Raw genomic sequence first — 57671 nt, forward strand, 5'->3', positions numbered from 1 at the left:
CAGGGTCAACAGTTCCCCCCACACTAGACCATGCTGTCCACTACTGCCAGACGCCTTAGAGCAACAGGTGCGCGATGGGGGTAGCAATCACGATGGTCAACACCACGCGCTCAAACCAGATGACCACCAGCTGCCAGATCTTCAGCGGAATCTCCGTGGCCAAGATGCACGGCACCAGCGCGGAGAAGAAGATGATCGCGCTGACCGCCACCACGGCGATGACAAAGCGCAGCACCACGGAATCAGCGTCAGCCACCACCGTGGCCGGCAACAGCATCTCCGCGATGCCCATCGCCGCGGCCTTGCCCGCCAGCAGAGGTTCCGGCAGCCGCACCAGCCAGGCGAACGGATAAAACAGGTAGCCCACCCACTCAAAAACCGGGGTGAAGGTGGCAAGCAGCAGCCCGCCCAGCCCAATGGCCATGATCGACGGCGTGATCGCCGCGGACATGCGCACGCCATCGATGAAGTTCTCCTTGACCGCATGTACCAGGCCCGGCGACTGCGCCAGCGTGCGCTTGGCCTCCGCCCATGCGGCAGCCCAGCGGTTGCCGGTGACCTTCTCTTCCGGATCCGGGGTGGACCCCGGGTAGTGGTCATCAGGAAACAGGCTCAGCGGCGGGATCCACACCGTAATTGCCGTAACCGCAAAGGTCACCACCAGGGACACCACAAAGTACAGCCCCCAGACGTGCATGATGCCCGCCGTCTTGGCCACGATGACCATGAATGCCGCGGAGACGGTAGAAAACCCGGTAGCAATGATCGCCGCCTCCCGGGTGGTGTAGCGCCCCTGCTTGTACACGCGATCCGTGATGAGCAGGCCGAGCGAGTAGCTGCCCACGAAGGAGGCGACGGCGTCGATAGCCGAACGCCCCGGGGTGCGCCACACCGGGCGCATGACCGGCTGCATGAGCACACCCACAAACTCCAGCAGGCCGTAGGAGACGATCAGCGCCAAGAACGCCGAGCCCACCGGCACGATCAGGCCCACCGGGATGGCGATCTTGTTCCACAGGAAAGGCACCAGGTCCTCCCTGCCCAACACCCCGGGCAGCACCCCGGTGACCTGGGCGAGGGCCACCAGCAAACCGATGGAGTTGACCAGCACAAAGGAGGCTGACAGCAGGCTGTTGCGCCAGCGTGCGCCCATGATAGAGCGGTAGGTTCCGTAGGCAACGAGCGCCAGGATTAGCCACCCGCACGCCGGGCCCAGCAGCTGCCTGATGATGGTGACCATGTGGTCGAGGGGGATGGAGGATTTGCCCTGGTAGGTCACGGGCAGGAAGAACACGGCCGCGCCGATGGCGCTGTAGACAAAGAACTCCCATAGGCGGGGTTTTCTGGTTCGACTCATGGGTCTGCGCACCTCGTTGTTGGGGGTGTGGTGGATTCCGGGCCCGCACCGCCAGCCCGGTTAGCACCACAGCTTAGGACGCTTTGGCGTCACACGTCGGCCACGCCGGTGCCTCCGCGGCCGGGCGCCACCCCGCGACAGCACCCCTACCAGCCACTAGACCTTTAGACAGCACTATTACGGTATTTACCCGTGGAGATGCAGCACACGGCCTGGTAACACAATTCATAGTTTGAGCACAAAACTATGGTCCTTTTCGCCTTCCATCACGCCATCATGGAACGCTAGAGTGAGTCATGTGATTTCAGAAATGTTCACAGCGATTCCACATACGCTGCCCATACTGTCCCATCACCTCGCTACTCCTACCCTGCTCGCCGAGGACGCCCTCGACACGGTAGGGAAAACCAGCTCCAAGTGGACGCACGGAATTACCGATTGGTTCCAAAGCGACGCCGCCAAAACATGGCTGATCTTCAAACCCCTCCAGATCATTGCCATCATCATCGCCGTCCTCATCGTCAGAGGCGTGCTCAATAGGCTCATCGATAAAGGCGTGGACAAACACGCCCAAAGCTCCAACGCCAAGGCCGAGGCCCTCGCCCGAGCCAACCTCAAGGAGGGCGAGTCCCTGCCCGCCCGCGTCATCGCCGCCACCAAGGCCCAGCAGCAGCGCCGCCAGGCGCGCATGAAGACCCTCGCCGGCGTGGCCAAGTCCGCCGTCGCCGTCGTCGTCTGGGCCTTCGGCATCCTCAACATCCTCAAGGCCATCGGCATGGATGTTGGACCCCTGGTCGCCTCCGCAGGCGTCATCGGCGTCGCCCTCGGTTTTGGCGCCCAATCCCTGGTCAAGGACTTCCTGGCCGGCATCTGCATGCTCCTGGAAGACCAGTTTGGCGTCGGCGATGAGGTCAACCTGGCCACCGGCATCACCGGCACCGTCGAAGAACTCTCCCTGCGGCTGACCACCGTGCGCGACGTCGACGGCGTCCTGTGGTACGTCCGCAACGGCGAGATCCTGCGCGTGGGCAACTCCACCGACCAGTTCTCCGTGGCCCGCCTGGAGATCCCCGTGGCGCACTCCGCCGACTACGACGAAGCCGCCACCGTCATCCGGGAGGCCGCCGCCGCAGCCTGCCACGACGAGGCCATCGCCTCCTACGTCATCAACGAGCCCATCTTCAAGGGCATCTCCGACTTTGGCATTGACCACATCGTCTACCGGGTAGTCATCAACACCATCCCCGGCAAGCACTGGGACGTCAACCGCTACGTCAAGGCCCGCATCATCGCCGCCATGCGCACCAACGGCATCCCCGTGCCCTACCCCTACGGCATCGGCGGCTCCGCCCCGACCTCCACCACGGCGCTGGCCTCCGAGGAAGCCGGCGAAGGGCTAAGCTAGCCGCTTCACACCACCCCCCTACGCCCCGCCCCCAGCCCGCCGCGTCGCCGGCGCCCTGGGGCGGGGCATCTGCTTTAGCCCACCAGCAAAGAGAACCGCTCGGAGTGGTAGACGGTGCCAAAGGGGGCGTCGATACGCACCCACCGTCCAGTTGTAGAAACCCGCAGGTGACGGGGGATGTCCAACGGCGCCGCAAAACTGGGAATCAGCCCCAGGGACACGCAGGTAAAGATCATGCGCATGGGGATCGCCGCATGCACATGCCCGTCGGCGGAATCCACCTCCACCACCGTCTGGTTAAGCAAACTGGCCGGCGGGCCCAGCGGTCCGGAAAACTGGCGCGCCAACGCCTGGCCCTTATCCGCCAACTCCCGCGCGACACTCACCGGCACCTCATCGACCAGCTGAAAGCCGCCAACCGGCGGCAGCGCCCCCGGCCAGCTCGGATCCCGCGGGGCGCCCAACTGGAGGGTCATCGGCGACGGCGTCGCACTATTGAGCAAAGACAGCTGGGAATACAGCACCTGGGCGCTCACCACCGCGCCATCGCGGCCCGCACGCCCCTCCACGCGCCGCGACGCCACCACCCCAAACGGCGTGGTCACGTACACCTCCACCGAGTCCCCACGCTGGCGCAGGCGCGCCATCGCGGAAGCATCCAGCCCGCAGGCCCGGGCAACCAAGGCCTCCAAACCCGAGCCGCCACCCGTGACCCGCAGGGTCTCCTGCTCACTCATCGAGCTGCGCCGGGGCCGGGCCTGCGGTGAGCACCTTGAGCTCCTGCTGGGTAATCGCCCGCGGCGTCGACGTCTCTACATCCACCGCCACCTGCACACACCGCACCACACACGCGATGCGCCCCTGGGCATCCTTAATCTCTTGCACCGTGGTCAGCGAGGACCGCCCAATATCATCCACCCGCGTTTCCACCAGAACCTTATTCGTGGCATCCGGGATGACCGGCTTGAGATAATCCACGTCCAAATGGCGCACAAAAAAGGCGGGAACCTCCTGGCCAAATCGCCCAAACTCATCGAGCGCAAAACGCAGCCGCGCCTCCTGGGCAACCTCCACATATTGGGCATTGTTCATATGCCCAAACCGGTCAAAATCAGACCACCGCAGCGGCACCAACATGCGGTGCACCGCCGCCGAAGCGGGAATATCCACGATACGTCACTCGCCTTTCATCTTCTGGACCACCCACCAACCGCCGATAGGCGTCCCGATACTCGCCACCATAGTGACCCCTGCCACGCTAGCCGCGGACGGGCCGCTTGTCGACGCCGCGGGTGTCCTACACCCCACCAAACACCGCAACCCCGACCACAACCGCACTACACACCGCCACCACCGCGGTCACCGGAACAAACACCCGCACAAAGCGCCCGCCCCACGCCCCATACTGCATCGCCGCCAACTTCACATCAACCATCGGGCCGACCACCATAAACACCAACTGCGCCGTCGGAGAAACCAGGGTAAAAGACGCCGCAATAAACGCGTCCGCCTCAGAACACAACGCCAATACCACCGCTAACACCGCCATGAGTACACACCCACCCCACGGGGAGTCCCCCACCGCACTCAACCAGGACCCCGGAACCGCCACCTTAATAAGTGCCACGCACAATGCCCCCATGCACAAATAGCCACCGGCATTCATCAGATCATGCACTGCCACGGCGCGAAATGCTTCCCAGCGCTGCGCCACCGATAGTCGCGGCGCTGCGCTGTGATCGACTCCCGGCGCAGCACAGCACCCCGAAGCACCCGCGTCTTCCTCCCCCGGAAAGGGATTGCCGATGATCACCCACAGCCACCCCACCGCCACGGCAGCGCCCACCGAGGCCGCCAGACGCGCCCACACCATCGCCGGCTGGCCGGAAAAAGCCACCGCCGTAGAGACCAACACCACCGGATTAATCGCCGGGCTGGCCAGCATGAACGCCACCACCCCGGCAGCGGGGACTCCCCGGCGCGCCAACGTCTGCGCCACCGGAACCGCACCGCACTCACACCCCGGCAAGAAAAACCCGCCCCCCACAAACACCGGCACCGCCACAAACGGCGAGCGCGGCGTCACCCGACGAATAGCGGCCTCCGGGGCGAAGGCGCTAATCGCCCCGGACACGCAGACCCCCAACACCAAAAAGGGCAACGCCTGGAACACCACCGCGATTGCGATGGCCGCCCACGACTGGGCTAGCCCATGGAGCGGCACCACAGGACCGTGTGCCACGCCCAGCGCCACCGCCGCGACAGCCACCCCCAACCCCACGCTGGGGGCCAGCCACCACGGCGCCGCCGCGCGCCGGACTGCTGGCATACTCGGCGCGCTCATAGGTACGGCCTTTCCGGCCGCGGCACCGCCACCGCCTGCTCGACGACCACCGCGGGCACACCGCTTATCGACGCCCCCACGTCCACCGTCCCCGTAACCTCCCACCACTGATCCTCCCGGGCCTCCACCGGGGCGCCAACCAGGCGCGCACTATAGGCCAGGGCATCCGCCGCGCAGCAATAGATCTTGTACCGGTACAGCTGATCAAGCCGCCCCTCCCCAGCGGCGCTAAAACCCACCAGCCGCACCCGAACTCCATCCAATTCCTGGGCATCGCCAAAGTTGAGCCGATCCGCCAGCTCCTCCAGGCTGATCTCCACACCGGTGCCAGCAGCCTCCTCGGCGGGCAGCGGCGGGAACGCGGCCCGCGCGGAAGGATCGCCGCCGGCCCGATGCAGCCGCGCTGCCTGCCCGGCACCCTGGTGCGCCAGCGTTCCCCCGACCGACTGCGCACCCAGCATGGCCGATCCCAACGGCTCCGGCAGGCTCAGCAGCACCAACGCCACCGGCACCAGCAACAACCAGGAGGTCGCCCGCATGGGGCTCGCAGCATCGAGCACTCCCGATCCACCCCGACGCGCCGCACGCTGCGCCGCGCGCTGTTGCCGAGCCACCACGGTCAAGGACCAACCGCCCAAGCCCACCAGGAACGCCCCGGCAACACACACCCACGGGCTAAACGCCGGCTGCACATAGCGCTGCACTCGCCCAGTGACCGCAAGGGTGATCAGAATGGCGCCCAAGACCGTCAGAATGCTCGCCGCGGTGGCGTTGCCCGCACCTGTGGGATCAAGGCGATGCTGGTGGCCCGTGTGGCCTGTCGCGTGCCCGCTCACGGCTCTTCAGGTTACCGCTACGCACCTTCTGCACGCGTGATCCCTCCGGGGGGTGGCCGGCCCCAGGCCAGGATCACGCGGCGCGCCACGAACGGCCGAAGCCCCCGCCCTCAAGGTTCGGGGCGGGGGCTGGACGTTATGAGCTAGCGGGAGAGCTTTCGGTGCGTCACACGCGAGGGCTTGGCGGCCTCTGCGCCCAGGCGCTCGACCTTGTTCTTCTCATAGTCTTCGAAGTTGCCCTCGAACCAGAACCACTGGCCTTCGGCCACATTGCCTTCCCAGGCCAGGATGTGGGTACAGGTGCGGTCCAGGAACCAGCGGTCGTGGGAGATGACCACGGCACAGCCGGGGAACTTGGTCAGGGCGTTTTCCAGGGAGCCCAGGGTTTCCACGTCCAGGTCGTTGGTGGGCTCGTCAAGCAGGATCAGGTTGCCGCCCTGCTTAAGTGTCAGCGCCAGGTTGAGGCGGTTGCGCTCGCCGCCGGAGAGCACCTTGGAGGGCTTTTGCTGATCCGGCCCCTTGAACCCGAAGGCGGACAGGTAGGCGCGGGAGGGCATCTCATTTTGGCCGACCTTGATAAAGTCCAGCCCGTCCGAGACAACCTGCCAGACGGTCTGCTCCGGGTCGATGTTTTCCCGGTTCTGGTCCACGTAGGACAGCTTGACGGTCTCGCCGACCTCGACGGTGCCGGAGTCCGGCTGCTCCAGGCCCACGATGGTCTTAAACAGCGTGGTCTTACCCACGCCGTTGGGGCCGATCACGCCCACGATGCCGTTGCGCGGCAGCGTGAAGGTGAGGTCCTTGATGAGCACGCGGCCGTCAAAGCCCTTTTCAAGGTCCTTGACCTCAACGACCTTGTTGCCCAGGCGCGGCGGGGTGGGGATCTGGATTTCTTCGAAGTCGAGCTTCTGGTACTTCTCCGCCTCCGCGGCCATCTCCTCATAGCGCTCCAGGCGGGCCTTGTTCTTGGCCTGCCGGGCCTTGGCCCCGGAGCGCACCCAGGCGAGCTCGTCCTTGAGTCGCTTGCGCAGCTTGGCGTCCTTCTTGCCGGCAACCTCCAGGCGCTTGGCCTTGGTCTCCAGGTAGGTGGAGTAGTTGCCCTCGTAGGGGTAGAGCTGACCGCGGTCGACCTCACAGATCCAGCCGGCGACGTGGTCCAGGAAGTAGCGGTCGTGGGTCACGGCCAGCACGGCGCCCTTGTAGTTTTGCAGGTGGCGTTCCAGCCACTGCACGGACTCGGCGTCGAGGTGGTTGGTGGGCTCGTCAAGCAGCAGCAAGTCGGGCTCAGAAAGCAGGAGCTTGGCCAGCGCTACGCGGCGGCGCTCACCACCGGAAAGATGCGTGACGGGCTCGTCTCCGGGCGGGCAGCGCAGCGCCTCCATGGCCTGCTCGATCTTGGAGTCCACCTCCCAGGCGTCCGCGTGATCCAGCTCCTCTTGGAGCTTGCCCATTTCTTCCATGAGCTCATCGGTGTAGTTGGTGGCCATCTCCTCTGCGATGGCCTCGAAGCGCTGCTTCTTTTCAAAGATGTCGCCCAGGCCTTCTTCGACGTTCTGGCGCACCGTCTTGTCCTCATTGAGCGGCGGCTCCTGGAGCAGGATGCCCACGGTGGCGCCCGGGTCAAGGAAGGCCTCGCCGTTGGAGGGCTGGTCCAGTCCGGCCATGATCTTGAGGATCGAAGATTTTCCGGCGCCGTTAGGGCCCACCACGCCGATCTTGGCGCCCGGATAAAAGGCCATGGTGACGTTGTCCAAAATGACCTTGTCACCAACGGCCTTGCGTACGTTTTTCATCGTGTAGATGAACTCGCCCATGGTTCCCCTTGTGTCGTCGAGCTAGCAATCAATCACTACGAGGGTACCCCACGGGCCCAATACTCACGCCGCGACCGGGTCCGGCTCCGGATGAGGCTCCGGGGAGCGCGGCACCTGGGGCAGTTTATCGGCGGGTCCACCGTCAGATTCTGCCGGTGCGGGCTGGTCTTCCTCGCGCGGCGGGACCACGAATTCGTCCTTAGGGCGCGTCCACAGGTCCTTGTCTATGAACTGCTCGTCCGGCTCCAGGGCGGCATAGGCCTGGCCGGTGTCGGTGACCCAGGGGGTCACCCGGCAGCGCCGGGTGGACACGTGAACCCGGTTCATATCCACCCCCACCACGCGGGCGCGCAGCATGATCTTGGAGCGATTATCCCCCGTCTCGCGGTCCTGCCACGTGCTGGTGACCAGGTGCCCGGAGACGATGACGGGCATGCCCTTGAGCAGCGACGTCCGGCAGTTGTAGGCCAAATCCCCCCAGGCTTCCACATCGATGAACAGTTCGTCGGTCTTCTCCCATACATCGTTGGTCCCGGCACCGCGGGTGCGCCGATCCGCGGCCATGCGCAGGCGGCAGACCAGCGCCCCGGATGGGGTGCGCGTGAGCTGCGGCATGTGGGTGAGGTTGCCGGACAGACAAATTGGTGAGTTGGCCATGGTGGTTGTCCCCCTTGTGGTAGTTGGTGGCCAGGATGCGGAAGCGCGACGCGTGTAGCGCAACCACCTGCCACCTTGCCGCGGTGTGCTGCCGCGGGGCCGGGGGCGTCGATAAGCAATAGCAACCCCTGTGGACAACCCCTATTTGTCCACAGAACCGTCCTCGCCGAACTCGCGGGTGTAGTAGTCCGCGGAGTAATACGGTGCGGCGGACTCCTGCCCCGAACTCATGCGGGCGAGCATCTGGTTGTAGGCCTCCATTTCGGCATCGCCATCGTCTTCAGCCTGCTTGTCATAGGCACGCTCAGTGCGCTGATCATCCTGGCGCCACTGATAAAACAGCACGCCAAAGACCACCAGCAGCGGAAAGCCACCGGACGCCCAGGCGATGCCGCCGCCCACGCGCTGATCCGCCAGCAGGTCCGGATCCCACGGCAGCAACAAGGACTGGTAGAAGTCCTGGGCGATCACCGTGGTCAGCTGCATGAGGTACACGCCAAAGTAGAGGTGGAAAGGCATGGACAGCAACAGCCACCACAGCCGCACCGTGGGCTTGCGACGGTTGGGTACCGGGTCAGAGCCAATCATGTCCCAAAAATAGATGTAGCCGGACAGCAAGAACAGCACATTCATGCCCACATGCCCGCCGTGCTCAGAGACGAGCATCGGATAAAACGGCGTGAGATACAGCAGGTAGAAGATGGTGACAAACTGCACCGTGTTGACCCCCGGGTGGGTGAGCACCCCGATGATGCGGGACTGGCACAGCGCCTGCGTCCACTCGCGCAGGCCGGGTTGGCCGGGCGGACCAGGCTCGGTGGCCTCCATGATCAGGGTCAGCGGGTTGCCCAGCACCAGAAACACCGGGATGACCATGGTCAGGCCCATGTGCACCACCATGTGCATGGAAAACAGGGCCATCATGTTCATGCCCATGCCGGAGCTCATCATGAGCCCCAGGCTGATGCAGCCGGCCATGAACCACGCCGTACGCACCCACGGCCAGCGCTGCCCACGAGCGCGCAAGCGCAGCACCCCACGCAGGTAGCACGCCGCCATGATCACAGCCAGCGAACTAAACAGGATGTCAAAGCGCCACATCGTCCACACGTTCCAGAACGTGGGCGGCTGGTGCAGATCAAAGCCGATCTTGATAGCCATGGCAGACAGGTTCGGGTCCCGCGGCGGAGGCGGAGGCGTGCGCCCCATGGTGATGGCAACGCCCGTCACCGCCGCCATGACCAGCACCTCGACCACCGCAACCCGGTAGAACGGGCGCGGATTTCCCGGCTCTCGCTCCAGCTGTGGGATGGTCCACTGCCGGTGCACAAAACCCAGCAGCGCCAACACCACCACGCCCACCGTCTTGGCCACGATGATGCGCCCATAGGTGGTGGTCAGCCAGTCCTGCCACTCGATCCTGATCACCGCATTAATTAGGCCACTAGCCGCCATGACCACCACGCACACCAGCGCCAACGCCGAGTAGCGCCGCACCGCCACCGCCATGCCCGGGCCCAGCCGCCGGCAATGCGCGATCAAGGCGATCAGCCCACCGATCCACAACACCAGGAAGATGACATGCCACAGGTACGAGTTGGTGCCGTAATCATGGTCGCCACCCGCCGCCGAGTGGCCCTGCATCCCCAGCGGCACCACCGCAAGAAGCGAACCCAACAGCAACACCGGCTGGCCCGCCCACCGCCGCGAGACCAAACCCCCCACGCCCGTCACCGCCGCGATCATGGCCACCCACATCCACGCCAGCGCCGCCGGCACCTGATCCAGCGCCAGCGCCCACGCGCTCGGCTGGAGAGTACCGGACAACGGGGTGCCGGAGACGTCGGAAAGCGTCAGCGGGATAAGCACCGTGGCACAGCCCGCCAACACTAACGACGCCCACGCGCCCGTCCGCCCCGCCACGTGCCCATCCACCGTCAGCGGCGCATCACGCAACGACACCTCGCTACCGTCGCCCACCCGCGGAGAGATGAGGAACCCCGCCGCCAGGAAAGACCCAGCCGCCACCGAAGCAGCAATCCACGCCGCCGCGCGCACAAACGGCAAGCCCGCCGTAGTCAACGGACCCGGATCCGGGATACCCAACGCCGCCAGGGACGCCGACAAAAACCCCCACGAAATGCTCGCCGCGACCACCCCGGCAACCACACCGAACACCGCATACAGCCACCAGCTGCCGTGCGCCCTGCGGGTGGTAGTGCTCGTCTTGGTGCCTGCACCGACGCTTATCGACGCCCCCCGCTCACCCCGCGCACGCTCCTCACCGCCGGAACGCCCTGCGGACACAGCCTCACCCACTTCACCCGGAGTTTTCATGACCACAACCCTACTGCTGACGCCCCCGCTCACCCATACGGGTAGGCACGACAACGGTCATGCGGGCCCACCCTATGGGCCCCACCCCATACACCGGGTACCGCGCTTAGGGCACGTTATAGGCAAACGCCGTCAATGCGCTAAAGTTCTTCCCTGGCAGGTGGTTACACGCCAGGCAACCGTGGTTGACTGGCTGCGCGCCTCGGGCATCACCCGCGGGCGTGCTCCTTGTGACCGCTGCCAAGCCCCCATAGCTCAGTGGATTAGAGCATCCGGTTTCTACCCGGCTGGTCGCGGGTTCGAGTCCTGCTGGGGGCGCTTTTTCTTGCGGTGGGTGAGGTGTGGGTTGGGATGACCCCCGATTGATTCTGAACTGCTCCCCCTTAGTTGGACTGCGAAAACAGACATCCACTATAGGGAGCAGTTCATGAGAGCACGAAGCACACTTACCGAGCATCAACAAGCGCACTTAGTCAAGCTGTTCGAACAAGGAGTTGGGCATTCGGCAGCAACTACCAGGCTGGGTGTTGGAAGATCCGCTGTCAAAACGCTTCATCATCGATGGCTGCTCCATGGCTAGCTATCCCTCGTGGATAAGCCAACCAAGCCGCCCAATGCCTTCGAGTGCCTCGCCCCCGGAGCGACCCGGCGGTTGGGTCCACCGACGCACGGCACGGTCTCCGGTTTTCTTCACCCGAACTCCCCGCACCCGCCGGTAGTCGACACCGGGGCGACCCCCGATCCGTGGTGGGAGCGCGGCGACATTGAGGGGGATCACCCCTCGAGTCGCCCGGCGTGCAAACTGGGACGCTTTCCCTTCAGCGGACCGGGACGCAGCGCGCCTTGCTCTACCAGCCGCCAATTCACAGCGGCTCGCCGCACGGGGTGATCATGCTTTTCGACGATCACACGTGGTTGCACCGGCTCCGCCTGGCCGAGGTGCTCAACAAGGCGATCGCCACAGGCGAGCTTCCACCGGTAGCGGTGGGGCTTGCCACCAAATCAGTAGCCAACAGGAAGTACCCCCTCAGCGCCAACGCTGTTTTCTTACGCGATATTGCCGGTAGCGTGCTGCCCTGGTCGCGGCGGGAATTCGGGGCGGAGCGCGGCACAGGGCGGGTATGGGTTAGGCCACCTCGATCATAGCGGACCAATCCCCTGGGAGGGCTGGCAGCGGCCTACGCGGCGGCGGTGACCCCCGGGGTATTCGACCACATCATCGCGCAATCGCCTGCCACCTGGTTCCAACCCGGAAGTAGCGGCGTGCACGTCGGCGTCGACGGGCAGCTCATCGCCCACGCCCGGGCTTTCATCTCGAGATCGACATACAGGAGCGGCTCTCGGCCGCGCGGGTGCACATGCTCGACGGGGCCCTCGGCTGGCCGCGGGAGAGCAGCGGCCTGCGGCTCACCATTCCCGGCGGCGGGCACGACTGGGCGAGCTGGCGGGTGAGGCCCACCGAGCATCTACACCGTTGCCTGCTGCCAGGTGGCGCGTCCGAGTCGTGCACCGACGGCGACGCCCGCGAGGATGAGCGCGCTAATCGTCACAGCCGCGGCCGCCGGACTGATCGCTAATGCCGCAGCCACCACGGCCACGCCCCAGGCGGAGGCCAGGCCGCGGTGGATCATGAGCATCGAGGTGGCCTCGTCAGTGTCGTCCTCGCCCATCCCGTAGAACGCGGCCGTTTGGGCGAGCAGCACCCCCTGTGAGAGGCACATCGAAAACGCTGCCATGGCCAGCATGGAAACCCACAACGGCCCACCGATCGAGAGAGTCAGCACGGCGACCACCACCGCGCACGCCGCCACCGCTCCGGCGGCCGCGACGTTCCACGCCCCCAGGCGGGAGGCCAGGGCGGCAACGCATTGGCCGCCAACGAGCAGCCCCACGGTCTCCGGGAACATGAGCAGGCCGATCTGCTGCGGAGTGGAACCGTATGCGGCCGCGTTGAGCGGCACCACGAAGAGGAACCCGGCCAGTCCGGCCGAGGCCAGCGCGATGAACCAGCTCGCCGGGCCGAAGGCAGGGGCACGCCACATGGTGACATCCACGTCGCCGGTGGCCAGCGCTCTGCGCCCGGCAACCACGCCGACGACGGCGAGCGCGCACCCAGCCACCAGGTGGGCGAGGCGTAGGGACTGACCGGGGTTGATCCCGGCGACGAAGAGCGGACCGGCGGAGACCACCGCGGCGCAAGCCACGCAGCCGGTGAGCAGTCCGGCCCAACCCCGCTCCAGTTTGTTCACCGGCTGCGGGTGGAGCACGAACATCGCGGCAGCCGCGGTACAGAGGACAACGGGGATGATTACGGCGAACACCCAGCGCCAGCCCACGTGCCCCGCGATAAACCCGCCGGCCACCGGGCCAAGCATCGGCGCGATGGTCAGCGGCACCAGCGTGATCTGCGCGATGCGCAGGCGTTGCGCGCCGGTGGCCCCGCGGTAGACCATCGCCAGGCCCACCGGCACGAGCACCCCGGAGGCCACGCCCTGGACCACCCTTCCCGCTACCAGCCAGCCGAGGCTCTGCGCGCTGGCGGAAAGGGCGAGCCCGGCGGTAAAGCCACCCAGGCACCACACGAACACCCGCTGGGCACTGAAGGTGGACGCGCAGCGCCCGGCAGCGGGTAATACCACCGCCGAGGCGATGAGGAATGCCCACTCCACGGCGCTCAAGGCCACCCCGTGCACGCCGAAGTCCTCGGCTATCAGCGGCAGCGCCGGGTTTATCACGGTGGAGTCAAAGCCGTTGGCCGCCATGGCCAGCAAATACACGATGATCTTGCCCATCGCCTAGCCTCGCTCCCCCGCCGCGCGCGCGTTCTCGAGGATGGCCTGGGCGACCACCGCGCCAATGGCGGCGATGGGCCCGGGGCGCGTCATCTCCCGGTGCGTGCAGTCCACGTCGATGATGCGCATGGGCTTGTCCAGGTAGGCGTCCCACTCGTGTGGGTCATGATCTGGGCCGATCCCGGCGCGCGCAGCGCGGAAGAAGTACACCTCGCCGCCGTAGCTTTCGTGCGCGTATTCGCGCAGGATGCGGGCGGTGTTGCGGTAGGTGGCCACGATCGCGCGAAGCGTAGCGATGTCCAACCCAGCCATCGGCGAGTGACGGCGGGTAAGGATGCCCGCCATGGCTTCGAAGGTGGGTTCCTCCCCACCAAATTCGTCGTCGTCGAGGCCGGCCATGGCGAGCACCGCGGACAGGGCGTCCTCCAGCGGCGGCTCTTCAACCCCAGCCTCAGCCTCGGAGGGGTAGGCATCGAGCAGCGCAACCACGCCCGCTTCCTTCCCGAGCCGGGCCGCCATGACGTGGGCCACCATGCCGCCCAACGACCAGCCCACGATGTGGTACGGGCCCGTGGGGGCGACGGACTTGATCTGGGCGATGTAATCATCGGCTATCTCGGCCAGCGAGCCCGGCTGGTCATCCGGGTTCAACACTCCGCGTGCTTGCAGGCCCCACACCGGTAACTCGTCTGGCAGCTGCCGCGGGAGCCCCGAGTAACACCAGGACAGGCCCCCAGCCGGGTGGATCGCCACGACCACGCCGAGGTCGGTTGCTGGACAGCGGCGCAGTGGCAGGAGCACCTGCAGATCCACCGCGACGGAGACCTCCCCGCCCAAGGCTTGGGCGAGTAGCTCCGGAGTGGGGTTCGCCATCACGGTCCCCACCCGCAGCTCATGGCCGGTGAGCTCGCCGATCAACCCGGTGAGCCCCACGGCGAGCAGCGAGTGGCCGCCGAGGTCGAAGAAGGAATCCTCGGCAGAGACGGACTCCAGGCCCAGCACCTCGGTGAAGGCCTCGGCGATAGCGGACTCGAGCGGCCCCTCAGGGGCGCGGCCAGCAGAGGCCTTGATGTCCGGGGCGGGCAGCGCCGCGGTGTCAAGCTTACCGTTGACGGTCAGCGGCACCTCGGGGATCGCCACCACCGCACCCGGGGCCATCTGCACGGGTAAGGCATCGGCGATGGCGTGGCGCAGGGCGATCGGGTCGGCGGTGGCTGGGTCGGGGCCCACGACGTAGGCCACGATGCGCTCGTCGAGCACGCGCGCGTGAGCCCAGCGGACCTCGTCGACCGCCGCCACGGCGGCCAATTCCACCTCGCCGAGTTCGATGCGGAAGCCGCGCAGCTGGACCTGCCGGTCGCTGCGCCCGCGGAATTCCAGGACGTGGTCACGGCGGCGACGCACCGCGAGATCCCCCGAGCGGTACATGCGCCCGGCTGTCACCCCGGTTCCATCAGGCACGAAGCGTTGGGCGCTGAGCTCCTCGCGGCCCAGGTACCCCGCGGCGAGACCAGCGCCTGACACGTGGATCTCGCCCACCACTCCCTCGGGGACCGGGTGTCCATAGGCGTCGAGCAAGTACAGACCGAGGTCCGAGATGGGCTCGCCCACGGCGCTACCGCCCGCGGCCAACAGCGCAGCATCGAGAAGCTGATAAGTGACGTGCACCGTGGTCTCGGTGATGCCGTACATGTTGACCACCTCCGGGCTACCGGCGGGGTGGATACCGAACCAAGCGCTCACCACGTTGGGGTCCATGGCCTCGCCGCCGAGGATCACCGTACGCAGGCTCAGCGCCGAAGGGCTTTCCGCCTCGGCCAAGGTGAGCTGAGCGAAAGCCGAAGGGGTGAGGTTGAGCACCGTGACGCCCTGGTCAGCAAGCAACCCGGCAAACTCCTGCGGAGAACGCGCGGTATCAGCGCCGACCAGCACGAGCCGCCCGCCATAGAGTAGGGCCCCGTAGAGCTCCCACACCGCGAAGTCGAATGCGAAGGAGTGGAAGGCCGTCCACACGTCGTGCTGCCCGAAATTGAAATGCTCCTCGGTGGCGGCAAACAGACGCGGCACGTTGGACTGCGGGATCACCACGCCTTTGGGACGACCGGTGGAACCCGAGGTAAAGATCACGTACGCCGGGTCCTCCTCGGTCGGTACGGTCCGCGGCGCGGGGCAGTGTGCTGCTCCGGGGGCGGGCGCGTCGGCGCGGAAGCCGACTCCCACGTCACGGCCGTCAAGATCGACAAATGACACAGGAGCTCGCTCCGCCTCTGCCGATCCGCGGTCCCCCACGATCGCATCGACGAGCCCGGAGTGGGCGGCGAGGACTCTGCGGGAGCCGATGACCATAGCCGCGACGTCCGCGTCGTCAAATGTGGAGCGCAGGCGGGCCGTCGGGTAAGCCGGGTCGAGCGGGACGTAGCAGGCCCCGGCGCGCACGACACCGATGATCGCGCGAACCTGGGCATAGCCGCGCTCAGCGAGCACCGCTACGCGGTCCCCGGCACCGATGCCCCGGGCGTTGAGCGCGGCCGCGAGCCCAGCAGTGTCGGCGTCCAGCTGGCGGTAGGTGTACTGCGCGCCGGCCCCGGTGGCGTCCGTGATGGCCACGCGATCCGGGTAGCTCACCAGGGCTCGCTCCACGGCGGCGTGCAGGGTGCCGACGCCCGGGAAGTCAGCGCGGGGCGCCGTGACGGCGGTGCGCTCCCCAGGGGCACCCAGGGGGTGCGTCCCGATGCGCGCTGACGGATTCTCGGCGGCGCGCTCGAGGATCCCGCTCAGCCAGTCGGCGAAGGTGCTCACTGTCTCCGCGCGCCAGAGGTCGCTGGCGTACTCGAAGCGCAGGGCGATGGTCGCATCGGCGCAGTGGATGATCTCCACGGTGAGGTCGAACTTGGCGGTACCGGTGCCGCACACGCGGGCGATCACTGGGCGGCCGAGGCCCAGGTCGATCTGGAGATCGGGGGCGTCCTGGGAGACGAGCAGAACCTGGAAAAGCGGGTGCACGCCCTGGGTGCGCTGGGGGCCGACCGCGGCGACGACGTCGTCGAGACAGTTATGCGCGTGATTGAGCCACTCCCCGCGGGTGCGGGCGATGACCTCGGCGAAGGTGGGGTTGCCCTCCAGACTCGTGCGGGTGACGACCGTGGTTGCGAGGCAGGCGACTGCGGAGCCATCTACGCGGTTGGCGTAGACCGTGCCGATGGGGATGTCCTCGCCGCCGCCGCAACGGTGCAACAAGGTGGCCAGCGCGGCGTGGATGACGGCGAAGGGGGTGGACCCGGTGCGGCGGGCCAGCCCCACAACGGCGGCGCTGGCCTCGCCGCCGAGGTCAAGCACGTATTCCCCGCCGCGCCCGTCCCGGGTGGCAGGCCGCGGGTAGTCGCACGGCAGCGTGATCTCCGTGGGCAGCCCTGCGAGGTACTCGCGCCAGAAATCAAGGTCCGTGCCAGTCGTCGGCGCCGGGGCTGGCAGGGGGTCGGCGCCGCCCAATGCGGGGAACGCTTCCCCGGCGGCGGATGGGCCTGTAGCGGCGTAGGCGCGCGCGAAGGTGTCCAGCACGCGTGGGAGCGCGCCACCGTCGATGGCAGTGTGGTGGAAGGTGAGCACCGTGGCGCCCCGCCCCTCGTAGTGGGCGCGCACGGGTAGCTCGGAGGTGACGTCGATGGGCGCCGGGTCGGCGAAGTCGGTGATCCGCACCGCGTCGTTTATCTCCGCGGCGGAGAACTCGCGGACGGTGGGCGTGCCGTCGTCGGCCGCGGGCAGGCAGCGGCGTAGCACACGGTGAGCAGCGATCGTCGCGGACAGCGCTGGACGGAGGCGCTCAATGGGCAGGTGGCAGTCGAGGACCACCGGGATGTTGTAGGTGTGGCTCGGCCCGTGAAGCTGCTCGACGAGCCACAGCGAGCGGGCCGAGTCGGTGATCTCCACCCCACGCGCGCGGGTCGCCCCTGTGGATCCAACGGATGCGATGGGCTCACCGTAGTAAATGGTCTCGGTCTTCTCGATCAGCTCCGCCAGTTCCGCCACGGTGGGATTGTCGAGGATGTCCTTGAGCCCCGGGGCACCAGGCAGGGTGGTGCCGAGGGAGACGGCGGCGAGCGAGTGGCCGCCGAGCGCGAAGAAATCGGCCCCCGGGTCATCCGGCGGGGTGTCCAAGCCCAGGACCTGCGCGAAGCCGAGCGCCACGTGGCGCTCGGCCGGGGTGAGCGGCCGCGCCGAGCTGCGCGCCGCGCCGCCGGCCATGGGCGCGGGGAGCCGCGCGGAGTCCACCTTCCCGCGTTCGGTCAGCGGCAGAGCGGCGATGGGGACGATGACGCTAGGGACGAAGGCAGCGGGGAGCTCGGAGCGCAGCCGGTTGCGGGCCGCCACCGCGTCAAAGGCCGCGTGGTTGTCGGTGACGGCGTAGCCCACCAACCGCTCGCCGGCCCCGTCGTCACGGATGATCGCGGCGGCGTTTGTCACCCCGGGCAGGCGGGTGAGCGCGGCCTCGACTTCGGCGGGCTCGATGCGTACGCCGCGCAGGGATAGCTGGGAGTCGGTGCGCCCGATGTACGTCAATGCGCCGGAGGCATCGGCACGCACGAGGTCGCCGGTGCGGTACCAGCCGCCGGCGAAAGCCTCAGCGGTGGCGGCGGGTTGGCCGAGGTAGCCGGTTGCCAGGGACGAGCCGCGGACGTGCAACTCCCCAGGCACCCCGGCGGGCAGGGCGCGCCCGTAACGGTCGGCCACTCGACCCTCCTGGCCGGGCAAGACCCGGCCGATCGAGGGCGCGGGGTATTCCGCGACCCACGCCAGCGTGGTATCCACGGTGTTCTCGGTGGGACCGTAGGCGTTGGCGGCGGTAAGGGGCAGATCGCGCAGGGTATCCCACAGCCCCTGGGGGCAGCTGTCACCACCCACGTACGCGCCGCGCAGCGCGGGCAGGGCGCCGCCGGCCAGTACGCGCTCAAGCACCGCCGGGGAGATGTCCACGAACTCTGTTTCCCGCGCAGCAAGAAAGGCCCGCAACTCTGTGGGGGTAGCGATCGTATCTTCGGCGGCGATGTCCAGTGGGCAGCCCAGCAGGTACATGGCCAAGGGGCTGAAGGAGGAATCGAAACTGCACGGGTGCACGTGGGCCACCCGCGGGCGACCGAGAGGGCGCAGGTGCACGTCGCGGACCGTGGAGATGTAATTGGCGATCGCCGATCGCGGGATCACCACGCCTTTGGGCTTCCCCGTTGAGCCGGAGGTGAAAAGCACGTAGGCGGGCGCCTCAGTGGGAACCGCGGCCGGGACCCTGGAGGTGAGAACTTCATGATTTTCGTCGATCGTGGCGAGGAACGCCTCGTCAATCATCGCGGCCGGGTCCGCCTGAGCGAGCACCTCCGCGCGGCGCGCTGCAGGCCACGCCGCGTCGACGGGGACGAACGCCGCGCCCACCCGCCACACGGCGAGCGGGGCAAGGACGGACCAGGTACCGCGGGGCAGCGCGATGGCCACGCGGTCCCCCACGCCCACGCCGACCCGCTCGAGCGCGGCGCTAAGCCTGTCCACCCGTTCGCCTGCCTGCCGCGGATCCAGCCGGGCGTCGGGCCCGGCCAACCATTCCCCCGCACCCGCCAGCGCGCACACATCCCCAAGGTCCGCCGGCCGCAGTACGGGGCCGCCGTAAAGTTCCACCCCGCCGAGGGCCAGGCGGTCTAGGCCGTCTGCGGGTTCTTCAGGTTCGCCGATGTCGCGCGCCTCCGCGGCCACGAGCCCCTCCCACGCGTGGGCAAAGATGGTGGCCCACCCGCGGCGGGTTTCCTCCTCGACGAGCCCCTCGGGGGTGAGCAGCGTGGCGGCGTACCCACCGCCAGCCGCGGGGCGCACGTCCACCACCGCGCCATCGGTGGGGCCGTCGTGCAGCGGGGCCGCCTTCGCCGTGGCCTCCCCCAGCCGATACGAGTGATTGAAGGGCACGAGATTCACCGCCACGTCCACGAGCGCCTCGTGGGAGGCGAGGCCCGCCTGGGCTCGGATGCTCTCGTGGCGCACCGCCTGCCGGGCAGAGGCCTGCGTCCACGCGACCTTGGCTTGGGCGGCCAGGTCCGCGAGGCCCTTCCCTGCAACGGGGGTCGCGTCGACGACCACCGGGGTGAGGTTTTGAGTGGTGGCTGCCACCGTCGGGCGCAGCGAGCCCTGCCGATTCATCACGTGCATTCCCACCACGGCGGCGCGGCGCTGCCGACCGGTCGCGCTGCTGAGCACTGCGGCTGCGGCGATCAGCAGCGCGGGGTCGGGAACCGCGATCCGCGCGGGGATGGGCATGGAGTCGGAGCGCACGGCCCCGCCCACGAGCAGAGGTTCGGCAGGCGGCGGGACGTCCCGCGGGCCTGGCTGCGCCTCGGGACCGTCGGCAATCGCCTTAAGGTAGGCGGCAACGTCTCCCTCACTCGGCTGCGCGTCGAGGGGGTACTCGGCCGGATCAGCCCCGCCTATCAGCGCTCTGTACACCCGCGCGATGTTCGCGGCGATGAGGCTGAAGGCGTAGCCATCCAGGCCCAGGTGGTGGGCCCGCAGCAGCCAGCGGTAGGATTCCGCTCCGGAGCGCTCCACGATCGCGTGGGACACACACCCCGCGTACGGATCAGCGGGAGTCGCCAGTACCGCCTCGACGTCAACGGAATCCACAACGCGCACCTGAGGCGGCGGTGCGTCGAAAAGCTGACGCGGCGGATTCGCCCCCACCAGGCGCAGGCGCGTGGCCGGGGTCACCGCCAGCACGTGCTGGGCGGCGTGCACGAACGCCTCCTCGTCAAGCGCGCCGGTGATCGTGGTGATCTCGGCGACGGCGTACGAGGTTGCGTCGTCATACATCTGCTCCGAAAGCCAGATTCCCTCCTGAGCGACGGAGAGCGGATACCCCACTCCGGCACCGGACGCGGGCACCTCCTCCTTATCCGGGGCGGATCTCGGCGGGAACTCGGGCGTGCTGGGGCGGGTGTCCAACGGTTTCTTCATGAACTTTCGATATTCCTGTGGCGTCGGCATAGTCTGCGCCGTGCTATGGACGCAACGGAGGCGGCCGTGTGAGGGGGAATCTCACGCAGCCGCCTTCGGAGGGGCGGTGCTGCTCAGGGGTGGTACGGTGCGGGTTCTTGAACCGCAGCGCGGAGTCCTACTTGCTGAAGGTCTTCTCGATGGAGTCGAGGAACATCAACGCGGAGTAGTAGTCCAGGCGGAAAGTCTCCCCGGGGGTGGAGTAGATCTTGCCGCTCTTGGCCTGCTCAGAGGAGGTGATAGCCGGGTTCTTCTCGATCTGCTCGCGCACGGCCGGGTCGGCGCCCACAGCGATCCAGATGCCGCCCGGCAGGCCCTTCTGCAGGTTCTCGTTGGACAGCTCGACGATGTCGCCGCGCTTGCCCATTGTCTCGGAGCCCTTGACCTCCTCGGGAATCTGGGCGATCGTGAAGCCGAGCTCCTTGAGGATCTGGGTCTGCGGAGCCTCCTGCGTCAGCGCCGCGGCACCGGATCCATCACCGAATACCATCACCGGGGAGACTTCCTCGTCCGGTACCGTGATCTTGCCCTTGACCTCCTTGAGGCGGTCCTCAAACTTCTTCACGGCCTCCTCGTGAGCCTTCTCGGTGCCGGTGGCCACGGCGATCATCTCGGAGACCTCGGTCCAGTCGGCGTCAGAGTAGTCCACCACCACGACCGGCGCGACCTTGCGTAGCTCCTCGACATGGTCAAACACGGAGTCACCCGAGGTCTTCGCAACGACGATCAGGTCGGGGTTGTAGTCCACGACTTTTTCGATCTTTGGCTCCTGGTTTTCCCAGAGCTTTTCCACCTTGGCCTTCTTGGCGGCCTCGGACCACTGGCTGAAGAAGCCCTGGTCGTCTGAGAACTCCGGAGAGTTCGCCATGGTGGCGCCGGAGGCCACGACTGGGGCACCCAGGGAGAGCAAGGTGCCCGTCAGCGTGGTGGCAGTAGAGACGATGCGCTCGGGCTTCTTCTCCAGGGTGACCTCGCCGTCATCGGTCGCAACCGTGCGCGGCCAGGTACCCTCCTTGGCCTTGTCGGAGTCCTTGGAATCGGACTCCTTATCCTTTTCTTTGGCCGTGGTTGCAGCAGCTGTTGCCGCGGGAGAATCGCCCTTCGCGGAATCGGAGGTGGCATCGCCAGAGCCGCAAGCGGCCAGGGTGGCGCCCAGGCCAAAGGCGAGGGCAGCCGCGTTGATGCGATGGCGGATGGAGAGGGTCATGCGTGTGCCTTTCTTCAAATAAGCGAGCGATGGTGAGGGGAATCAGCTCCGCCATAAGGGGGTTAGCTCCCTTCGGCGGCCCACCGCCTTTAACCGACGGGTAGGGTTCCGGAACGCAGGGTGCGCCCGCGGGGGATGACCAGGGGGGATCCGGTGACCGGATCGGGCATCACCAGGGCGTCCAGACCGAAAACCTCGCGCATCGTCGCCTCGGTGATCACCTCCTCCGGGGTGCCGGAGGCCAGGATCTCCCCCGACTTCATGGCGATCAGGTGCGTGCCAAAGCGCGCGGCCTGGTTGAGGTCATGGAGCACAGCCACGACGGTGCGCCCCTGGGCGGTGTAGAGATCCTTGCACAGCTCCAGCAGTTCCATCTGATGGGCCAGGTCAAGGAAGGTGGTGGGCTCATCGAGAAGCACCGTCTCAGTGTCCTGGGCTAGCACCATGGCCAGCCAGACGCGTTGACGCTGCCCCCCGGAGAGCTCATCGATGCCGGCGTCCGCCAGGTCGGTGACCCGAGTCAACTCCATGGCCCGGATCACCGCCTCATGGTCCGCCTTCGACCATTGGTTGAAAATACCCTGGTGGGGCGAGCGGCCCCGGGCCACCAGGTCGCGCACGATCATGCGCTCGGGCACCACGGCCGCCTGCGGCAGCAGCCCGAGCCGCCGGGCGAGCTGGCGGGTTTTCGTGCGGTGCACGTCCTTCCCGTCGAGCAGCACCGACCCGCCGAGGGGCGCCTGGATGCGCGCGATGGTGCGCAGCAGCGTGGACTTGCCGCACGCGTTCGGCCCGATGATCACCGTGAACCCGTGCGCGGGGATGTCCACCGTCACAGAGTCGGAGATAGCTTTCTCCCCGTAGCCGGTGGACAGCTCCTCGGCGCGGATGCGCGTGCTTCCGGCGAGGGGCTTGCTGCTTGTCGACGCCACCCTGAATTGCTTGGTACCCATAGTTCTAGATCTCCGCCTTTCGGGTTTGGTACACCAAAAGCCCCATGAAGTAGATGCCGCCGAGCCCGGCGGTGACGGTGCCCACCGGCAGGCCCTCGAAGAGGGTCTGGCTGATCGCGTCCGCGACGAGCAGCATGACCGCGCCCATCGCCCCAGAGGCCACGAGCGGCACGGTAGGTGCGCCGGTAATCAGCCGGGTGATGTGCGGGGCGGCCAGGGCGATAAACGCGATCGGACCTGCGGCCACGGTGGCCAACGCCACTGCGGCGGTGGCGAGGACGACGAGCAGCCCCTGGGTGCGGCCGACGGAGGTGCCGAGGCCGATAGCGATCTCCGGGCCGAGCGCGAGCGTGCTCATCGCCCGCGAGCAGGCCATCAGCGCAACGACGATGACCAGCGTACCGAGGGTGGCGTAGCGGGCCATGGACCACTCGGCGCCTTCCAGCGAGCCTGTCACGGCGCGCAGCCCGCCGTAGGCCTCGAGCTTATGGGCGCGCAACATGAGGTAGCGGTTGACGGAACCGAGCATGGCGGCAATCGCGATGCCGGCGAGTACGAGTCGGTTGCCGGAGAACCCGCCACCGGTGGTTAGCGCGAAGATAATCGCGCCGGTGGCCACCCCGCCGATAAGCGCCGCAGTGGACACGGAAACCAGGGAGCCGGGGAAGACCATGACAGCGAGCAGGATGCCGGTCTGGGCACCGGTGGAAAAGCCGATGATATCGGGGCTGCACAGGGGGTTGCGGGTGATGGTTTGGAACACTGCCCCGGACACGCCCAGGCACACGCCGACCGCGGCGCCGATGACGATGCGCGGCACCCGCCACTCCACCACGACGAGCCGGGCGCTGCGGGTACCTTGACCGCGCAGGACCTCTAAGACCTGCGGGTAGCCCACGCTGCTCGAGCCGTTGCCCAGCGTGTACACGCCAGCGGCCAAACAAGCGGCCACGAGCACGCCAAGCACCCAGAGCACACGGCGGTCAAGCAGCACTGAAAAGCGCCCGAGGGCCACCCGCCAGGTTCCCGGCGGCGTCGGCACGCTGGCTTCGCGCCCGTCGGGGTGGGCCTTGCGCGCGGGGGCTTCTTGCTTGTCGACGCCGCCTGGCAGATTTGTGGCCTGGTTGATGCTCATTTCCGGGCCCTCCGCATCGCGTAGACCATGTACAGCAAGACGGGCGCGCCGACGAACGCGGTGAGCAGACCTACAGCGATCTCGGCCGGCCGGGCGATGACCCGACCGAGGATATCGGCGCTGAGCACCACGCACGGCCCGATGAACGCGGAGAACAGCACGATCCATCCGCGGTGCGGGCCCATGACGAAGGCGGCGAACAGCGGGACCATGAGCCCCACGAATCCAATAGGCCCCGCGATCGCGGTGGCGGAAGCACACAGCAGCGTCAGCGCGACCAGCGAAAGCGTGCGCACGCGCACGACGTTGGTTCCCAGCGCGGCGGCGACGTCGTCGCCGAGCGCGATATTGGTTAGCCCCCCGGCACAGCCGGCCACGATGGTTAGCCCAAGCACAACCGGGATAATGACCACCCATAGCGGCATGTCCAGCCGGGTCAGGGCCCCAACATCCCAGTAGCGGAAGGCGTCAAAGGCCATTGGCTTGCTCATGAGCAGCCCGGCGATGAATCCGCCGGCCGCTGCGGAAATCGCCGCCCCAGCGAGCACCAGGCGCACCGGGGACGCGCCCCGCCCACTACTCGTGCCCACGATGTAGACCGCCACTGTGGCCAGGCAGGCGCCGACGGCGGCAAGGATGAGCTGCTCGGCGGGGCCCGTAAGCCCGAAAAACGCCGCGCCCACAACGATGGCCAAAGACGCCCCGGAGTTCACTCCGAGCAGCCCCGGGTCCGCCAGGGGGTTGCTAGTGATAGCCTGCATCACCGCGCCGGCCACGGCCAGGGCCACCCCGACAACAAGCCCCACGGCGGTGCGGGTGGCCCGCAGGCCGTTGACGCTGTAGCTCTCCCCTGTGCCGTCCGGATGGCGCAAGAGTTGCCATACCTGCCCAGCGGGGATATCCGAGGACCCGATGAGGAAGGATCCAACGACGCACGCGGCGAGCAGGATCACCGCCCCGATCGTCCACCCCAGGCGGGCAGAAGGTCTCATGTACGCTCCCTGGACAGCTGTGGTTGGATGGGCTCGACAAAGCGAAAGCTAACGCGCACCTAAGTTAGCACCGGCTGAACTCTCATTGCGAACGCCGGGGGTAGGAAAAGTTCAACCCCGCCCACCTACGCACTGACAATCTTCCAGATCAATCAGCGCCCCATAAGTGCGCACACTGCCGCCCCACCCACACCGCGACGCCTTTAGCATCCAGCAATTATCGTTGCCCACCGAGTTTGTCCCCCAACGCGCGAAGGACGCACCCCCAATGACGACCGACCATGGCCCAGAGTTCCTGCCCCCCATTCCCACCCGCCTGCCCATCCCCAAAGACCTCGACCCCACCGACGACGCGGCGCTGACCGCGATCTACCACCGTCCGCGCGTCGACCCGGCAGCCGGCCAGGGGCCAGACACCGCAAACATCATCGCCCTCACCGTTGCTCGCCCGGCGCGCACCCCGCACGAGCGGGCGCTGCTCTACCTCGACGCGCTCACGCACATGAACCGCGAGAACGCGGACCAATTCCTCCTCGAGCGCCGAGGCGCTTGGCACCTGGGCACCTTCGTCGTGCCCGCCGGGCTCATCACCGGCGCGGGTCTCATGCTTCTCGAGGTCGGCACGCCCGGGGCAAGCGCCCCCGACAAGCTCGACGGCCTGGGCCAGGACCGCACCCGTTGGCGCACGGCGCTGCGCTCCGCGGTCCCGCTGGTCCCCGAGGCGCTCCCCGAAGGCGCCCTCAGTGAACTCATCGCAGCGGTCCCCGGAGATATCAGCGCCGTCCATCCCCGTGGGCGGGTCGTCCACCAATCCCGATGGCACTCCCCCAACCTCGGCGTGGACATTCGTGCGTGGCTCGCGCCCGCCGCGCGAACCAGCGCGTACACGCTGCTGCTCACCGACGGCGGAGAGTACTTCGGCTCCACACCGATCATGCCCGCACTCGACGCGAGCAGCGCCCCGCCCACCGATGTGCTGGCCTTCGGCCCCGCCGAGCGCGAGGCCCGCGAGGCCGTCCTCGGCACCGATAAACTCGCGCTGTTCATCGACAAGGAGCTCCTGCCCTGGGCGCGCACCGTGCATCCCATCACGGGCGAGCTCGTCATCGCTGGCGGCTCACTTGGCGGGCTGGCCGCCGCGCGTCTCGTACGCACCCGCCCCGACCTAGTCCCCAACGCCATCGTGCAGTCCGCCGCCTTCTGGTGGCCCGACTATACCTTCGCCGAGCTTGAGGCCTGGAAGCGAAAGGCACAGGGGGACGAGACGGGAACTAACGCGGCCGACGCCTCTGCATTCCGCGTGTTTGCGGAGGTCGGCGCCTACGAGGGGTTCCTGCGCAAAGAGAACCGCAAGTTTGCCGCGCTGCTGCCCGCCACCACCGCCTTCCACCACACGCGGGAGTACCCCGGCGGGCACGATTACGTTTGTTGGCGGGCCGGCATCATTGACGGCCTACAGTGGTTGGCGGACACCCACAGCGCAGCTCGCGACACACAGCAAGAAAAGTAGGTTCACCCCACCAGGCAGCCGCACCGGCGCAGCGGAAAGACGCGCAGACCGACGAAGCCGACATCCCCGACCGCTATAACCAGATCGTCTGGATCAACCTGGAGTTGACCGGCCTGAGTATCCACAGCTACACCGTAGTGGAGATCGCCGCGCTGGTCACCGACGCAGAGCTGAACGCTACCTGGCGGTATTACTAGTCTCATCAGCACCTGCCACACCGTCCCCAACCAGACACGCGGCAAGGCCAAGGTGATCCAGATCATTAACCCCCAACGCACATGTGTGCCTGAAGGGTTGGATGAACTACTGCAGTTGGCTCGTACCCATCATCGTTGGCGCGAAGACCTCCTGGCGTTATTTGCCATCGCAGCACCTAACGGTCCGGTCGAAAAACTCAACGGCAAAGGTAAAATCGTGTCGGGAGTTGCCCTAGGATTCCAGCACCTAAGCCACTACATCGAGCGATCCTTCCTCCACAACGGAAGATTGCAATCAGGCATTTTTGCACTCTAATATGCGAAAGCTTGTAAATCCATCACTTAACTTATTTGACACCCTTCAGCCCACCCTCAACACCCTTTGGGAGCAAGGGGTCATTGTCGCCACAAAGTGGTCCACGTCCATTTTCGGAAACACCGATCTTGACACCTTGCACTCAAAAGTCTTCAAAGAATGTTCTTCTTTTTGCCCAATAGCTCTCCACAATGCGCCGATCCGAAAGACGGGCATCCAGTCATTTCGTCCATTGTGGATGTACCGTAACTCTTCCAATTCATAAACCGACGCCCCGTGCCGGCAGGTCATACTTGTTTTCGAATATAATATTCGAGCAACCCATTCCGACTTAAAGGTGCAGCGCCATAAAAACCATAATCCCGCCACAAAATTACTAACGCATACAACCAGATGTACACTCAGCTTAGCGTCACGGTGAGCAACCCCCTCCTGCACAAATCCGAAGAGCGCCGAGGCGATGGCGAAGAAAAGTACCGCAATCAACACCCTCCCAAAACCGCGATATTCTTGAGTTTGCCCTCCGCGCGGGCTTTTTTGCTTAACAAAATACAACGTCATCTCGGGCAACGCTGTCACCCAAAATAACACTAGCGTCGCTAGGGACGATGAGATTACTCCGATTGGGTATATGATCCCGTAATCAAGCCCGGATAAAGCTAGGGAAATTGAAGCCATAACCACGGGTGGCGTCCCAAGTACAAAAAAGGGAAGTAGAAACGCTAGCTTCATTTTTCTAGCCATCTTTAACGACTCGATTCCATGCATATTGGGCTGTTGTGGTTACTATTATTCCGGCACCCGCACCGGCGATCGCTGGCAACAAAACGGCTGCGACGGGCAGGGCACAGGGACTAACAGTGCAATTCCTGCCGCAGCTTCTGCCCTGCGAGTCCACCCGCAGTGTTCGTGACCACTGCCTCCGTAGGGTCCATACCTTCTTGAATATCAAGATACGCACCCGCAGCAGCCGCACCAGCACCCGTCGCCCTACCAGTCCACTTAGCTGTCTTGACAGCACTCTTCGACACCTCAGACACACCACGACCAGCACGCGCCTCAGCATCCGCAGACGCACGCACGGCACCCCAACCCGCACCGTCAACCGCACTGGCCATACCTAACCCAAGATCAGCATTCCCCCACGACGGGCCCTTCACCTCGCCTGTCTTGCCGTATTGATCTGGCTCCACGAACTCATCCTCAGCACCAATAACAGGATAACCCCGCTCATCCCACTCCAACTCACGCACATCAGCCAACCGATGGCCATCCTGATGCACACATTAACACCGTTAAAAATCACGCCACGGACAAAAGGTGCAACTTCAACAGTTAATGAACGCTTGGAAATGTACAGTCTAGCGCCTCATTTTAAATAGAATCTCCCACTTTCCCTCTATTTCAAACTCAAGCCTCTCCCGTATATCGATAACGTAACGGCCCGAACATCAACTTATGCCTTATCCCGCAGCTACCGATCAGAAAGCCGAAGCTTTGACCAGTTATTTCAAACCGGTTTTCCGCTCGATAAATGGCACCCTATTGCCGGGAATTAAGCGCCTTCATTGTGGCCACAAATTGCTCTAAGTCCAATGTGGGAAATAATGTTCTCGATACCTGCAATTCCGGGCTTTTGCGCTTTGTCCCTCATTACCGGCTCCATGTATCGGTTTCCATACGCCACCAATACGCACATTAGGCATCCAATCATCCCTGTAGTCCAGAATATAATTTAATTTCACCATTTCATAGTCTATCTCCCCATGTCGGTAAATCATAGTCGCGTTATTATATGACATCCTCGTCGCCCAGCCAGACTTAAAAGTGCAGTACCATGCAAACCAAACCGCGACTGCAAAATCGCAAATGCATATAACCACATAGCCCCCAAGTTTTGATTCATGCTTTGCCTGCGCCTCCCGTATAAATCCGATCATCATCAGGCCGCCAGAGAACAAAATGAAGCTGACTAATACATAACCATACCCACGATAATGCACTGTTTGCCCCTCTTCGGGTCCGTCCTTCTTAAGTAACGAAAAGGCAATTTCTGGCAACACGGCAGTCCAGAACAGAACTAAGGTTCCAAGAAAAGTGGAAATTACGCCTATAGGATAAACTATTCCGTATTCAATGCCTGATAAACCAAACCAGACCGAAGCCGCAATTATGACCGGCGTGCTAATGATTCCGATAGTGAGGGCAATGATACGCTTCGCTTTTCTAGTCATCATTGACTGCTCGATTCCATAGCAACTGCCCCAACTTTGTTGCGCCTACTCCGATAACCACCCCAGCAGCAACTGGCGCTAGAACAGCTGTCACGGGCGCGGTAGCCGGAATAAAGGCGGCAAGTGCCGCTGCGGCTCCTGCTCCTGCCAGTCCACCAGCAGTGTTGGTAACCACTGCCTCCGTGGGATCCATACCTTCTTGAATATCAAGATACGCACCCGCCGCAGCACCACCAGCACCCGTCGTCCTACCAGCCCACTTAGCTGTCTTGACGCCACTCTTCGACACCTCAGACACACCACGACCAGCCTGAGCCTCAGCATCCGCAGACGCACGCACAGCACCCCAACCCGCACCATCAACTGCACTGGTTATGCCTAACCGTGTTAGATAGCGGGAGTTTACGCCAGAGGCCTGCACGAGGTGAACCTTCATAAAATCGGTCTTTCAGTCAAAGGTTCTACCCCCGTGCAAAGCTGACGACTGTCTGGACCACACGATTTTCATATTCATTCAAGAGTGTCACGCTCCGATGCTGCGCTCAAAGCTCTTTGATCCGGCGGCATGGACAATATTTTGTACGCGTGACCTAATAGCGCGGGTGGAATGAACATAGCATTGAGCATAAATGATTCCAGTCTGCGTTTTTTCCCCTTGAAAGAAAAATAAAAGTAATTTTCGTCATCGTAGTCACAATCTATATGGATTGTCCTAACGCCCCTAAAAGTCCCCATCTCAACTTTATCAATTGGGCCGCATTGCTTAAGCTTCCTTCCTCCCCTAATCTCCAGAACCCCTGGCCTAACCAGTATGTATACGGATCGAAACTCTGGTAAGAAGATTAAACGGAAAATAAACGATACAACTGGAGGGAATAGTATTATCGATGCAATACGCATGCCAAGAAACAGTTCAGCCAACACTTCATTGGTTAAATTGAACCATGCTATTATGCATAAGGCTTCAAGGGGGATTGATATCGAATAGAAGAAGACTTCATACCGCGACCTGCATACTATCCGCTCCTCCGTAGCGCTAACCGCTGTTACTATGCAAGTAGGTAACCAGGATGGCTTGTACCTTAACGCCACCACAATTAGCGAGTTTACGAGAACCTGTAAGCATAGGATACAAAGGAGGAGATTAACTACTGCGTTCATCATTTCCATGCACTTTGAATTCCTTTAGTAGTGGCAACTCCCACAGCAGCTGAACTTATTGCGATTATTGCGAGAGCTGGCGCACCTACGGGGACAGAGGTTGCCGCCAATCCCATTATCGCAAGACTACCTGCAGCATAAGAGGCTGCTCCTCCTGCGGCGTTTGAAACCACAGCTTTCGTTGGGTCCATACCACCCTGAATATCCGACGCTGTCGTCGCAGCAACCGTCGCACCAGAAGACGCAGCCCCACCAACCCGAGCCGCTTTACCCAAGGCGGCCGCGTCTGCAGCACGACCACCCTCCTTCGCTGCAACCCGCTCCGCATTAGAGAAATTGAAATTATTCCCCGCATCCGCAGCAGCCACACCCACATCCTTAGCAGTCAAACCACCAAAATCCTGCCCACCAAGCTCACCAGTTTCGGCGTACTGGTCTGCGTCTACGAACTCATCCTCGGCACGAATATCAGGATAACCCTGCTCATCCCACCCCAACTCACGCACATCAGCCAACCGATTGCCATCCTGATGCACCCAATGCTGCTCACCATCATCACCATCCACACCAAATACCTTGGTGCCATCAGGCAGCCTGTACACCGGAGTGTCCACCCCATCAACCTGGGCCATCCCATTGATCCACCGGCCCTGATCATCCGTGAACACACCATCATGGATGTCCTGGCTAGCCGTCGCATTCTCCCACGGCACACCACCTTCACCCCTAGGTGGTGCAGGCACCCAGGAGTCCTCATCAACCTCAATACCTGTCGGGGAGCCATCCTCATTCCACCCCACATCCCCCACCACAGCCTGGCCACGCGAATCATCATCTAGCGTCCAGTCACTAGTCCCCTCACCCCGATTCGGGTGATCCACCAGATGCACCCCAGGAGCAACCTCAAAGGACCGCTGATCCTTCTCCTCGTTATAGTGGCCCTTGTTCTCAGTGCCCTGAGACGGATCCTCAAAATAACCGTCACCTCTGTTCCTCGGCCGGTAGTCAACATTATTGCCCTGGGCAGTGGGAGTCCTATTAGCCCAGTCTTTGCGATCCTGCTGCGGCAACGGCGTTTCCATCTCATCAATCGTATCGATGTTAATCGGGTTGCCATCCTTATCCCACTGCAGGGAAGCAACCGGAGTCGACTTCGTCATATCAGCAGAATCCTGCGTCCAATCACTACGCCCAGAACCATCATTACGCGGATGCTCACTCATCGTCCGGAATCCGCAAAAGTTCAAACACAGTGCCTATTTTGTTAGCAGGAATGAATAGTGGGTTTAGCATGAAAGAGTCTAACAAACGCTTTTTCCCCCGAAAGGAGAAATAGAAGAAATTTTCCTCGACAAATTTGCCTCCTATATGTATTGTCTCAGCGCCCATAAACTCTCCCATTTTAACATTATCTATAGGGCCAAGTTGTTTAAGCTTCCTACCTCCCGTGATTTCTAATTTTCCCGGCCCGATCAAAATATAAAGGTTACGAAACTGTTTTAAGAAGATCGTCCGATAAATATACACCAATACCGGAGGCAATAGGATGACCGAACCAATACGCATTAGTACCACCAGCTCGGCCAATACCGCGTTTGACAAATCAATCCAAGATATAAGACACAGCATTTCAAGATTGGTGGTTAACAAATATAGTAAGGCTTCGTATCGCGAACGGCATACCACCTGATCCTCCGCAACACTCACAGTTGCCACAACGCAAGAAGGTATCCATGAAGGCTTGTACTTTACCGCAAGCACAAGTAGCGAGTTTAGGAAGAACTGTAAGCATAGGGCCCAAAGAAGGATGCTAACTATGGCGTTCATCATTTCCAAGCCCTTTGTATTCCTTTAGTAGTGGCTACACCTACAGCTGCAGAACCAATAGCGATTAGCCCGAGAGCTCGAGCACCAACAGGAACCGCGAAGAACGCTAGTCCGGCTACAGCGAGACTAGTCGTGGCATATGATGCTGCTCCTCCTGCGGCGTTTGAAACCACAGCTTTCGTTGGGTCCATACCACCCTGAATATCCGACGCTGTCGTCGCAGCAACCGTCGCACCAGAAGACGCAGCCCCACCAACCCGAGCCGCTTTACCCAAGGCGGCCGCGTCTGCAGCACGACCACCCTCCTTCGCTGCAACCCGCTCCGCATTAGAGAAATTGAAATTATTCCCCGCATCCGCAGCAGCCACACCCACATCCTTAGCAGTCAAACCACCAAAATCCTGCCCACCGAGCTCACCAGTTTTGGCGTACTGGTCTGCGTCCACGAACTCATCCTCGGCAGGAATATCAGGATAACCCTGCTCATCCCACCCCAACTCACGCACATCAGCCAACCGATCGCCATCCTGATGCACCCAATGCCGCCTACCATCATCACCATCCACTCCAAAAATCACGGTGTCATCAGGCACCTGTACACCGGAGTATCCACCCCATCAGCCCCGCCAACCCATTAAACCAATCGTCCTAACCTACAGCACTACATTTTGGGGTCCCCCCTACCTTCCGGAGGAGAGCGAGCAGACATTAATGCACTCAAAATTGCAAAATCCAGTTAATGCATCACCTAAGGAGTTTAACGACCACATTGTCCAGCCTCAACCCCATTAGGAAGCAAAGAGGTCATTGTCTCCACAAAGTGGTCCACGTCCATTTTCGGAAACAACGATCTTGACACCTTGTACTCAAATGTCTGCAAGGAATAGCTTCCCGTTTCCCCCATAGCTCTCCACAATGCGCCGATCCGAACGACAGGCATCCAGTTATTTCGTCCATCGTGGATGTATCTCAAGTCGGCTATTTCGTAATATTTAGCGCCATAACGGCAACTCATACCTTGGTCTGAATATGACATTTTCGCCACCCACCCTGACCGGAATGTACAGTACCAGACATACCATAGCCCGAGTCCTAAGCTAACGAGGCACATGAACAGATAAACGCCCAGTTTGGACCCATGCTCACCTAAGGCTTCACGGGTAAATCCCGTCATCATCAAAAATCCAGTAAGAAAGAGTATCACAACCAAAATGTTGTTATAACTCTTGTATTGCTGGACTTTGTTTCCCTCTGGTCTTCTTCTTCTGACTAATACAAAAGATAATTCGGGTATAGCCGTAATCCAGTAAAGCGCCAGGACCGAATAGAAGAATGATACAACTCCAATCGGATAAATAACGCCATACCTCAAGCCCGATAGGCCGAATTGTACCGTGACGACCGCGAGTATTGGCGTACAAATAATGAGAAGTAGTGCCATTATTTCTGCCTTCATCTTCCTACTCATGGTCCACCACTCTATTCCAAATATATTGACCTCCTTTGGCCGCGCCTAAGGCTACTAAAGCTCCAAATACAGCCGGTGCTACAACAACCGCTACGGGTGCAGTGGCTGGAATCGCGGCAGCAAGGGCCGCTGCGGCTCCTGCTCCTGCCAGTCCACCTGCAGTATTCGTGACCACTGCCTCCGTAGGGTCCATACCATCTTGAATATCAAGATACGCACCCGCCGCAGCACCTCCAGCACCCGTCGTCCTACCAGCCCACTTAGCTGTCTTGACAGCACTCTTCGACACCTCAGACACACCACGACCAGCACGCGCCTCAGCATCCGCCGAAGCCCGCACAGCACCCCAACCCGCACCATCCACCGCACTGGCTATGCCTAGTCCAAGATCAGAGTTCCCCCACGACGGACCCTTTACCTCACCCTTGTGTCCATACTGGTCTGCGTCTACGAACTCATCCTCGGCACGAATATCAGGATAACCCTGCTCATCCCACCCCAACTCACGCACATCAGCCAACCGATTGCCATCCTGATGCACCCAATGCTGCTCACCATCATCACCATCCACACCAAATACCTTGGTGCCATCAGGCAGCCTGTACACCGGAGTGTCCACCCCATCAACCTGGGCCATCCCATTGATCCACCGGCCCTGATCATCCGTGAACACACCATCATGGATGTCCTGGCTAGCCGTCGCATTCTCCCACGGCACACCACCTTCACCCCTAGGTGGTGCAGGCACCCAGGAGTCCTCATCAACCTCAATACCTGTCGGGGAGCCATCCTCATTCCACCCCACATCCCCCACCACAGCCTGGCCACGCGAATCATCATCTAACGTCCAGTCACTAGTCCCCTCACCCCGATTCGGGTGATCCACCAGATGCACCCCAGGAGCAACCTCAAAGGACCGCTGATCCTTCTCCTCGTTATAGTGGCCCTTGTTCTCAGTGCCCTGAGACGGATCCTCAAAATAACCGTCACCTCTGTTCCTCGGCCGGTAGTCAACATTATTGCCCTGGGCAGTGGGAGTCCTATTAGCCCAGTCTTTGCGATCCTGCTGCGGCAACGGCGTTTCCATCTCATCAATCGTATCGATGTTAATCGGGTTGCCATCCTTATCCCACTGCAGGGAAGCAACCGGAGTCGACTTCGTCATATCAGCAGAATCCTGCGTCCAATCACTACGCCCAGAACCATCATTACGCGGATGCTCTGTCAGACTATTCCCATCAGGTAGAGGGAAGCTGCGCTGCCCGGTAACAGGATTGACCTCCATGTTCGGGTTATCAGCAGGATGATGAGACGGCACACCCGGATACTTGACCTGGTCATCCCGACCAGATCCACCAGACTTATCCTGCTGATCAGTCCTGTCTTGCTTGCCAGCCTTGTCCTTGTTGTCAGACTTATCCCGATTACTCGGCTTGTCCTGCTTACCCGGCTCCTGCTTCGCGGGCCTCTCCTGCTTGGCGGGCTTGTCCTGCTTGTCCTGATTACCTGGCTCCTGCTTGGCAGCCTTGTCCTTGTTGTCAGACTTATCCCGATTACTCGGCTTATCCTGCTTACCCGGCTCCTGCTTCGCGGGCGGGATCGGCCGGTCCTTGTTGTCAGCCTTATCCCGGTTAGCCGACTTGTCCCGCTTGTCAGCCTTGTCCTGCTTACCCGGCTCCTGCTTCGCGGGCTTGTCTTGTTTGTCCTGCTTGGCCGGCTTGTCCTGCTTGGCCGGCTTGTCCTGCTTACCCGGCTCCTGCTTAGGCTTGCTATCCCCACCGACGTCTTTTCGGTCTGGATCAGCAATCACCGGAAACACCGTCTCATGGCCCGGATCCACATGCTGGACCAACCGACCATCAGGATCAACCGTGTAATAGGTTTCCACCGGCCGACCCAAAGCGTCATACGCCCACGGCGCATCCACCTGGGATACCACCCGCCCGGAAGCATCCACCACATCAACACCCCCATCGCCTCGTTGCACCACCTGCCCGCCTTCAGGAACATCCACATCAAAAACATGCTCCCGCGGCGAATCAGGACCAGCCAACAACACCAACGACTGCTCATGGGTCGCACTCCACGGAATATCAACACGAGCAACACCGCGACGCCGCCGTGCCACCACAGCCCCCACACCACCAGCAACACCGCCCAAAACCCCCAACAACCCCACACCAGGACCACCAGTACCAGTGCTTCCGGCAGTGCTGTCGTCAGGCCTATTTACTTGACCTACCAGCCCACCAGACCCACCAGGGTTACGCCCACCAGCCCCGGAGTCCCCAGAACCATCGACAGAGTTTTTATGCTCACCCGCGGTGTCATGCTGTGGGCCACCAACAATCACACGACCGACCACACTCGGATCAAACCCACCCACATGGCCATGGCCAGAATCATCCACAGTAACGATATCCCCAGTCGCCCGGCCAGCATCATCAACAACAACCACCCGACCATCACCGGCACGACCCACCCGCACAGCAGCAGCCTCCTGGCCACCACCACGAGCAGGAGCCTGCTGATCAAGGTCGACAATCCAGGTTTCATCCACCGGAGCGACATCCACCCGCGGTTCCATCCCCCTACCACCGGTAGGACCATGTTGGGATTTACCAGCCGGCGGCCCAGGATGGTGCTCACGCGCCCCCGACAACCTCATATCATCACCATAGGCATTCGGCCGCTCCCCGAACCCATCCCAGGTGTGCGTCTCACGCGGCTGCGGCTCTTCCCACCGGTGGGTACGCTGATGGCCCGACCATTCCAAATCCTCACCACCGTGACCAGCAGGTGGCACCGGCTGGTTATCACCTGCAGGTTGCCCGGAAGGGGCAGGCACACCGACACATACATACGGCGGCCACGCCCCGGGAGGGGGAGTCTGGCCTGGGTGTGTGGCCTGCCAACTAGCAGCCATCGCCGCGTTGTACTGCTCGGTTTCGCGCTGGCAGCGCTCCTGCGGGGTTTCTTGGGCACCACCAACCCCTGCACCCATACCGATACCGGCAAGGCCACACGCAACGCCGACCACACTGACACCTATTAGCCGCACGTAGACCCGTGCCATAACAACCACCACAACCCTTTTACCTACAAAGACTTCTTTTGCCAGCGGCCCCACACAAAGGACGGGCCGCACCCCACCGGTGTATGTGTAACCCCCTTAATGGCGGGTTAGTTTGGTCCACAACGAGATAAAACTGCCCACCATCACCGCAGCGGCAATGATCATCGAGATCATGTAGAAAAACATGCCCGGCACATAGCCCACCCGGCCAATCAGCCAGGATAAATCCTGTGAGGCGGCGATAAGACCCACCGTGGCGACAAGTCCTGCCACCACACCGATCAGGTTGATCCACCATGCCACCCCAGGCCGGTCTGTTGTGCTAGCTGCCGGTTCCAGGGCTACCGGGGATAGTCCATGCTGACCCATCTGTCACACCTACCTGTTGACGCGTCGTTGAAGTCGATCAGCGGATCCTGCGCGGGTCGCCATACACATTGACTACATCCACACTCGTCGGGCTGGTGGTAGAAATCCGCACATAGGAGCGCACACTAACCGGGCCGGCACACCCATTGATCTGAATATGCGCCCCATCAAACCCACCAGCGCTGCGCTTAAAGTGCCCATCAATACCCCGGGACACCAGCGCCACATTACTTACCTTGCCCGGATCAAGATGACCACTAACCCGCGGGGAGATCTCTGCTTTGCCTTCCACCCCGCCTGCGGCTTTAGCCGTAGCATCCGCCCCAGCTTCGGCCTTAGCTGTTGCATCTGCTCCTGTTTCACCTTTAGCTTTCGCGTCCGCCCCTAGTGTGGCGTTGCCTTGCGGGAGTGTCACTGTGACTTCTGGGCCTGCCTGGCCGCCAAGGTTGACACTCGGGCCGCCTTCAACACCAACCTCACCATGCGGGCCGCCTTCAACACCCACATCACCATGCGGGGCTACCCCTAAGGTGGCGGCGATGTCGTAGTCGACTCCTTGGGAGATATCGACCCCGCAGCCAACCTGGTAGCCGGCCTCGAAGAAACCACCGGTCAGTTCTGGTTCGCCCTGCCCATCAATCCATACCCGTGCTGACAGGGTGCCAAAAGCCTCCCCGGTGGTTGCTGCCCCATCAAGTGGGGGGTTGATGTGGAGGGTTTCTTGTTCTTTAAGCGCGTGGAGTACCCACCCGTCGGCGGTGGTGCGTTCAAGGTAGCGATCCGGCAGTGGGGTATCCCCACCGGTGGCAGGTGCCGGCCAGGGCAGGTCGCCGGTAAGGGGCGTTGCGCTAGCTAGCCCGCCGGTCAGGGTTATCACGCTGATGAGGGTTGCAGTCCAGGCGAGGGTGGTGCGTTGTGGGGTGTGCATGCACTTTTCCTTTCGTGTGTTTTGCCCGCTGGTGCATTATTTGCTGTGCCGTGTGGGGCGTGTGTGACTGTTGTGGCGATGCTAACTCGCAGGCTGCAGTACCTGCAGGGGTGTCTGCGGGTTGGTGGTGGCGTGTTGTGGGTGGTGGTGTTTTTCCTGGCCGTATGGTTTATATGTAGCGGGTATCGGGCATGCCAACTGTGGTGCGCACCCCACATGTAGGGGGGTTGGTCGCCGTTTGGGCCGGGGTGGGCACGTGTTTATTACTGTGACGTGGGTGGTATTTTTATTCATCACCCACCGGCCATGAGTAACCTGCACCTATTGCTGTACATCACCGGATTGGATTGTGGTTGTGCATGTCGGTTCGGGTGGGGTGCTTTGGTCTATCTACGGCCGAGAGTATCGCGTGTGACAGGAATCACAGTCATGGAGGAGTCCTAACCCTACCCCCGTTCTACCCCCGCCCGTCCGACCCTTTTCGCGTACACTGGGCGCTCATCACATACATCCCGCGTCGCTCGGCCACCCCGGTCCGCCGACGCTAGGAGGGACCGCTACGCGCCCATGATTGAGTTTGAGAACGTCTCTAAGACGTACCCCAGCGGGGCCGTTGCCGTGGCGGATGTCAATCTGACCATTCCTGCTCATCACACCACGGTGTTGGTGGGCTCGTCCGGCTGCGGCAAGACCACGCTGCTGCGGATGATCAACCGCATGGTGGATCCGAGCACGGGGCGGGTGCTCATTGATGGCCAAGATGTGGCGGACACGGATCCCGTCGCCCTGCGCCGCAGCATCGGTTACGTACTGCAAAGCGGGGGCCTGTTGCCACACCACACGGTGCTGGACAACGTGACTACGGTGCTGCGATTGCAGGGGGCGCGGCGCGGGGGCGTCGAAAAGCGGGGCAAGGAGTTGCTGGATACGGTGGGTCTGGATCCGGCGATGGGGTCCCGCTATCCCGCACAGTTGTCCGGTGGGCAGCGCCAACGAGTGGGGGTGGCGCGGGCCTTGGCGGCTGATCCTGCGATTTTGTTGATGGATGAGCCTTTTGCTGCGGTGGATCCAATCGTGCGCGCGGAGCTGCAGGCGGAGGTCGCGCGCCTCCAGGGAGAGTTGCACAAGACCATTGTTTTTGTCACCCATGACATTGATGAGGCCCTGCTGTTGGGCGAGCGCGTCATCATTTTGAGCAAAGGCGCGAACGTGGAACAGGAAGGCGCCCCGGAGGAACTGCTGGCCAACCCGGCGACCCCGTTTGTGGCCAACTTCCTGGGCGTGACCGATGGTCGGCGCCGCTTCCACCCGCAGCGCCTATCCGACCCGCAGGCGCCCACCTTGCTCATCGACGGCCAAGGCCGCACCCGTGGAGTACTGGAGGAACGCCCGTGACGTGGTTGCGCCACAACTGGATGCTCCTGCTGGAGTTAAGCGGCGAGCACCTGCGCCAGGCGCTCCTTCCCATCGTTGCGGGGCTGGCGCTCGCACTGCCGCTGGGATGGGCGGCCCACAGGTTTCACCGGATCCGCGGGCCGCTGCTGGCGGGGGTGTCCGTGGCGTACGTGGTTCCTTCCCTCGCCGTATTTGCCGTCCTGCCCCCGCTGCTGGGCATCAGTTTCCTGTCCGAGGCGAACCTGCTCATCGCCCTGACGGTCTACGCGGTGGCCACCTTGACGCGCTATGTGGCCGATGGGCTGGCGGCTGTAGATCCCGCGGCGCGCTCGGCGGCTGATGCGGTGGGGTTTAGCCCCCGGCAGCGCCTGCTGAGCGTGGAGTTGCCGCTGGCAGGACCGGTGATTCTGGCGGGCCTGCGCGTCACGGCTATGTCTACGATCTCCCTGACCACGGTGGGCGCGCTGATCGGTACCCGCAACATTGGCTACCTGCTCACCGATGGCTACCAGCGGCAGATCACCGCCGAGGTGGTGGCGGGCATCGTGGCCGTCATGATCATCGCCCTGGTGGTCGACCAGGCGTTGGCGTGGGCGGGCCGCGTGGCCATGCCCTGGCAAGCGCAGGCGCAGGCGCAGGCGGTGGCGAAATGACGCTGACTGGTGCAGCCTGGCAGTGGCTGACCTCCCCCGACAGCCGCGGCACCACCCTGCCGCTGAGCCAGGCGATAGCCACCCACCTGGGTTTGAGCGTGGCTGCCGTGGCGCTCGCCGCCTTGATCGCCGTGCCGCTGGGTTACCTCATCGGGCATACGGGGCGGGGGCGCAACCTGGCCACCGCGCTCTCGGGCGCGGGACGGGCGGTGCCCTCCTTCGGGCTGATCCTGGCACTGGTGCTCATCTTCGGGGTGGAACACAAGTTGGCCGCCATCCTCGCCTCCTTGGTGGTGCTGGCCGTCCCTCCCCTGCTCGCCGGGGCGTACACCGGGGTGGAATCCGTCGACCCCATCACCGTCGATGCGGCCCGGGCGGTGGGCATGCGGGAGGGCCAAATCCTGGCGAAAGTTGAGGCCCCGCTCGGATTGCCGCTGCTTGTCAGCGGAATCCGCACGGCAATGTTGCAGGTGATAGCCACGGTGAGCATCGCCGGCTATGTGGGCGCGTGGGGCTTGGGCTTTTACATCATCCAGGGCATTGCGCTGCGTGACTTCGGCCAGATCTTAGGATCCGCGGCGGTCATCATCGTGCTCGCCGTGGGCGTCGACGCACTGCTGGCGGCCGCACAGCGGTTAGCCGAGCGCACAACAGCAAAGAAGGTGCACGCATGAGGTCCCTCATCAGCCTGCGCAGGACTCTGCGCGGCGCTATCAGTACGCTGTTGTGCCTGCTCATGCTGGGTGTTTCCGGCTGCGGAAACTCTACTGATCCGCTGTCTGGCTCCCGGCCCACGGATGGCTCGGTGGTTGTGGGCTCCCAGGCCTACTACTCCAACGAGATCATCGCCGAGATTTATGCGCAGGCCCTCGAGCACGCCGGGTGGACAGTCACACGCCGCATGGGCATCGGGCAGCGCGACGCCTACATGCCGGCGCTGCGCAGCGGGGAACTCACCGTCTTCCCGGAATACACCGGCAACCTGCTGCAATACTTCCGCCCGGAGACCACGGCACGCGCGAGCGCAGACGTCGCCGCGGCGCTTATCGACGCCCTCCCCGCCGGCCTGAGCGTACTCGAACCGGCCGCAGCCGCCGACCAAGACACCTACACCGTCACCGCACAGTTCGCCGCCGACCACCAGCTGCGCACCCTCAGCGACCTGTCCCGCGTGCCCGGCACGCTGCGCCTCGGGGGGCCGGCCGAACTCGAACACCGCCCCTACGGGCCCGCCGGGCTCGAGTCCACCTACGGGGTGCACGCGCAGTTCCACCCCACCGGGGACACCACGATGCAGGACCTGCTCGCCGGCACCATAGACGTGGCCAACGTGTTTAGCGCAGATCCGCGCATTGCCACCCACGGCCTGGTCACCCTGGCCGATGACCGGCACCTGTTCCTGGCCTCCCAGGTGGTGCCCCTGGTTGACAGCCAGCGCGCCGCCGAACTTGCCCCCATACTCAACGCGGTCAGCCGCGAACTAACCACCGCGGACTTACGCGAGCTCAACGTGGCCTCCACCGAAGAGCAGCGCGGCGCCGGGCAGATCGCCCGGCGCTGGCTGGAGGCCCACCCCCGGGCGCTCCAGGGCTAGCGCCCGAACGGGCCTTAAGCCTCGGCCTTTTCGTCCGACTCGCCGGGCTCCAACTGGCCGGCCAGGTGCGCCCGGGCAACCGCCACGTGGAGGGCCACGCCGGTGACCAGGGCATCATCAACCACATAGAAGGACGGGTTGTGGTTGGGCACCATCCCGCGCCCGCCCTCGGCGGGGACCGGGTTTCCGGCGTCGTCGAAGGCGACTTCCTGGACGCCCAGGAGGGCGTAGACGCCGCCGAAGCGGTTCATGAACACCGACATGTCGTCATAGCCCAAGCTCAGCGGCACCTCCGCCACCTGGGCCTGGCCGTCACCCGACGTGCCGAGCGCCTCAAGCACCTGCTCAAAGAGCGGCACGCAGGCCTCCATCCATTCCGGGGAGTTGATCACCGGCGGGACCTGCTGGGCAAACTCCACCTCGGCGCTGCACCCATAGGCCGCAGCCACCCCGTCGACCAGGCGCTCGATGAGCCCGTTGACGTGGTCCATGACCACGTCGTCGACGCAGCGCGCGGTGCCCGTCAGGCGGACCTGGCCGCCCACGATGTTGAACCGGCCGGTGTCCTCCACGTGTCCGATGCTCACCGTGAACGGGTTTTTGGCATCAACCTGCCGGTAAATCTGCCCGATGGCGGTGATGATCTCCGCGGCGGCAGGCAGCGGATCCACGCCTTCCCAGGGGGTCGAGCCATGGACCTGGCGGCCCTTGATGGTGATGGAAATGAGCTCCGATGCGGCGTTTTGCACCCCGGTGGAATAGCAGATCCACCCCGCGGGGGCGGGCACCACGTGCATACCAAAGGCCATCGTTGGTTGCGGGTCTAGGTCGTCGAAGAGGTCTTCGGCGATCATCGTTGCCGCGCCGCCTTCTTCATCGACGGGCGCGCCCTCTTCTGCCGGCTGGAACACCAGCACCACGTCTCCCGGCAGGTCCGCGCGGGCATCCGCCAGGACGCGCGCCGCGCCCAGCAGCATCGCGGTGTGGGCATCATGCCCGCAGGCGTGCGCCACTGGGAAGGGGCCTCCGGGGTAGTCCTTATCCACCTCTTCGGAGCGGAACTCCAGGTCCGTGTCCTCCTTGACGGGCAGCGCATCAATATCTGCGCGCAGCAGCACCGAGCGGCGCGGCGCATCAGACTCCCCGTCCCCGTCCGCCCCGCCGCGAATGATGGCCACCACGCCGTGTCCGGAGACGTCCGTGGTGATCGAATCCACCCCGAATTCTTCCAGCTTATCCGCGATAAACGCCGCCGTCTTTTCTTCCCGGTTGGATAGCTCCGGGTACTGGTGCAGGTGATGGCGCCAGGAAATCACATCCTCAGCAACCTGTTCACACGCCGTCACCAGTTCGGCCGACAGCCCGCCGTTGTGCTCCATGTCATCCACGCTCCTTGCACGAGAGGTCGTTGATCTTGCCTATACCTTCGACCGTACGCGCCTGCGCGATGACACTAGGTGCTGGCGTCCTCCCCGCCCAGGCGGGCGACGTGCAAGGCCAGGTAGGAGCGCTCGTCGGCGGTCAGCTCCACGCCGAGGCGCAACTGGAGGATCTCGGCGAGGCGGGCGGCGCAGGCCACGGCGCGCGGTCGGGTGAGCGCGAGGGCGTCGGCAAGCATCCCCATGCCTTCGTCGAGTTGTTCGCCGCGGGCGGCACGCGCAAAGAAGTAGCGCATGTGGGTGATAAACCGGGCGGCAGACAGGTCGGCGCGATCCACCTGGATGTCCAGGGCCTGCTCGATGACATCAAAGAGCTGGGAAAACACCCCCGTCATGGCGTAGGTCACCCGCAGGTCCCCCGCCGCAAAACCGGCATTGACCAGGTGCAAGGCAATGGCCACCGCCTCCGCGTCCGCCAGGTGTGTGCCCGCGGGCAGCCATGCGTTGGTGTAGGTGAGCATCTGGGTGGCCACGGCCAGCTCCCGCGGATAGAGGTGGCGCACCTCGGAAGCCAGGGGGTGGTCGAGGGGCTGCGCGCTCGGGTTCGTCGCCGCGGCCCGGCGCACGGCCATGTGGAGGTGATCGGCGAGGGCAAAAACCGCCCCGGCGCCGAGGCGGACGCCCAGTTGCGTATCGGCGGCGGCCTGCTCGGCCAGTTCGGCGGCAAGCTCAAGGTAGTCTGCCGGCACCGCGGCGGCCATGGCGGCCAGGTGGTCACTGTCACGCCCGGGGTCGGGCACGAAGGTGCGCACCACCCGCGTGTGGTCTACCTCATCGCCGGGGCGGGCCTGAAAGCCCAGGCCGCGGCCGGTGAGCACCACCTCCGTGGGCTCGCCCGTGGCCCCGGCGTTATCGCGCGCGGCTAAGACCACGTTGTTGTTAAAAACCCGCAGAATCCGCACGCCTGGATATTCTAGTCGGCCGTGGGCGCGCTCAAGTGCTGCCCGTTGGTCTCAATGACGCGGCGATACCAGTCGAAGGAGTCCTTGCGGTAGCGCTCCAGGCTGCCGGTGCCGTCATCATTGCGGTCAACGTAGATGAAGCCGTAGCGCTTGGACATCTGCGCCGTGGAGGCGGAGACCAGGTCGATGGGGCCCCAGGTGGTATAGCCCCAGCATTCCACGCCGTCTTCGATGGCCTTGCCCACCTGGTAGAGGTGGTCATTGAGGTAGTCGATGCGGTAGGAGTCATGGACCGTGTGCCCGCCCGGTGCGCTGGCATCTTCCACCAGTTCGTCGACGGCGCCCAGGCCGTTTTCCACGATGAACAGCGGCTTGTTCCAGCGGTCCCAGTAGTTGTTCATGATGATGCGCAGGCCCACCGGGTCGATCTGCCAGCCCCACTCGGAGGCCTTCAGGGTGGGGTTGGGCACCCCGCCCATGATGTTGCCCTCTCCCGCGATGGCCTTGTCCGGGTCGGCGGTGGCGCAGGAGGACATGTAGTAGGAGAAGGAGACAAAGTCCACGGTGTGCTCTGCCAGGGTCTGCGCGTCGCCCTCGGCGAAGTCGAGCTCGAAGCCCTGCTCGGCGAAGAAGCGCAGCGCGGAGTTGGGGTAGGTGCCGCGGGCGTGGACGTCAGCGAAGATGAGGTCTTGTTGCATCTCCCACTGGGCCTGGCGGGCGTCTGCCGGGTCGGGAGTCAGCGGGTAGCGGGGGTTGGCAATGACCATGCAGCCGACCTTGATGCCCGGGTCGATCTCGTGGGCGATGGCGGTGGCCTGCGCGGAGGCCACCAGCTCGTGGTGGATGGCCTGGTAGAGGTCCTTGTTGGGGATCTCCTCGCGCGGGGCTTCGATGGCTCCGGCCAGGAAGGGCTGGTGGAGCACGGCGTTGATCTCATTGAACGTCAGCCAGTACTTCACCCGGTGGCCGTAGCGCTCCAGGACGGTGCGCGCGTAGCGGGTGAAGTGGTCCACCATCTCCCGATTGCGCCACCCGCCGAGGCTGCGGGCGAGGTGCAGCGGCGTTTCGTAGTGGCTCAGCGTGATCAACGGCTCGATGCCGTGGGCTTCCAGCTCATCGAGGACGGCGTCGTAGAAGGCCAGGCCGGCCTCGTTGGGCTGGTCTTCATCGCCGCGCGGGAAGATGCGCGACCAGGCGATGGAGAAGCGGAACACCTTGAAGCCCATCTCCGCGAACAGGGCGATGTCTTCGCGGTAGCGATGGTAGAAGTCGATGGCCTCCTGCTTGAGGTTGTCCGGCGTGGGCCCCGGCGTCGGCGCGGTGGTAATGCCGTGCGGCATGACGTCCTGGATGGACAGGCCCTTGCCGTCCTGGTCGAACGCGCCCTCGATCTGGTTCGCGGCGGTCGCTCCGCCCCACAGGAATCCTTCTGGGAACTGCATTGCGTGTACTCCTTTACGCTCTTTGTACTCGTTTACTTTTCGACGTCCACCGCAGCCGCACCCGCGGCCACCTCACCGTCGGCCACGGGGATGACCTGCGACATCGCGGCGGTGTTGGTGACCACCATGATGGTGGTGGCGGGATGCCCAGCGGCAGCAATCGCCTGAAGGTCCACCCGGCACAGCACGTCCCCGGCGGCCACGCGATCCCCGCGGGCTACGGCCAGGGCGAAGCCCTCGCCCTTCATGGCCACGGTGCCCAAACCGACGTGGATGAGCACCTCCACGCCGTCGTCGGTGCGCAGGCCCACCGCGTGGCCGGACTTCGGCGCCGCGATGATCTGGCCCGCCACCGGGGCAACAACGGTGCCGTCGGCCGGCTCGATGGCCAGCCCCTGGCCCATGGCGGCGGAGGCGAAGACCTTGTCTGGCACGTCGGCCAGGGCTACGACGGTGCCGGCCACCGGGGCGCCCAGCGTGACCTGGGAGCCGGCGCCAGCGGCAGTCTCCGTGGTCGCCGTGGTCGCCGTGGTCGCCGTGGTCGCCGGGGCCGCGGGGGCTGTCGCTGCGGCAGGGGTGGCGTCGCTCAGCGGCGCATCGGCGGGGGCGGCATCCGCACGCTCCGCGTGGCGCAGCGTCACCAGCGTGCCCACGAAGGCGATGACCATACCCACCCCCGTGCCGATGAGCAGCATGGTCACCCCACCGAACTCCAGGTAGGCCGGCAGCGCCAGCACGCTGGGGAAGACGAAGGAGTTGCCCGCAGCCCCACCCAGGGTGGCGATGGTTCCGCCCACCGCGCCGCCGGCGATGCCCATGGCAAAGGGGTACTTCAGCGGCAGGTTCACACCGTAGATCGCCGGCTCCGTCACACCCGCAAGGATGCCGGACAGCGCTGCCGGTCCGGCCAGCTTGCGCCGCTGCGCGTTGCGCGAAGCCACCATGACCGCCAGCGTCGCGGCCCCTTGGGCCAGCACCGCCACCAGAATCGGGGTGTACATCTGCTCCTGGCCGGCGGTTGCCAGATCGTTGAGGAAGATCGGGACGAATCCCCAGTGCAGACCAAACATGACAAACACCTGCCACAGGCCGCCCAGCAGGGCGCCCGCCAGCCACGGCGCGGCAACAAACAGGGACTTCACGCCATCTGCCACCACCCCGGAGAACCAGGTCGTTGCCGGACCGATGGTAAACAGCACCACCGGAACCATGATGACCACCACAAACAGCGGGGTCAGGAAGTTACGCACCGCGCTGGGCAGCACCTTATCCAAGCCGCGCTGGAGGTAGCCCGCCACCCACACGGCCAGGATCGCCGGGATGACGGAGGAGGCGTAGCTCATCGCGGGGAAAGCCATCCGGAAGGCCTGCGCGCCTTCCGTGGCGGCCAGTTGCACGATCGTGGGGTGCAGCAGCGGGGCCACCACCGCCATGGCGGTGAATTGGTTGACCCCAAAACGCCGCGCGGCCGTGATGGCCAGGAACAGCGGCAGGAAGTAGAACACGCCATCCACCGCGGCGCTTAGGACGATCGCGGTACCGGACTCCGCGTCCAGCCAGCCGAACTGCAGGGCCATCTGCACGAAGGCCTTGCCAATGGCCACGCCAGCCAGCACCGAGACCACCGGGTTAAACAGCGCGGAGATCATGGTGATGAAGCGGTTGAACAGGTTGGTCTTCTCGCCCTCATCGGCGGAGCCCGTGCCGCCGTGGGGGGAGTCACCATCATCCTGCGACGCATGGGCCGCCATTCCCGGCTCGGCGGTCACCGCGGCGAAGGCGAGCGGAACATCGTTGCCGATGACCACCTGATGCTGCCCGCCAGCGCGCAGCGCGGCGATGACGCCCTCGACGCCCTCCACCGCGGCCATGTCCGCCTTGGAAGAATCCTTGAGCACAAAGCGCAGGCGGGTGGCGCAGTGCGTGACGGTTCGGATGTTGTCAGCTCCCCCGAGGGCGGCGATCACCGCGCTGGCTAGCGGCGCATATCCCGCCGACGTTGCCGTTGTCATGATAGAAGGGGTGTCCTTTCAGCCCGGGTGACCCTTAAGACGCAAAAAGACCTGGAGATCACCGGCGGCATGCGAGCGGATACTCGCACCCTTTCCGGGTGTTCTCCAGGTCTTGCCCCCGTCTGCCTCGGCTGGTGCCGGTGCGGGGTCACAATCCTTTTGGTAATCCCATTCTTACCCACGTGGGGCGCTCAGCGCAAGCCCCCACGCCACGGCAGGTTTCGCGGGCCCCGAGTATGCGGTCCACATACTCAGGCCTGCTCCGTGCTCTGCGCGAAGCCTACTTCTGGGACTCGATCTGCTGGATCAGCGCCAGCGGGGCGATCCGGCCAATGGTGTCAGCGTGGGCCTGGGCGGTAGCCACACCCTGCTCCACGGTGCCCTGGGCGTTCTTGACCGCAGCCGTCACGGCCTGCGGGTTCGGTGCCGCCTGGGCCACCGCAGCGACATCCCCAGCCAGCTGCTGGCCGGCAGCTACCGCATCCGTGTGCGCCGCGGTGACCGCGGTGTTGAGGTCTGCAACATAGTCCGGGGCCGGGGGCAGGTTCTCCTCCGCCCAGGCCTCGATGACCTGGTGGTCATCGGTCAGCGTCCGCATGTCATCGGCCTGCTCCGTGCCTTCCGGCAACTGGAAACGCTCATTGACCTGGCCGTCGGGGATGCCGTAGGCCTGCTCCAGCGCAACGTCAATGGGCTGCGCCCGCTGCAGCGGGCCAATCCCCATGGAGGTCACGCCCAGGGCTTCCCCGGTCTGGGGGTCAAAGTTCACTCCGCCCGAGTCACCGTGGTCATAGCCCAGGCCCACGGACCAGATGCCGTTGGACGTGCGGAACAGCTGAATGCCGCACGAGCGCCCAGTGGTGGAGCCATCCTTGCAGATCGGCTCACCGGCGTTGTCTACAGAGACCTCCCAGATGGCCAGATCCGGGTAATCACGAATACCGGTCAGGATCACCGGCTGGCCGTGAGACACCCCAAACTGGTCCTTCGAGTCGGCGGCACGCGAGGTGGTCACGTCATCGCGCAGGGCCACGGTGCCCCAGTCCGGCGCGTCGAGGGCATCGCGGATCTCCTCATGGGCAGGACGCTCCTGGAAGGTCGGCTCATACGCCGGCACGCCCTGGTCCGCCACACCGATGAGCTTGTCCCCATCGCGGGTGGGCACGTAGACCTCCGGGCCCGGGTTGGGCTTAGTAATGCCAATAACGCAGTGCGCGGCCGTCACCATCACCCGCTTGGTGGACCCGTCAGGCAGGGTCACCGTCCCCGGCACGCCTTGTGAGCAGGACCCACGCAGCAGCTCCGGGGGAACCTGCACCGGAACATTGGCGGGCTGTTCACCAGGCATGCGCATCGGCGCTCCTGGTGCAACCTCGGCAGCGCCGGCAACGGCGGGCAGCAGCATCGTCGCTGCCGCAGCAGCAGCGATGATGGCCCCACAACGGGTACGGATGGTCATGTCAGATGGCCTCTCAAGGACGACAAAGGGGGAAGTCTCCCAGGAACGCCCCACAGCATCCCCGGGGTGGTCCCATCGTACGGCAGCGCACACCCCGCGGCAGGAGACTCAGCCCCGCGGGGGTAGCGCGGGTAGCATGAACGCGACGTCGATACGCAGTGACAACGCAAAGGACCAGTCATGACCGCCACCCTGCCGCACCCCTCCACACGCGCCACCGCACTGATCACCGGAGCCAGCCAGGGCATCGGGGAAGCCATCGCCCGGCAGCTCGCCTCCTTTGGCCACAACCTCATCCTGGTCGCCCGCCGCGGCGACGTCCTGCGCACCCTCGCCGATGAGCTTATCGACGCCCACGGCATCACCGCGCAGCCCTTCCCCTGCGACCTCGCCCGCCCCGAGGAAGTCACCCGACTCATCGAGCACATCGCCGACAAAGAGATCAACATCCTGATCAACTCCGCCGGAATAGCCAGCTTTGGCCCCTTCTTACAGCAGGACTGGGATTATGAAACCACCCAGTTCCACCTCAACGCCACCGCCGTCTTCCGCCTCACCCACGCCGTGGTGGGCCCCATGGTCGCCCGCGGCACCGGGGCGATCTGCAACGTAGGCTCCGCCGCCGGAAACGTGCCCATCCCCAACAACGCCACCTACGTGTTCACCAAGGCTGGCGTCAACGCCTTTACCGAGGCCCTGCACTACGAACTCAAGGGCACCGGCGTGCACTGCACCCTGCTCGCCCCCGGCCCGGTACGCGAGGACACCATTGCAGAACAAGACAAAACCATCGTGGACAAAGTGGTCCCCGACTTCCTGTGGACCACCTACACCTCCTGTGCCACCGAAACCCTCGACGCACTGGCCGCCAACAAGCGCCGCGTCGTCCCCGGCCCCTTGGGCAAGGCCATGAACACCATCTCCACCTACGCGCCCACCGGGTTGCTGGCACCGCTGATGGGCAAGTTCTACGCGAAGATGGGTTAAGCCTGACCGGTATCCTTGATGGGCTGGAATGGCTGTGCCGCCCTACAGTGGAGGCAGCCGAAATGGAAGGACAGCAAGGACACCTATGACTGAATCCACAGCGCCCGCCGAGCACACCGAGCCCGCAGAGTCCGCAGACCCCGCACCCGCCGTGGCCCCCAAGAACGATCGTCTGGTCTGGATCGACCTGGAGATGACCGGGCTCGACCCAGCCCGGCACACCATCGTTGAGGTGGCAGCCTTGGTCACGGATGCGCAGCTCAACATCCTCGACCCGGGCGTGGACCTGGTGGTGCACGCCAGCGAGGAACAGCTGGAGCAGATGGATGATTTTGTGCGCAACATGCATGAAACCAACGGACTGCTCGCGGAGATTCGTGCCTCCCAGACCACTCTTGCGCAGGCTGAGGAGGCGGTGCTGGAGCTCGTCGATAAGTATTGCGATCCCGAGCACCCGGCCCCGCTGGCGGGCAACTCGATTGCCACGGATCGCTCCTTCATTCGGGCGGAGATGCCGCGGCTGGACGCGGCGCTGCACTATCGCATGATCGACGTCTCCTCTATTAAGGAGCTCACCCGGCGCTGGTACCCGCGCGTGTACTACCACCAGCCAGACAAGGGCATGGCCCACCGCGCGCTGGCGGACATCGTGGAGTCCATCCGCGAGCTGGACTACTACCGGCGCGCGGCATTCGTAGCCCAACCCGGCCCCACCTCCGAGGAAGCCACCGCCGCCCAAGAGGAAGCTACCGCCGCCTACCAGCAGTTTTTGTAAATCTTCGCGCGTGGGTTAAGGTAATTCTCGCTGTTTGATACAGCAGATGGTGGATGTAGTTCAGCTGGTAGAGCACCAGGTTGTGATCCTGGGTGTCGCGGGTTCGAGCCCCGTCATCCACCCCGAAGAAACCCCCTCACCGCGGGGCAGCGGCGAGGGGGTTTTCTTGTGCCCGCAGCAGGTACGCGGCCGCAGCCTGGCGCTGCGGCGCACCCCTAGTTAAACGCCGCGAAACGCAGCACAAGCAGCAGGACGATCGGCCAGGCGGCAGCAGACACCACCGAGGCCACGCCCAGCGCCCACTTGCGGGAGGCACAGGCCACGGCGAGCCCGAAGGCGCCTATGAGTACGCACAGGCCAAAATAGGTGGTTTGCATCCAGTCAGGCATGTCGCCGCCGACGAACGGGGCGCACACCCACGGCACAATGAGGGCAAGCCAGGCTGGAATTGTCAGGCGAGACAGGTGAACAGACATGGGGTCTCCTGAAGCGATAGGGACGGTGGTGCCGGACACCATCAAGTAAATGCAGCGCTTCCTTTGTTTACAAGGGTTGTGCCGATTTTGTGACATATTTGTGCCCTCCACGTGACACCCCACCGCCCTGCCTCGCGCCGCCTACCCGGGGCAGTAAATATCTAGATCCACACACGAATCCGCGTGGGAGACCACCCACGGATCATGAGTGGCAATAATCACGCACGCCCCAGCCAGGGCATACTCGCTTAGAATGCCCACCACCATCTCCGCGTTCTTCATGTCCAACGCGCCGGTGGGCTCGTCGGCCAGCACCACCTCCACGTCGCGCACCAGAATCCTGGCCAGGGCCACCCGCTGCTTCTCCGCCCCGTTGAGCTCATGGATGCGCTCCCCACCGCGACCGGCCAAGCCCACGTGCTCCAAGGCGCCGTCGATAAGCCGATCAGACGCCCGCCGGCTCAGCTTTCCCCCGTGCACGAAAGCAACATTCGCCCGCACAGTGTCAAAATCCATGAGCGCATAGTCCTGAAACAAAAACCCCACCGACGCGCGCCGCCGCTGCCGCCGCTCGCGTGCCGACGCCGCATTCAAATCCACCGAATCATAGCTGACCTGCCCCGCAGACAACCGATCCGTCAAGCCCACGCACCGCAGCAGCGTCGACTTACCCGCTCCCGACGCCCCCACAACCGCGTGCAGCGCCCCTTTACGGAACTCACAATTCAGCCCCGACCACACATCCCGACGCCCCACCCGCTTGCGGGCCGCCGTCACCTTAATATCAACCACAATTGCTCCCTCAATCACTCAATCACGCCACAACACCTACTGGCCCACCGCCGCAACACACACGCCGGCCACCACGCTCGCCGCTAGCACCCACGCCCCCTCAGCACACAACAGCCACCGAAACCTCCAATCCCAGCTCAGACCAAAGGAATAGCCCACCCGCAGCGCCGGATCACACACCCGAGAAACCACCGCAGCACAGGCCATCGCCAACGCCAACACCCCCACGATGGACGACACCGCACACAACAGCCCCACCCGCACCACAATGCCGTCCACGCGATGCTGATCCAGCCACACATCCCCCACGCTGCGCGGCTGGAACACCGCCCCATCCACCCCCGGCAGAGCCACAAATTCACGCGCCGTGGACTCATTGGCAAAAAGGATCGTGCCCGCCGCCAAACTATCCAGCGTCTCCACCGCATGCACCGGCCGGAAATCATCCGGAACAATCACCACCACCGGGTGCTCCAACACCACACCACGGTGCTGCTCCCCCGTATCCACCAGCGGATTAAACACTTGAAAATGAAAATGCGTTGCGACGGTCGCCACCACGCACCCCGCCTGCGCACACAAGTCCCGGCCCGGGAACACCTGGCGGCCGAGCTCCGCCACCGCGCGCGGAGGCTCCGGCACAGTGCCTTCCGCGGTGCTCGGTTGCGCGGCATCGGGGTCATACTCCTGTTCGCCGTTCGGGCTGGCGTCCTGCTCTGCGGGCTGGACGGCGGGTTGCTCGGCCGGTTGCTCGGCGGGCTCCGCGGCAGGTTCTTCTGCGAGCTCGTCTGCGGGTTGCTCGGCGGGTTGCTCTGCCTCGTGGTAGACCTCACGCGCGGCGGCCTCATCACCGCCATGACGTGCGCCCTGACCCGTAGGTTCGCTGTGCGAATTTTCGGCACGGTCTTCTTGCTCCTCCGGGGGCGCGGCCAGCACAATGCCCACATCAGTTGGCAGCTGGCGGATCCGCTCCTGGGCGGCGGCCGACAAAAAGGTGCCCGCAGCCGTGCGGTTCATAGCCACCACCTGGGCGCCTTTGGCGGATTCGAAGAGATGAAACTCCACGGCCTTTCCAGAGGCCAGCGCCGCGGCTGTGGCATCGGCAATCTGCTGGGCGCGCTCCTCGTCGCCCTGCCACAGGTCTGCCAGCGAGGTCGCACCCGCAGCATCAGCACCGCCAGCTAGCGGGCGAAGGGCCCCGCCCTGAGCACGGACCAGCCCGCTGACGTGGCCCAAATCCACGATCATCGATTGCTGGCGGGCAAACTGCTGCGCCGCGTGCCCGCACGAGACCGCAGAGACGATCATCAACGCGCAGACGGCGCAGCGCACCGCGTAGCTGGAGCCGAGGTCCATAAACGGGCGCACGCGCCACCCCCACGGCGGCACGGTCCCCAGCCACGACACCGCCGCCACCGCCCCCGCCCACGTGGCGGCACACACCAGGCCTACCAGCGCCACAAACTGGGCGCTATAGCGCAGCACGGAAATCGCCCCATCAAAGGAGGTATAGCCTGCCAGCGCAAAGCCGGCCACGATGACACCCGCGCGCAGCACCCGCACTAGCGGGCTCAGTGCAACCACTGCGTCGTGCTTGCACAGCGTCACCACCGACTCCCCGTGCAGGCGATCCACGATGTAGCGCCGCCTATTGAGCAGCACTGCCAGCAGAATCAGGCCGGCCGAGGTGACCGTGACCACGCCCAAGCCCAGCGGCACCGGGGTCGCCCCGATGAGATCATGCTCAAGGCCCTCATAGTGTTCGGAGGCCACCCCATAGCGCGACGCAATATCGGCGAGCTGAGAGTTGAAACGCTGCCCGCCCGCGTTGCCAAAGACCTGCCGGATCTCATGGCCCGGCAGGTCAGATAGCGGCACCACCTTGATGGCCCGCTCATGGGAGTAGGACTGGTACCCGCTTTCCAGCCACCGCCGCCCCGCACCGCCGCGGCCCACATAGAAGGTGCGCGTTCCAAACTCCGTGCGGTCCACCACCGTGGTGGTGTCTGTTTCCACGGACAGCCGGTCAATGTCATCGAGGAGCGCTTGTGCGCGCTCTGGGGAGATCCCGGTGGTTAAGCGAGTGGCCGCAGAGATGCTGCGCGCGTAGTTCGCGTCCACCAGCATGGTGGTTTGAACCGCAAGGAAGCCCGTTGCCAACAGGGCAAACAATAAAGCCGCACGAATGATCGTGTAGGGCGTTATCAAACGTGTCACCTAGTATCCCGCCCTGTTGTCCCTTCGGGGGGTGGGCCCTACCGGTCCACCGTCACCATAAATCCGCTGCGCGGGCTTCCACCCCCTGTGCGTTGGATAAGGGGTGGTGGAAACGCCGCGCGTCCTGCCTGTGCGTCAACGCCTGGTGCGTCGCGCGCTCGAAGCTTCAGCCCAAGGCTCAAGCCCTGAACACGGTTTTTCTAACTGCCAGATAGGGCAGCTAGGACTACGGGGGCAGATAGGGCGGTCAGGCAGCGGCGCGTATGGGATGCGGCTAAGGACGCGGGGCACAACAGGGGTGCGGCGCTGCTGTTCATGAAACGGCCCTTCCGGACAGCGAGGTGACTAGCACGGGGTGTGACTAGCACAGTTTCGGTCAGACTAATGCCCCCAGGCACCGGCGGCAATGCCTAGGAGGCACGGTTTCCGTCATGTCTGGGACTACAGTGATGGGACGGGGTAGGCGCGCATGCGCGGGCAACGCTGAGCAACAGGATGCGGACACCGCCGCTAGTTGCTCTGCGCGTTGCCTTCCTTCCATTCCTTCCACGGGATGTTCCAGTCCCCTAGCCCGTCCCATCCGGAGAAGTCACCGCCAATGGTGTTTTTCACCTTGACAATGTCCCCGCGCTTGACGGTCTGCTGGAACCACTGGGCGGCATCTGTGGTGACGTTGATGCAGCCGTGGGAGGTGTTGGTGTTGCCCTGTGCCCACACGGACCAGGGTGCCGCGTGGACGTAGATCCCGGAGTAGGACATCTGGGTGGCAAACTGCACGGTGGTTTTGTAGCCGCCCTTATCGTGGGCGAGGCCGAAGGTCTCTGAGTCCATGACCAGGGACTCGTTGCGGTCGCCGATGATGTAGGTGCCGTTGGGCGTGGGCCACTGGGACGAGCCCATAGAGATGGGGATGGAGCGCAGTTCCTCGCCGTTTTTGTACACGGTCATGGTCTTGGTGGCGTCATCGGCCACAGCGATGACCTCATCGCCGATGCTAAACGACGCCGCGTTGGACGAGTCACCATAGATTCCCCCGCCCAAGGGCTGGCCGTAGATGTTGGCCTCCACGCTGACCTTGGTGCCGGGCTTCCAGAACTTCTCCGGCCGCCAGCGCACCTCATAGTTGTTCAGCCAGTAGAAGGCGCCGGTGACCTTGGGCTCGGTCTTGATCTTGATGGTCTGCTCGGCCTTCTTGCGGTCCTCGATGGGATAGCCGAAGCGGAAGGCGATGGTTTGGCCCACGCCGACCTCGGCGCCGTCGAGAGGCGCAATGCTCACGGCGGCCACGCCGTCGGGCTCCACGGTGGAAAACTCGACAGTGGTGGACTCCCCGTTGGCGTCAAAAGCCTCGACCGTGTAGGTCCGGTAGTAGCCTAGGTCCTCCGTGGTGCGCCAGGAGCTGTGGTCCTCGGAGTATTCCCCCTCGACCTGTTTGCCGTCCTCGTTGGTCATGACGACCTTGCGTAGCGTCTCATCCTGGGACTCCACGCTGACGCGCGAGGAGGGATCCACCTTGCGCGCGCCATCCTTGACGGAGACCACCGGCGCCGGATTTTCCTCTTCCACCTGCGCCGCATGGGCGGCCTCAGAGCCCGTATCGCGCCCAATGGTGCACGATGAAACTGCCCCCGCCACCGCAATGGCCATCGCGGACATTACCGCCATTACTGCCACGGACTTCCTCCGCGACAACCGAGCAACAAACGCCACTGCCACTACTTTTAACCTCAAATCGCCACGATCAATGCTTCGGTTGCGTTGGCCGGCCAGGTTGGGCAGCCCCAGCAACCGTGCTCGGCTCAGCCTACTTGCCTTCCCCGCGAAGAGGGAAGCAACCGCCGGGCAGTCAACCAACCGTGACCGAATCGATATACAACCCCACATATCTCCCATCCGCCTGGGCGTTGGGCTTCTCGCGCGGAGCGCAAAACCGGTGTGTGACCTGGCGATTTTGTAAGTTTATTGGCGGGGAAGTAAAGTGATTCTCCGTTGCGGCGCCCACGGTGCTCGCAACAGAGACAACGCCGCTTGCCCGTTGCGGGCGGACGCCGTTTGCGCCATTAGCTCAATTGGTAGAGCAACTGACTCTTAATCAGTGGGTTCGGGGTTCGAGTCCCTGATGGCGCACCATCTCACCCCCGTTGAGTCCCAGCTCAGCGGGGTTTTTCGTATTCTAGCAGCCGTGCGCCACGCCGCGGGCCACCCTCCACGCCCACCCCCGTTCGGGGGGAATTGAGTGATCTGCGCCACGCGAGCCCCCTACTGAGCAGTAGCGCTGCAGCTGTTCCTATAATGGCCTTCCATGACGATTGGCCGTGATGCCACGACTCGCCCAGGAAAGGTGACCATCTACGATGTCGCTGACCTGGCCGGAGTCTCTCCCTCGACGGTTTCACGCGCGCTGAGTAAGCCGGGGCGGGTTAGCTACGCCACCGCTGAAAAGGTGCGTACGGCAGCAGCAGAATTGGGCTACAAGTCTAGGCTAGCCACGCTGCACGCGGCAGATGGCCTAGATCAGGCACCTACGGGCAACATCGCCATCGTCGTTGCAGATCTGCTCAATCCTTTTTTTCTGGAAATCGTCCGCGGGGCGGAGCACGCTGCCCGCGCCCAGGGCATCCAGGTGGTCATTGCCAACGTTGAGGAGCACGAGGAACGCTCCCGCAAGGCCGTCGAAGCGCTGACGCGGCACGTTGATGGCGTGATGCTGGCGTCCTCGCGGCTGGCCAACCAGGACATTGAGAAGGTGGCACGCACCATGCCGGCGGTGGTGATCAACCGGCCGGTTCCGGGTGTGCCCAGCGTCCTGGTGGATAACTACGAGGGCGTAATCAAAGCAGCCATCCACCTGGAGCAGCAGGGGGCACGCTCGATTACCTATCTGGCCGGTCCGGATCGCTCCTGGGCGGACGCTACCCGCTGGCGCGGGCTTCTCGACGCCGTCGGCTCACCGTCGGCCCCCCTCGGCGCGGCGGCAGCCACGTTCACCCGCTCCACGCAGATCCCCGCCGATCAGGCCCGCCGGCTCGCGCGGATGAACGTGCGCATGCACCGGGTCGTCGAGCCGACGGCGCTGGGCGGGCGCCGGGCGTTTCAGCGCTGGTGCCGGGAGCGCACCGACGCGGTGTTGTGCTTCAACGACCTGGTGGCGGTGGGCTTTATCCAGCAGGCCCGCGCCCACGGGATGCGGGTGCCCGAGGATGTGGCCGTCATCGGCTTTGATAACACGGAGGTGACCACCATAGTGACTCCCTCGCTGACCACCGTGGCCGCTCCGCTGCGTGCGGTGGGTCGGGTGGCGGCAGCCAACCTCATCGCGCTGATCATGGGCGTCAAGGAGCCGCCGGCGCGGCCGCGGGTGCTGCCCACGCGGTTGATTGTGCGGGAGTCTTCCGTGCGCGCGCTACGCTAGCGGGGGGCGGCGCGGGGCGGGGCGTCGATAAGCGGGGCGGCTCGGGGGGAGATTGTGGTCACACCATTTGATTAACACGGCAAGTTTCGGGGGAAATTTTTGGCAACTTATTGCTCTGTGACCTAGTCGAACTTTTCAATGGTGATATGAGTTCATCACACGCAGCACACCCCGACCG

44 protein-coding genes and 3 tRNA genes (1 of these 47 only partly in view) are annotated in these 57671 nt (G+C 64.1%); 14 read left to right on the top strand and 33 right to left on the bottom strand.

What is annotated here, in order from left to right:
* Window positions 1-55 precede the first annotated feature (55 nt).
* On the bottom strand, window positions 56-1357 hold the full coding sequence (locus LH390_RS08910; RefSeq protein ID WP_227281648.1) for a YjiH family protein: 1302 nt from the start codon (window positions 1355-1357) through the stop codon (window positions 56-58).
* Between the two features lie 310 nt (window positions 1358-1667).
* Between LH390_RS08910 and LH390_RS08915 the strand changes: the two genes are divergently transcribed.
* A complete protein-coding gene (locus tag LH390_RS08915; protein ID WP_227281647.1) occupies window positions 1668-2762 on the top strand; it encodes a mechanosensitive ion channel family protein in 1095 nt (364 codons plus the stop codon).
* Window positions 2763-2836: 74 nt separating this feature from the next.
* On the opposite strand, the gene LH390_RS08920 is transcribed toward LH390_RS08915, so the two are convergent.
* The 7 genes from LH390_RS08920 to LH390_RS08950 form a co-directional block, all read right to left on the bottom strand.
* Window positions 2837-3499, bottom strand: coding sequence for a DUF8185 domain-containing protein (locus tag LH390_RS08920; protein ID WP_227281646.1), 663 nt, complete (start codon window positions 3497-3499; stop codon window positions 2837-2839).
* Window positions 3492-3899: an acyl-CoA thioesterase gene (locus LH390_RS08925; protein ID WP_227282714.1), complete on the bottom strand. Its 408-nt coding sequence runs from the start codon at window positions 3897-3899 to the stop codon at window positions 3492-3494. Before LH390_RS08925 ends, LH390_RS08920 begins: the two co-directional genes overlap by 8 nt.
* 160 nt (window positions 3900-4059) lie before the next feature.
* Window positions 4060-5091: a permease gene (locus LH390_RS08930; RefSeq protein WP_311516882.1), complete on the bottom strand. Its 1032-nt coding sequence runs from the start codon at window positions 5089-5091 to the stop codon at window positions 4060-4062.
* A gap of 11 nt (window positions 5092-5102) precedes the next feature.
* The gene (locus LH390_RS08935) at window positions 5103-5942 is read right to left on the bottom strand and encodes a TIGR03943 family putative permease subunit (protein ID WP_227281644.1); all 840 of its coding nucleotides are present in this window, start codon (window positions 5940-5942) and stop codon (window positions 5103-5105) included.
* A 143-nt stretch (window positions 5943-6085) separates the two neighbouring features.
* Window positions 6086-7756, bottom strand: a complete 1671-nt coding sequence (gene ettA, locus LH390_RS08940; RefSeq protein ID WP_227281643.1) for an energy-dependent translational throttle protein EttA — start codon at window positions 7754-7756, stop codon at window positions 6086-6088.
* Window positions 7757-7819: 63 nt separating this feature from the next.
* Window positions 7820-8413, bottom strand: coding sequence for a single-stranded DNA-binding protein (locus LH390_RS08945; protein WP_227281642.1), 594 nt, complete (start codon window positions 8411-8413; stop codon window positions 7820-7822).
* A 141-nt stretch (window positions 8414-8554) separates the two neighbouring features.
* The gene (locus tag LH390_RS08950) at window positions 8555-10750 is read right to left on the bottom strand and encodes a bifunctional copper resistance protein CopD/cytochrome c oxidase assembly protein (protein WP_227281641.1); all 2196 of its coding nucleotides are present in this window, start codon (window positions 10748-10750) and stop codon (window positions 8555-8557) included.
* A 244-nt stretch (window positions 10751-10994) separates the two neighbouring features.
* Between LH390_RS08950 and LH390_RS08955 the strand changes: the two genes are divergently transcribed.
* Window positions 10995-11068 (top strand) — tRNA-Arg (locus tag LH390_RS08955).
* Window positions 11069-12216: 1148 nt separating this feature from the next.
* Here the strand turns inward: LH390_RS08955 and LH390_RS08960 are convergent.
* From LH390_RS08960 to LH390_RS08985, 6 genes are all read right to left on the bottom strand, one after another.
* Window positions 12217-13542, bottom strand: coding sequence for an MFS transporter (locus LH390_RS08960; RefSeq protein ID WP_227281640.1), 1326 nt, complete (start codon window positions 13540-13542; stop codon window positions 12217-12219).
* A 3-nt stretch (window positions 13543-13545) separates the two neighbouring features.
* Window positions 13546-20526, bottom strand: coding sequence for an amino acid adenylation domain-containing protein (locus LH390_RS08965; protein ID WP_227324269.1), 6981 nt, complete (start codon window positions 20524-20526; stop codon window positions 13546-13548).
* Window positions 20527-20683: 157 nt separating this feature from the next.
* On the bottom strand, window positions 20684-21772 hold the full coding sequence (gene fepB / locus LH390_RS08970; RefSeq protein WP_227281638.1) for a Fe2+-enterobactin ABC transporter substrate-binding protein: 1089 nt from the start codon (window positions 21770-21772) through the stop codon (window positions 20684-20686).
* Between the two features lie 89 nt (window positions 21773-21861).
* A complete protein-coding gene (locus LH390_RS08975; protein WP_227281637.1) occupies window positions 21862-22725 on the bottom strand; it encodes an ABC transporter ATP-binding protein in 864 nt (287 codons plus the stop codon).
* A gap of 4 nt (window positions 22726-22729) precedes the next feature.
* The gene (locus LH390_RS08980) at window positions 22730-23860 is read right to left on the bottom strand and encodes a FecCD family ABC transporter permease (protein WP_227281636.1); all 1131 of its coding nucleotides are present in this window, start codon (window positions 23858-23860) and stop codon (window positions 22730-22732) included.
* Window positions 23857-24852, bottom strand: a complete 996-nt coding sequence (locus tag LH390_RS08985) for a FecCD family ABC transporter permease (protein ID WP_227281635.1) — start codon at window positions 24850-24852, stop codon at window positions 23857-23859. The genes LH390_RS08980 and LH390_RS08985 overlap by 4 nt, the downstream gene beginning before the upstream one ends.
* A gap of 268 nt (window positions 24853-25120) precedes the next feature.
* Here LH390_RS08985 and LH390_RS08990 point away from each other — a divergent pair, with 268 nt between their 5' ends.
* Together LH390_RS08990 and LH390_RS08995 are read left to right on the top strand one after the other, a co-directional pair.
* Window positions 25121-26362, top strand: a complete 1242-nt coding sequence (locus LH390_RS08990; RefSeq protein ID WP_227281634.1) for an alpha/beta hydrolase — start codon at window positions 25121-25123, stop codon at window positions 26360-26362.
* Between the two features lie 249 nt (window positions 26363-26611).
* A complete protein-coding gene (locus tag LH390_RS08995; RefSeq protein WP_227281633.1) occupies window positions 26612-26875 on the top strand; it encodes a transposase in 264 nt (87 codons plus the stop codon).
* Window positions 26876-26920: 45 nt separating this feature from the next.
* Here the strand turns inward: LH390_RS08995 and LH390_RS09000 are convergent, their stop codons facing one another.
* The 10 genes from LH390_RS09000 to LH390_RS09045 all read right to left on the bottom strand — a co-directional run bounded on the left by LH390_RS09000 (window position 26921) and on the right by LH390_RS09045 (window position 37938).
* Window positions 26921-27454, bottom strand: a complete 534-nt coding sequence (locus LH390_RS09000) for a hypothetical protein (RefSeq protein ID WP_227281632.1) — start codon at window positions 27452-27454, stop codon at window positions 26921-26923.
* A 1007-nt stretch (window positions 27455-28461) separates the two neighbouring features.
* Entirely contained in the window at window positions 28462-29112 is a 651-nt protein-coding gene (locus LH390_RS09005) for a hypothetical protein (protein ID WP_227326813.1), read from the bottom strand.
* A 507-nt stretch (window positions 29113-29619) separates the two neighbouring features.
* Entirely contained in the window at window positions 29620-30279 is a 660-nt protein-coding gene (locus LH390_RS09010) for a hypothetical protein (RefSeq protein ID WP_227281630.1), read from the bottom strand.
* Window positions 30270-31430 (bottom strand): hypothetical protein, encoded by a 1161-nt coding sequence (locus tag LH390_RS09015; RefSeq protein WP_227326814.1) that lies wholly within the window; start codon window positions 31428-31430, stop codon window positions 30270-30272. The genes LH390_RS09010 and LH390_RS09015 overlap by 10 nt, the downstream gene beginning before the upstream one ends.
* Window positions 31431-31485: 55 nt before the next feature.
* Window positions 31486-32031, bottom strand: a complete 546-nt coding sequence (locus LH390_RS09020; protein WP_227281628.1) for a hypothetical protein — start codon at window positions 32029-32031, stop codon at window positions 31486-31488.
* A 65-nt stretch (window positions 32032-32096) separates the two neighbouring features.
* Window positions 32097-32690, bottom strand: a complete 594-nt coding sequence (locus tag LH390_RS09025; protein ID WP_227281627.1) for a hypothetical protein — start codon at window positions 32688-32690, stop codon at window positions 32097-32099.
* Window positions 32691-32854: 164 nt separating this feature from the next.
* Window positions 32855-33565 (bottom strand): hypothetical protein, encoded by a 711-nt coding sequence (locus tag LH390_RS09030; RefSeq protein WP_227281626.1) that lies wholly within the window; start codon window positions 33563-33565, stop codon window positions 32855-32857.
* Complete coding sequence (locus tag LH390_RS09035) at window positions 33558-36140, bottom strand: hypothetical protein (protein WP_227281625.1); 2583 nt, start codon at window positions 36138-36140, stop codon at window positions 33558-33560. The genes LH390_RS09030 and LH390_RS09035 overlap by 8 nt, the downstream gene beginning before the upstream one ends.
* A 597-nt stretch (window positions 36141-36737) precedes the next feature.
* A complete protein-coding gene (locus tag LH390_RS09040; RefSeq protein WP_227281624.1) occupies window positions 36738-36944 on the bottom strand; it encodes a hypothetical protein in 207 nt (68 codons plus the stop codon).
* A gap of 103 nt (window positions 36945-37047) precedes the next feature.
* Window positions 37048-37938 carry an MspA family porin gene (locus LH390_RS09045; protein WP_227288203.1) on the bottom strand — a complete coding sequence of 297 codons (891 nt, stop codon included), beginning with the start codon at window positions 37936-37938 and terminating at the stop codon, window positions 37048-37050.
* A 567-nt stretch (window positions 37939-38505) separates the two neighbouring features.
* On the opposite strand from LH390_RS09045, the gene LH390_RS09050 reads away from it, so the two are divergent.
* The 4 genes from LH390_RS09050 to LH390_RS09065 are packed head-to-tail and all read left to right on the top strand — an operon-like array spanning window position 38506 to window position 41580.
* Entirely contained in the window at window positions 38506-39333 is an 828-nt protein-coding gene (locus tag LH390_RS09050; protein WP_227281622.1) for an ABC transporter ATP-binding protein, read from the top strand.
* Window positions 39330-39986: an ABC transporter permease gene (locus tag LH390_RS09055; RefSeq protein ID WP_227281621.1), complete on the top strand. Its 657-nt coding sequence runs from the start codon at window positions 39330-39332 to the stop codon at window positions 39984-39986. Before LH390_RS09050 ends, LH390_RS09055 begins: the two co-directional genes overlap by 4 nt.
* Window positions 39983-40660 (top strand): ABC transporter permease, encoded by a 678-nt coding sequence (locus LH390_RS09060; protein ID WP_227281620.1) that lies wholly within the window; start codon window positions 39983-39985, stop codon window positions 40658-40660. Before LH390_RS09055 ends, LH390_RS09060 begins: the two co-directional genes overlap by 4 nt.
* Window positions 40657-41580 (top strand): ABC transporter substrate-binding protein, encoded by a 924-nt coding sequence (locus LH390_RS09065; protein ID WP_227281619.1) that lies wholly within the window; start codon window positions 40657-40659, stop codon window positions 41578-41580. Before LH390_RS09060 ends, LH390_RS09065 begins: the two co-directional genes overlap by 4 nt.
* 14 nt (window positions 41581-41594) lie before the next feature.
* Here LH390_RS09065 and LH390_RS09070 read toward each other — a convergent pair whose 3' ends face one another.
* The 5 genes from LH390_RS09070 to LH390_RS09090 all read right to left on the bottom strand — a co-directional run bounded on the left by LH390_RS09070 (window position 41595) and on the right by LH390_RS09090 (window position 48834).
* Window positions 41595-42959: a M20 metallopeptidase family protein gene (locus LH390_RS09070; protein WP_227282713.1), complete on the bottom strand. Its 1365-nt coding sequence runs from the start codon at window positions 42957-42959 to the stop codon at window positions 41595-41597.
* Between the two features lie 74 nt (window positions 42960-43033).
* Window positions 43034-43921 carry a PRD domain-containing protein gene (locus tag LH390_RS09075; protein WP_227281618.1) on the bottom strand — a complete coding sequence of 296 codons (888 nt, stop codon included), beginning with the start codon at window positions 43919-43921 and terminating at the stop codon, window positions 43034-43036.
* Window positions 43922-43932: 11 nt separating this feature from the next.
* Window positions 43933-45363, bottom strand: a complete 1431-nt coding sequence (locus LH390_RS09080; RefSeq protein WP_227281617.1) for a glycoside hydrolase family 1 protein — start codon at window positions 45361-45363, stop codon at window positions 43933-43935.
* Window positions 45364-45395: 32 nt separating this feature from the next.
* Window positions 45396-47375: a beta-glucoside-specific PTS transporter subunit IIABC gene (locus tag LH390_RS09085; RefSeq protein WP_227281616.1), complete on the bottom strand. Its 1980-nt coding sequence runs from the start codon at window positions 47373-47375 to the stop codon at window positions 45396-45398.
* A 280-nt stretch (window positions 47376-47655) separates the two neighbouring features.
* Entirely contained in the window at window positions 47656-48834 is a 1179-nt protein-coding gene (locus LH390_RS09090; protein ID WP_227324276.1) for a S1 family peptidase, read from the bottom strand.
* A 180-nt stretch (window positions 48835-49014) separates the two neighbouring features.
* Here LH390_RS09090 and cmrA point away from each other — a divergent pair, with 180 nt between their 5' ends.
* From cmrA to LH390_RS09105, 3 genes are all read left to right on the top strand, one after another.
* Window positions 49015-49821 carry a mycolate reductase gene (cmrA, locus tag LH390_RS09095; protein ID WP_227281614.1) on the top strand — a complete coding sequence of 269 codons (807 nt, stop codon included), beginning with the start codon at window positions 49015-49017 and terminating at the stop codon, window positions 49819-49821.
* Window positions 49822-49906: 85 nt separating this feature from the next.
* Window positions 49907-50596, top strand: coding sequence for an oligoribonuclease (gene orn, locus LH390_RS09100; protein ID WP_227281613.1), 690 nt, complete (start codon window positions 49907-49909; stop codon window positions 50594-50596).
* Window positions 50597-50645: 49 nt separating this feature from the next.
* Window positions 50646-50718: transfer RNA gene (locus tag LH390_RS09105), tRNA-His, on the top strand.
* Between the two features lie 93 nt (window positions 50719-50811).
* Here the strand turns inward: LH390_RS09105 and LH390_RS09110 are convergent.
* The 4 genes from LH390_RS09110 to LH390_RS09125 form a co-directional block, all read right to left on the bottom strand.
* Entirely contained in the window at window positions 50812-51072 is a 261-nt protein-coding gene (locus LH390_RS09110) for a hypothetical protein (protein WP_227281612.1), read from the bottom strand.
* Window positions 51073-51213: 141 nt separating this feature from the next.
* Window positions 51214-51864 carry an ATP-binding cassette domain-containing protein gene (locus LH390_RS09115; RefSeq protein ID WP_227281611.1) on the bottom strand — a complete coding sequence of 217 codons (651 nt, stop codon included), beginning with the start codon at window positions 51862-51864 and terminating at the stop codon, window positions 51214-51216.
* 36 nt (window positions 51865-51900) lie between these two features.
* Entirely contained in the window at window positions 51901-54081 is a 2181-nt protein-coding gene (locus tag LH390_RS09120) for a hypothetical protein (RefSeq protein WP_227281610.1), read from the bottom strand.
* A gap of 510 nt (window positions 54082-54591) precedes the next feature.
* On the bottom strand, window positions 54592-55746 hold the full coding sequence (locus LH390_RS09125; protein ID WP_227281609.1) for a L,D-transpeptidase: 1155 nt from the start codon (window positions 55744-55746) through the stop codon (window positions 54592-54594).
* 389 nt (window positions 55747-56135) lie between these two features.
* On the opposite strand from LH390_RS09125, the gene LH390_RS09130 reads away from it, so the two are divergent.
* The 3 genes from LH390_RS09130 to uxaC all read left to right on the top strand — a co-directional run.
* Window positions 56136-56211, top strand: a tRNA-Lys gene (locus tag LH390_RS09130).
* A gap of 172 nt (window positions 56212-56383) precedes the next feature.
* Window positions 56384-57493 carry a LacI family DNA-binding transcriptional regulator gene (locus LH390_RS09135; protein ID WP_227288205.1) on the top strand — a complete coding sequence of 370 codons (1110 nt, stop codon included), beginning with the start codon at window positions 56384-56386 and terminating at the stop codon, window positions 57491-57493.
* 146 nt (window positions 57494-57639) lie between these two features.
* A protein-coding gene (gene uxaC / locus LH390_RS09140) for a glucuronate isomerase (RefSeq protein ID WP_227281608.1) crosses the window boundary here: on the top strand, window positions 57640-57671 show its 5' portion. Its footprint extends 1384 nt past the window's final position; only the first 32 of its 1416 coding nucleotides appear in the window; it begins with the start codon at window positions 57640-57642; the stop codon falls past the right edge of the window.

Source organism: Corynebacterium uberis (assembly GCF_020616335.1).
Taxonomy (GTDB): Bacteria; Actinomycetota; Actinomycetes; order Mycobacteriales; family Mycobacteriaceae; genus Corynebacterium; species Corynebacterium uberis.

What these genes read in the sequence shown, in the direction of transcription:
- cmrA (WP_227281614.1), top strand. Translation starts at nt 49,015, where the DNA reads ATGACCGCCACCCTGCCGCACCCCTCCACACGCGCCACCGCACTGATC.
- orn (WP_227281613.1), top strand. Translation starts at nt 49,907, where the DNA reads ATGACTGAATCCACAGCGCCCGCCGAGCACACCGAGCCCGCAGAGTCC.
- LH390_RS08950 (WP_227281641.1), bottom strand. Translation starts at nt 10,750, where the DNA reads ATGAAAACTCCGGGTGAAGTGGGTGAGGCTGTGTCCGCAGGGCGTTCC.
- LH390_RS08960 (WP_227281640.1), bottom strand. Translation starts at nt 13,542, where the DNA reads ATGGGCAAGATCATCGTGTATTTGCTGGCCATGGCGGCCAACGGCTTT.
- LH390_RS09090 (WP_227324276.1), bottom strand. Translation starts at nt 48,834, where the DNA reads ATGACCATCCGTACCCGTTGTGGGGCCATCATCGCTGCTGCTGCGGCA.
- LH390_RS09030 (WP_227281626.1), bottom strand. Translation starts at nt 33,565, where the DNA reads ATGAGTAGGAAGATGAAGGCAGAAATAATGGCACTACTTCTCATTATT.
- LH390_RS08945 (WP_227281642.1), bottom strand. Translation starts at nt 8,413, where the DNA reads ATGGCCAACTCACCAATTTGTCTGTCCGGCAACCTCACCCACATGCCG.
- LH390_RS09005 (WP_227326813.1), bottom strand. Translation starts at nt 29,112, where the DNA reads ATGATGACTAGAAAAGCGAAGCGTATCATTGCCCTCACTATCGGAATC.
- LH390_RS09085 (WP_227281616.1), bottom strand. Translation starts at nt 47,375, where the DNA reads ATGACAACGGCAACGTCGGCGGGATATGCGCCGCTAGCCAGCGCGGTG.
- LH390_RS09045 (WP_227288203.1), bottom strand. Translation starts at nt 37,938, where the DNA reads ATGCACACCCCACAACGCACCACCCTCGCCTGGACTGCAACCCTCATC.
- LH390_RS08910 (WP_227281648.1), bottom strand. Translation starts at nt 1,357, where the DNA reads ATGAGTCGAACCAGAAAACCCCGCCTATGGGAGTTCTTTGTCTACAGC.
- LH390_RS09015 (WP_227326814.1), bottom strand. Translation starts at nt 31,430, where the DNA reads ATGACGAAGTCGACTCCGGTTGCTTCCCTGCAGTGGGATAAGGATGGC.
- LH390_RS09070 (WP_227282713.1), bottom strand. Translation starts at nt 42,959, where the DNA reads ATGGAGCACAACGGCGGGCTGTCGGCCGAACTGGTGACGGCGTGTGAA.
- LH390_RS09050 (WP_227281622.1), top strand. Translation starts at nt 38,506, where the DNA reads ATGATTGAGTTTGAGAACGTCTCTAAGACGTACCCCAGCGGGGCCGTT.
- LH390_RS08930 (WP_311516882.1), bottom strand. Translation starts at nt 5,091, where the DNA reads ATGCCAGCAGTCCGGCGCGCGGCGGCGCCGTGGTGGCTGGCCCCCAGC.
- LH390_RS09110 (WP_227281612.1), bottom strand. Translation starts at nt 51,072, where the DNA reads ATGTCTGTTCACCTGTCTCGCCTGACAATTCCAGCCTGGCTTGCCCTC.
- LH390_RS08925 (WP_227282714.1), bottom strand. Translation starts at nt 3,899, where the DNA reads ATGTTGGTGCCGCTGCGGTGGTCTGATTTTGACCGGTTTGGGCATATG.
- ettA (WP_227281643.1), bottom strand. Translation starts at nt 7,756, where the DNA reads ATGGGCGAGTTCATCTACACGATGAAAAACGTACGCAAGGCCGTTGGT.
- LH390_RS09135 (WP_227288205.1), top strand. Translation starts at nt 56,384, where the DNA reads ATGACGATTGGCCGTGATGCCACGACTCGCCCAGGAAAGGTGACCATC.
- LH390_RS09010 (WP_227281630.1), bottom strand. Translation starts at nt 30,279, where the DNA reads ATGGAAATGATGAACGCAGTAGTTAATCTCCTCCTTTGTATCCTATGC.
- fepB (WP_227281638.1), bottom strand. Translation starts at nt 21,772, where the DNA reads ATGACCCTCTCCATCCGCCATCGCATCAACGCGGCTGCCCTCGCCTTT.
- LH390_RS09060 (WP_227281620.1), top strand. Translation starts at nt 39,983, where the DNA reads ATGACGCTGACTGGTGCAGCCTGGCAGTGGCTGACCTCCCCCGACAGC.
- LH390_RS08915 (WP_227281647.1), top strand. Translation starts at nt 1,668, where the DNA reads ATGTTCACAGCGATTCCACATACGCTGCCCATACTGTCCCATCACCTC.
- LH390_RS09080 (WP_227281617.1), bottom strand. Translation starts at nt 45,363, where the DNA reads ATGCAGTTCCCAGAAGGATTCCTGTGGGGCGGAGCGACCGCCGCGAAC.
- LH390_RS09125 (WP_227281609.1), bottom strand. Translation starts at nt 55,746, where the DNA reads ATGGCGGTAATGTCCGCGATGGCCATTGCGGTGGCGGGGGCAGTTTCA.
- LH390_RS08980 (WP_227281636.1), bottom strand. Translation starts at nt 23,860, where the DNA reads ATGAGCATCAACCAGGCCACAAATCTGCCAGGCGGCGTCGACAAGCAA.
- LH390_RS08920 (WP_227281646.1), bottom strand. Translation starts at nt 3,499, where the DNA reads ATGAGTGAGCAGGAGACCCTGCGGGTCACGGGTGGCGGCTCGGGTTTG.
- LH390_RS09065 (WP_227281619.1), top strand. Translation starts at nt 40,657, where the DNA reads ATGAGGTCCCTCATCAGCCTGCGCAGGACTCTGCGCGGCGCTATCAGT.
- LH390_RS08985 (WP_227281635.1), bottom strand. Translation starts at nt 24,852, where the DNA reads ATGAGACCTTCTGCCCGCCTGGGGTGGACGATCGGGGCGGTGATCCTG.
- LH390_RS08990 (WP_227281634.1), top strand. Translation starts at nt 25,121, where the DNA reads ATGACGACCGACCATGGCCCAGAGTTCCTGCCCCCCATTCCCACCCGC.
- LH390_RS08975 (WP_227281637.1), bottom strand. Translation starts at nt 22,725, where the DNA reads ATGGGTACCAAGCAATTCAGGGTGGCGTCGACAAGCAGCAAGCCCCTC.
- LH390_RS08965 (WP_227324269.1), bottom strand. Translation starts at nt 20,526, where the DNA reads ATGAAGAAACCGTTGGACACCCGCCCCAGCACGCCCGAGTTCCCGCCG.